General features: G+C 40.2%; 58 protein-coding genes and 3 pseudogenes (2 of these 61 cut by a window edge). 21 read left to right on the plus strand and 40 right to left on the minus strand.

Features of this window, described 5'->3' with window-relative positions:
* Positions 1–297: pseudogene (locus WIW72_RS10535) on the plus strand (ISH3 family transposase); it begins 726 nt to the left of the window's first position.
* Between the two features lie 35 nt (positions 298–332).
* Here the strand turns inward: WIW72_RS10535 and WIW72_RS10540 are convergent.
* From WIW72_RS10540 to WIW72_RS10580, 9 genes and pseudogenes are all read right to left on the minus strand, one after another.
* A pseudogene (locus tag WIW72_RS10540) lies at positions 333–1,070 on the minus strand (RNA-guided endonuclease TnpB family protein); the annotation flags it as partial.
* Between the two features lie 122 nt (positions 1,071–1,192).
* Positions 1,193–1,894, minus strand: coding sequence for a mechanosensitive ion channel family protein (locus WIW72_RS10545; RefSeq protein WP_337702666.1), 702 nt, complete (start codon positions 1,892–1,894; stop codon positions 1,193–1,195).
* Positions 1,895–1,926: 32 nt separating this feature from the next.
* Positions 1,927–4,311, minus strand: a complete 2,385-nt coding sequence (locus WIW72_RS10550) for a plasma-membrane proton-efflux P-type ATPase (protein ID WP_337721442.1) — start codon at positions 4,309–4,311, stop codon at positions 1,927–1,929.
* 114 nt (positions 4,312–4,425) lie between these two features.
* Positions 4,426–6,528 (minus strand): type II secretion system F family protein, encoded by a 2,103-nt coding sequence (locus WIW72_RS10555; protein WP_337702670.1) that lies wholly within the window; start codon positions 6,526–6,528, stop codon positions 4,426–4,428.
* Entirely contained in the window at positions 6,506–8,011 is a 1,506-nt protein-coding gene (locus WIW72_RS10560) for a type II/IV secretion system ATPase subunit (RefSeq protein ID WP_337702671.1), read from the minus strand. Before WIW72_RS10560 ends, WIW72_RS10555 begins: the two co-directional genes overlap by 23 nt.
* Entirely contained in the window at positions 8,004–8,948 is a 945-nt protein-coding gene (locus tag WIW72_RS10565) for a hypothetical protein (RefSeq protein WP_337702673.1), read from the minus strand. The genes WIW72_RS10560 and WIW72_RS10565 overlap by 8 nt, the downstream gene beginning before the upstream one ends.
* Complete coding sequence (locus WIW72_RS10570; RefSeq protein WP_337702675.1) at positions 8,948–9,466, minus strand: hypothetical protein; 519 nt, start codon at positions 9,464–9,466, stop codon at positions 8,948–8,950. The genes WIW72_RS10565 and WIW72_RS10570 overlap by 1 nt, the downstream gene beginning before the upstream one ends.
* Complete coding sequence (locus WIW72_RS10575) at positions 9,466–9,996, minus strand: hypothetical protein (RefSeq protein WP_337702676.1); 531 nt, start codon at positions 9,994–9,996, stop codon at positions 9,466–9,468. Before WIW72_RS10575 ends, WIW72_RS10570 begins: the two co-directional genes overlap by 1 nt.
* Positions 9,997–10,015: 19 nt before the next feature.
* Positions 10,016–10,570 carry an archaellin/type IV pilin N-terminal domain-containing protein gene (locus WIW72_RS10580; RefSeq protein WP_337702678.1) on the minus strand — a complete coding sequence of 185 codons (555 nt, stop codon included), beginning with the start codon at positions 10,568–10,570 and terminating at the stop codon, positions 10,016–10,018.
* Positions 10,571–10,899: 329 nt separating this feature from the next.
* Here WIW72_RS10580 and WIW72_RS10585 point away from each other — a divergent pair, with 329 nt between their 5' ends.
* Both WIW72_RS10585 and WIW72_RS10590 read left to right on the plus strand, forming a co-directional pair.
* The gene (locus WIW72_RS10585) at positions 10,900–11,253 is read left to right on the plus strand and encodes a helix-turn-helix transcriptional regulator (RefSeq protein WP_337702680.1); all 354 of its coding nucleotides are present in this window, start codon (positions 10,900–10,902) and stop codon (positions 11,251–11,253) included.
* Positions 11,254–11,517: 264 nt separating this feature from the next.
* On the plus strand, positions 11,518–12,120 hold the full coding sequence (locus WIW72_RS10590; RefSeq protein ID WP_337702682.1) for a hypothetical protein: 603 nt from the start codon (positions 11,518–11,520) through the stop codon (positions 12,118–12,120).
* 36 nt (positions 12,121–12,156) lie between these two features.
* Here WIW72_RS10590 and WIW72_RS10595 read toward each other — a convergent pair whose 3' ends face one another.
* The 6 genes from WIW72_RS10595 to WIW72_RS10620 all read right to left on the minus strand — a co-directional run bounded on the left by WIW72_RS10595 (position 12,157) and on the right by WIW72_RS10620 (position 18,257).
* Positions 12,157–12,501, minus strand: coding sequence for a hypothetical protein (locus WIW72_RS10595; protein WP_337702684.1), 345 nt, complete (start codon positions 12,499–12,501; stop codon positions 12,157–12,159).
* 179 nt (positions 12,502–12,680) lie between these two features.
* Entirely contained in the window at positions 12,681–14,204 is a 1,524-nt protein-coding gene (locus WIW72_RS10600) for an APC family permease (RefSeq protein WP_337702685.1), read from the minus strand.
* A 271-nt stretch (positions 14,205–14,475) separates the two neighbouring features.
* Positions 14,476–15,609 carry a citrate synthase gene (gene gltA, locus WIW72_RS10605; RefSeq protein WP_337702687.1) on the minus strand — a complete coding sequence of 378 codons (1,134 nt, stop codon included), beginning with the start codon at positions 15,607–15,609 and terminating at the stop codon, positions 14,476–14,478.
* A gap of 2 nt (positions 15,610–15,611) precedes the next feature.
* On the minus strand, positions 15,612–16,040 hold the full coding sequence (locus tag WIW72_RS10610) for a CBS domain-containing protein (protein ID WP_337702689.1): 429 nt from the start codon (positions 16,038–16,040) through the stop codon (positions 15,612–15,614).
* 104 nt (positions 16,041–16,144) lie between these two features.
* A complete protein-coding gene (gene prpB / locus WIW72_RS10615; RefSeq protein ID WP_337702691.1) occupies positions 16,145–16,996 on the minus strand; it encodes a methylisocitrate lyase in 852 nt (283 codons plus the stop codon).
* Entirely contained in the window at positions 16,971–18,257 is a 1,287-nt protein-coding gene (locus WIW72_RS10620) for an MmgE/PrpD family protein (RefSeq protein WP_337702693.1), read from the minus strand. The genes prpB and WIW72_RS10620 overlap by 26 nt, the downstream gene beginning before the upstream one ends.
* An 83-nt stretch (positions 18,258–18,340) precedes the next feature.
* Here WIW72_RS10620 and WIW72_RS10625 point away from each other — a divergent pair, with 83 nt between their 5' ends.
* From WIW72_RS10625 to WIW72_RS10645, 5 genes are all read left to right on the plus strand, one after another.
* Positions 18,341–19,270, plus strand: a complete 930-nt coding sequence (locus WIW72_RS10625; protein WP_337702695.1) for a lactate/malate dehydrogenase family protein — start codon at positions 18,341–18,343, stop codon at positions 19,268–19,270.
* Between the two features lie 138 nt (positions 19,271–19,408).
* Positions 19,409–19,792, plus strand: coding sequence for a PadR family transcriptional regulator (locus tag WIW72_RS10630; RefSeq protein WP_337702697.1), 384 nt, complete (start codon positions 19,409–19,411; stop codon positions 19,790–19,792).
* On the plus strand, positions 19,785–20,702 hold the full coding sequence (locus WIW72_RS10635) for an ABC transporter ATP-binding protein (RefSeq protein ID WP_337702699.1): 918 nt from the start codon (positions 19,785–19,787) through the stop codon (positions 20,700–20,702). The genes WIW72_RS10630 and WIW72_RS10635 overlap by 8 nt, the downstream gene beginning before the upstream one ends.
* Positions 20,693–21,502: an ABC transporter permease gene (locus tag WIW72_RS10640; protein WP_337721443.1), complete on the plus strand. Its 810-nt coding sequence runs from the start codon at positions 20,693–20,695 to the stop codon at positions 21,500–21,502. Before WIW72_RS10635 ends, WIW72_RS10640 begins: the two co-directional genes overlap by 10 nt.
* 41 nt (positions 21,503–21,543) lie before the next feature.
* Entirely contained in the window at positions 21,544–21,861 is a 318-nt protein-coding gene (locus WIW72_RS10645) for a hypothetical protein (RefSeq protein WP_337702703.1), read from the plus strand.
* On the opposite strand, the pseudogene WIW72_RS10650 reads toward WIW72_RS10645, so the two are convergent.
* A pseudogene (locus WIW72_RS10650) lies at positions 21,854–22,098 on the minus strand (hypothetical protein). The gene WIW72_RS10645 and the pseudogene WIW72_RS10650 sit on opposite strands and share 8 nt — an antisense overlap.
* Before the next feature lie 142 nt (positions 22,099–22,240).
* Here WIW72_RS10650 and WIW72_RS10655 point away from each other — a divergent pair.
* From WIW72_RS10655 to WIW72_RS10685, 7 genes are all read left to right on the plus strand, one after another.
* A complete protein-coding gene (locus WIW72_RS10655) occupies positions 22,241–22,384 on the plus strand; it encodes a hypothetical protein (RefSeq protein WP_337702705.1) in 144 nt (47 codons plus the stop codon).
* Between the two features lie 150 nt (positions 22,385–22,534).
* Positions 22,535–23,218, plus strand: a complete 684-nt coding sequence (locus WIW72_RS10660) for an ABC transporter ATP-binding protein (protein ID WP_337702707.1) — start codon at positions 22,535–22,537, stop codon at positions 23,216–23,218.
* 9 nt (positions 23,219–23,227) lie between these two features.
* Positions 23,228–25,714, plus strand: a complete 2,487-nt coding sequence (locus tag WIW72_RS10665; RefSeq protein WP_337702709.1) for a hypothetical protein — start codon at positions 23,228–23,230, stop codon at positions 25,712–25,714.
* Positions 25,701–26,906, plus strand: a complete 1,206-nt coding sequence (locus WIW72_RS10670; RefSeq protein ID WP_337702711.1) for an ABC transporter permease — start codon at positions 25,701–25,703, stop codon at positions 26,904–26,906. The genes WIW72_RS10665 and WIW72_RS10670 overlap by 14 nt, the downstream gene beginning before the upstream one ends.
* A gap of 9 nt (positions 26,907–26,915) precedes the next feature.
* On the plus strand, positions 26,916–28,115 hold the full coding sequence (locus tag WIW72_RS10675; RefSeq protein ID WP_337702713.1) for an ABC transporter permease: 1,200 nt from the start codon (positions 26,916–26,918) through the stop codon (positions 28,113–28,115).
* A 148-nt stretch (positions 28,116–28,263) separates the two neighbouring features.
* On the plus strand, positions 28,264–28,989 hold the full coding sequence (locus WIW72_RS10680) for a creatininase family protein (RefSeq protein ID WP_337702715.1): 726 nt from the start codon (positions 28,264–28,266) through the stop codon (positions 28,987–28,989).
* Positions 28,990–29,028: 39 nt separating this feature from the next.
* On the plus strand, positions 29,029–30,174 hold the full coding sequence (locus tag WIW72_RS10685) for an MFS transporter (RefSeq protein WP_337702718.1): 1,146 nt from the start codon (positions 29,029–29,031) through the stop codon (positions 30,172–30,174).
* Here WIW72_RS10685 and WIW72_RS10690 read toward each other — a convergent pair.
* From WIW72_RS10690 to WIW72_RS10720, 7 genes are all read right to left on the minus strand, one after another.
* Entirely contained in the window at positions 30,142–30,552 is a 411-nt protein-coding gene (locus tag WIW72_RS10690; RefSeq protein ID WP_337702721.1) for a DUF2299 domain-containing protein, read from the minus strand. The two genes, WIW72_RS10685 and WIW72_RS10690, sit on opposite strands and share 33 nt — an antisense overlap.
* Entirely contained in the window at positions 30,552–31,169 is a 618-nt protein-coding gene (locus WIW72_RS10695; protein WP_337702723.1) for an HAD family hydrolase, read from the minus strand. Before WIW72_RS10695 ends, WIW72_RS10690 begins: the two co-directional genes overlap by 1 nt.
* Complete coding sequence (locus WIW72_RS10700) at positions 31,170–32,648, minus strand: 4Fe-4S binding protein (protein WP_337702725.1); 1,479 nt, start codon at positions 32,646–32,648, stop codon at positions 31,170–31,172.
* The gene (locus tag WIW72_RS10705) at positions 32,645–33,298 is read right to left on the minus strand and encodes a TorD/DmsD family molecular chaperone (RefSeq protein WP_337702726.1); all 654 of its coding nucleotides are present in this window, start codon (positions 33,296–33,298) and stop codon (positions 32,645–32,647) included. Before WIW72_RS10705 ends, WIW72_RS10700 begins: the two co-directional genes overlap by 4 nt.
* An 11-nt stretch (positions 33,299–33,309) precedes the next feature.
* A complete protein-coding gene (locus WIW72_RS10710; protein WP_443295019.1) occupies positions 33,310–34,155 on the minus strand; it encodes a 4Fe-4S dicluster domain-containing protein in 846 nt (281 codons plus the stop codon).
* 59 nt (positions 34,156–34,214) lie between these two features.
* The gene (locus WIW72_RS10715; RefSeq protein WP_337702730.1) at positions 34,215–38,513 is read right to left on the minus strand and encodes an oxidoreductase; all 4,299 of its coding nucleotides are present in this window, start codon (positions 38,511–38,513) and stop codon (positions 34,215–34,217) included.
* A gap of 78 nt (positions 38,514–38,591) precedes the next feature.
* Positions 38,592–39,491, minus strand: coding sequence for a tetratricopeptide repeat protein (locus tag WIW72_RS10720; RefSeq protein ID WP_337702732.1), 900 nt, complete (start codon positions 39,489–39,491; stop codon positions 38,592–38,594).
* A gap of 136 nt (positions 39,492–39,627) precedes the next feature.
* On the opposite strand from WIW72_RS10720, the gene nrfD reads away from it, so the two are divergent.
* From nrfD to WIW72_RS10740, 4 genes are all read left to right on the plus strand, one after another.
* Positions 39,628–40,695, plus strand: coding sequence for an NrfD/PsrC family molybdoenzyme membrane anchor subunit (gene nrfD / locus WIW72_RS10725; protein ID WP_337721444.1), 1,068 nt, complete (start codon positions 39,628–39,630; stop codon positions 40,693–40,695).
* Positions 40,696–40,807: 112 nt separating this feature from the next.
* Entirely contained in the window at positions 40,808–41,524 is a 717-nt protein-coding gene (locus tag WIW72_RS10730; protein ID WP_337721445.1) for a hypothetical protein, read from the plus strand.
* A 221-nt stretch (positions 41,525–41,745) separates the two neighbouring features.
* Positions 41,746–42,051, plus strand: a complete 306-nt coding sequence (locus WIW72_RS10735; RefSeq protein WP_337721446.1) for a hypothetical protein — start codon at positions 41,746–41,748, stop codon at positions 42,049–42,051.
* Positions 42,032–42,853, plus strand: coding sequence for an SMP-30/gluconolactonase/LRE family protein (locus WIW72_RS10740; RefSeq protein ID WP_337721447.1), 822 nt, complete (start codon positions 42,032–42,034; stop codon positions 42,851–42,853). Before WIW72_RS10735 ends, WIW72_RS10740 begins: the two co-directional genes overlap by 20 nt.
* A 1-nt stretch (position 42,854) precedes the next feature.
* Here the strand turns inward: WIW72_RS10740 and WIW72_RS10745 are convergent, their stop codons facing one another.
* The 6 genes from WIW72_RS10745 to WIW72_RS10770 all read right to left on the minus strand — a co-directional run bounded on the left by WIW72_RS10745 (position 42,855) and on the right by WIW72_RS10770 (position 47,899).
* Positions 42,855–44,108, minus strand: coding sequence for an MFS transporter (locus tag WIW72_RS10745; protein ID WP_337721448.1), 1,254 nt, complete (start codon positions 44,106–44,108; stop codon positions 42,855–42,857).
* Positions 44,109–44,214: 106 nt separating this feature from the next.
* Entirely contained in the window at positions 44,215–45,666 is a 1,452-nt protein-coding gene (locus tag WIW72_RS10750; protein WP_337721449.1) for a DUF973 family protein, read from the minus strand.
* Between the two features lie 48 nt (positions 45,667–45,714).
* Entirely contained in the window at positions 45,715–46,320 is a 606-nt protein-coding gene (locus WIW72_RS10755) for a hypothetical protein (RefSeq protein WP_337702746.1), read from the minus strand.
* Between the two features lie 114 nt (positions 46,321–46,434).
* The gene (gene tsaA, locus WIW72_RS10760; protein ID WP_337721450.1) at positions 46,435–46,845 is read right to left on the minus strand and encodes a tRNA (N6-threonylcarbamoyladenosine(37)-N6)-methyltransferase TrmO; all 411 of its coding nucleotides are present in this window, start codon (positions 46,843–46,845) and stop codon (positions 46,435–46,437) included.
* Positions 46,846–46,878: 33 nt separating this feature from the next.
* A complete protein-coding gene (locus WIW72_RS10765; RefSeq protein ID WP_337721451.1) occupies positions 46,879–47,628 on the minus strand; it encodes an SDR family oxidoreductase in 750 nt (249 codons plus the stop codon).
* Between the two features lie 76 nt (positions 47,629–47,704).
* Positions 47,705–47,899 carry a DUF1059 domain-containing protein gene (locus WIW72_RS10770; protein WP_337721452.1) on the minus strand — a complete coding sequence of 65 codons (195 nt, stop codon included), beginning with the start codon at positions 47,897–47,899 and terminating at the stop codon, positions 47,705–47,707.
* A gap of 116 nt (positions 47,900–48,015) precedes the next feature.
* On the opposite strand from WIW72_RS10770, the gene WIW72_RS10775 reads away from it, so the two are divergent.
* Positions 48,016–48,375, plus strand: a complete 360-nt coding sequence (locus tag WIW72_RS10775) for a DUF1059 domain-containing protein (RefSeq protein ID WP_337721474.1) — start codon at positions 48,016–48,018, stop codon at positions 48,373–48,375.
* Between the two features lie 437 nt (positions 48,376–48,812).
* Here the strand turns inward: WIW72_RS10775 and WIW72_RS10780 are convergent, their stop codons facing one another.
* The 10 genes from WIW72_RS10780 to cbiG are packed head-to-tail and all read right to left on the minus strand — an operon-like array spanning position 48,813 to position 56,087.
* Complete coding sequence (locus tag WIW72_RS10780; RefSeq protein WP_337721453.1) at positions 48,813–49,289, minus strand: hypothetical protein; 477 nt, start codon at positions 49,287–49,289, stop codon at positions 48,813–48,815.
* A 41-nt stretch (positions 49,290–49,330) separates the two neighbouring features.
* A complete protein-coding gene (locus WIW72_RS10785; RefSeq protein WP_337721454.1) occupies positions 49,331–49,543 on the minus strand; it encodes a hypothetical protein in 213 nt (70 codons plus the stop codon).
* A 38-nt stretch (positions 49,544–49,581) separates the two neighbouring features.
* Complete coding sequence (gene cobM / locus WIW72_RS10790; RefSeq protein WP_337721475.1) at positions 49,582–50,364, minus strand: precorrin-4 C(11)-methyltransferase; 783 nt, start codon at positions 50,362–50,364, stop codon at positions 49,582–49,584.
* Positions 50,357–51,037, minus strand: a complete 681-nt coding sequence (locus WIW72_RS10795) for a cobalt-factor II C(20)-methyltransferase (protein WP_337721455.1) — start codon at positions 51,035–51,037, stop codon at positions 50,357–50,359. Before WIW72_RS10795 ends, cobM begins: the two co-directional genes overlap by 8 nt.
* Complete coding sequence (cbiT, locus tag WIW72_RS10800; RefSeq protein ID WP_337702757.1) at positions 51,034–51,615, minus strand: precorrin-6Y C5,15-methyltransferase (decarboxylating) subunit CbiT; 582 nt, start codon at positions 51,613–51,615, stop codon at positions 51,034–51,036. Before cbiT ends, WIW72_RS10795 begins: the two co-directional genes overlap by 4 nt.
* Positions 51,612–52,661: a cobalt-precorrin-5B (C(1))-methyltransferase CbiD gene (cbiD, locus tag WIW72_RS10805; RefSeq protein ID WP_337721456.1), complete on the minus strand. Its 1,050-nt coding sequence runs from the start codon at positions 52,659–52,661 to the stop codon at positions 51,612–51,614. Before cbiD ends, cbiT begins: the two co-directional genes overlap by 4 nt.
* Positions 52,639–53,400 carry a precorrin-3B C(17)-methyltransferase gene (locus tag WIW72_RS10810; RefSeq protein WP_337719878.1) on the minus strand — a complete coding sequence of 254 codons (762 nt, stop codon included), beginning with the start codon at positions 53,398–53,400 and terminating at the stop codon, positions 52,639–52,641. Before WIW72_RS10810 ends, cbiD begins: the two co-directional genes overlap by 23 nt.
* Complete coding sequence (locus WIW72_RS10815; protein ID WP_337721457.1) at positions 53,397–54,392, minus strand: precorrin-8X methylmutase; 996 nt, start codon at positions 54,390–54,392, stop codon at positions 53,397–53,399. Before WIW72_RS10815 ends, WIW72_RS10810 begins: the two co-directional genes overlap by 4 nt.
* 47 nt (positions 54,393–54,439) lie before the next feature.
* Positions 54,440–55,120, minus strand: coding sequence for a cobalt-precorrin-7 (C(5))-methyltransferase (locus WIW72_RS10820; protein ID WP_337721458.1), 681 nt, complete (start codon positions 55,118–55,120; stop codon positions 54,440–54,442).
* Positions 55,113–56,087, minus strand: a complete 975-nt coding sequence (gene cbiG / locus WIW72_RS10825; RefSeq protein ID WP_337721459.1) for a cobalt-precorrin 5A hydrolase — start codon at positions 56,085–56,087, stop codon at positions 55,113–55,115. Before cbiG ends, WIW72_RS10820 begins: the two co-directional genes overlap by 8 nt.
* Before the next feature lie 145 nt (positions 56,088–56,232).
* Here cbiG and WIW72_RS10830 point away from each other — a divergent pair, with 145 nt between their 5' ends.
* Positions 56,233–56,412 carry a hypothetical protein gene (locus tag WIW72_RS10830; RefSeq protein WP_443295021.1) on the plus strand — a complete coding sequence of 60 codons (180 nt, stop codon included), beginning with the start codon at positions 56,233–56,235 and terminating at the stop codon, positions 56,410–56,412.
* A 55-nt stretch (positions 56,413–56,467) separates the two neighbouring features.
* Here WIW72_RS10830 and WIW72_RS10835 read toward each other — a convergent pair whose 3' ends face one another.
* Positions 56,468–57,671: the 3' portion of an APC family permease gene (locus tag WIW72_RS10835; RefSeq protein ID WP_337721461.1), read on the minus strand. 143 nt of this gene lie beyond the right edge of the window; the window shows 1,204 of its 1,347 coding nt (coding positions 144–1,347); its start codon lies beyond the right edge, outside the window; its stop codon occupies positions 56,468–56,470.

Here is a 57,671-nt window from a genome sequence, read left to right on the forward strand (position 1 = left end):
TCGATCTGCCCAAGAGGGAAGTGTTAGATTTGTACAATAAGGTGAGAGGTCCTATAGAGACTTCTTATAGGAACATTAAGGCTTTTCTCCCATTTACTATCTACTAAGTTTGTTTTCCGCATATTGATCTTTGTGCTGGCAATCATACTCTACTCCTTATTCAAGGGGGAGGTGGGGAGAGAGGAGTTTAGATTATTATTAATTCTTTTATTTCCAGATTTATTCAATCCGGAGAATTTTACAATTAATCTAGTGGAAACACTTATTTACACTATAGATTTATTTTTAAGGAGGTGATTTTGGGTCTACCGTGTAAGGGGCGAGAGTTCCCCTCATCGATTCGCTCTTACATCCCTCATTTGAGGGGCAGTCGAGAGGGTCAGAGACCCCCTCCGGTTTAAATTAACTATTGCAATAACATCACGATCATTCTCATAACCACAAGAACACTTAAACCAACGACGAGAAACCTCAACCATCCTTTTACCGCATTTCGGACATGAGACTGAAGAATAACTAGGATTAACAAACTCAACAGTCATTCCGTGTCTCCTAGCCTGCCAAGAAATCCAATACTGCAAACGACGATACTGCATAAGATACAACTTATCGTGAAACTCCTTAGGCAATTTATCAGCATTCTTAATAAGGTTCCTTAGGTTCTCCAACTTGATAACGTTAACACCTAAATCTTCAGCGATTTCAACAACCCACTTCCCAACCTTCCTAGCAAAATCCTCCATAATCCTCCTAGCCTTTTGGTGGAAAGAGTCAATCCTGTGAAGGATCCTCTTATTCCCCCTCCACCTCCTTGGATACTTCTTCTGCAGCCTCTCAGCTAAAGACTTCCAGTGGTGAACCTCATGCAAACGAGTTGGGATCCTAACATAATGAGTATCGTCCTTCCCTACAACTACCTCAGCCATGTTAATATCTACGGCAATACTTTCCTTTGGTTTAACCTTCTCTTTCTTCTTCTCAAAAACCACTTTTAGGAAAGCCTTATCATTCCTGATCACTAATCTAGCCTCCCTCATCCTCCAACCCATGTACTCCCTGATGTTTCTAGGGGACTCTTCGTATGTGCCTTTACAAAAAGTGTCAATTGCAATTATATACGTATTGAGAGTAGTGTCCAACACTTTCATTTCGGGTTCCTTAATTACGAAATCTAATTCTTTAATCCTCTTCTTTAGTTCTGGTACAACTCATCTGGGTCTATGTCTTTTGTAATCTCATATTTAGTCCGCACTAGCCTATACTCCTCTTTATGAACAAATATGGCAGCTTGGATCATTACGTTGTTAGGTATCTTCATAATGACATTCTCGTCCGTAACTATGGTAGTATACATCAGACTGATGTCAGTTACTATACCAGTATAACCCGGGATCAAGAAATCGTTGCTCCAGAACTTCGGAGGATAAGTAGGTGCTAAAAGTCCATATTGCCATGTAGTTATCGTTACTCTGTCTCCTATCTCAAAGGGTCTGCTGAATATTAAGAATAGTCCCGAGAACACGTTAGCCAACGAAGTCTGTAAAGCAAGACCTGCAACCAGACCGAATACAGTACCTCCAAACAATGCACTAGTGATACCCACATGCAATGCTGTTAACGCAATAACCCCGACTACTGAATACCCTAGTATTTCAACGAGAAGACTAAGACTCTCGCCGGTCGTCTTTCCAATAACATTACCGACGTTTTGCTTAAGAATCCTAGCTATAACTGTGATCATCGATATCCCAGCTATAGCAATTATTAAAGCAGTTACTACGTCTTGAACTTCCAAGGGAACATGAAGCACGTTTGCTACCACATACGACGCTGTAACCCCTAAGGCAATTACTATTATCGTAAAAATAATTATATTGACTAACTTGGTATTCATAACACGCTTTAAGACTCATGATTAAAAAATCTTTACCACTTCACTTTCAGCATTTTCTCAGCCCCTAACTTTACAAAGTTATTTAAGATTAAGTTGAACAGTGCGGCAAAACCCAATATTTCACCAGCTACAAGAGGAGTGATCGGAACTAACCCTGGAATTCCTAAGGAGGCAATTATAAAGGCTATTATCACGTCAGCAATTATCGCTAATCCCATAACCTTGCTTGGAAAGCTGTTCCAGAAATTCCTTTTCTCTCTTATGTTTAATAAGTTGAAGATGTTAGAATAAAGAAGATATAAGAAAACCGAGGTCTGCAGTTCTTTCAGGGGCATTTGACCCAAAAAGTATAGCACAAGAAAACTCTCAGCTACCATGACGACTCCAAGGATGATTGATACCTTGACTAAGCTAAGAATCTCCCACGATGCAGGTTTCCTACTCCACGGTACGTTATCGGTAGACATAGTTAAAGTAACGAAATCAAACATGAACAGTAACAATACCATTCCGAAGGTGGAAATCGCGAACTTATTCAAAATAAGTAAAGCCAAGGCTATGAAAACGACGTTCTGGAAAGTCCTTGTTATTCTACTGAGTATCCAGATATTTATCCTCTCGTAAATCCTCCTACCGATTTTTATCATATCAACTATGTTCCTCAAACCTGGTGAGGTTAGAACTACAGAGGCAGCCGCCTTAGCCACGTCGGTAGCATTACTCACTGCTATCCCAACATCTGCTTGCCTTAAGGCTGGAGCATCATTTACACCATCTCCAGTCATTCCAACCACCTTACCCTCTTGTTGCAAAAGTTTTACTACAGTGTATTTGTCCTCAGGATAAACCTCGGCAAGTCCGTCTATCTGGTCTATCATCTTAGGGTTCTCCTTAAATTCGCTGACCTTAACTACGTTAGAACCAATCCCAACTTCTTTAGCTATCTCCTGCGCGATAGGTTGAGCGTCACCGGTTAGCATTATCACCTTTATTCCCAAGTCTTTCAATTCTTTTACTAATTCAGCCGAATCCTCCCTAGGTGGGTCCCTGAGAGAGACGAGACCTACTAACTTCCATTTCTCTCCATCATTTTTGGCTACAGCTAGAACCCTGCATCCTATCTTAGCTTCACTATGAACTTTCTCATATATTTCCTCAATGTTTTTTAACCCACATAATTTACTCAAGGTATCTATTGCCCCCTTACTCACTCTAATGGTAGACCCTCCTTTCTCTACTGTACTTTCGGTTCTCCTACTTGAAGGGTCGAAAGGTTTGAAGTCGATAACTTTCCACTCCTTGAGATCAATGTTCATCTCCTTTGCCTTGCTAATGAAAGCTAGGTCTATCGGGTCTTGGTTTTCTTCCCTTGATGCTAAAGCGCCGTAAGTGATAACTTTTTTTTCGTCCCCTTCTAAGGGAATTATTTTATGAACCGAGAGCTTGTTGATAGTCAAAGTCCCAGTCTTATCTGAAGCCAAAGTATTCATAGTAGACGCTCCTTCAATAGCATCTAGTCTAGTGACTAATACACCGGACTTAGAAAGTTCCTCGCTGCCCAAAGCTAGACTTATTGTAAACATGGCTGGCAATGCTATAGGAATAGCCCCGATTATTAGCACAAGTGCTAAAGGTAAGAAAGTGAGAAAGTTCTCGTGCCTCAGAAAGATCACTATTACGGAAATAGCAAGAATAATGAGAACTACAACCATCATCCAGAATACTACCTTAGATATCACTTGTTGAACTCTCAGTCTTGGCTTTGCGATACTTACTAACTCCGCCGTCTTACCGAAATATGTGTTCTTACCAGTAAGGATCACCACTCCAGTTGCTTCGCCTTTTTTAACAATACTTCCAGAGTATACTATATCTTCCTTATTTTTCGTAACGGTTAAACTCTCTCCGGTTAGAGCAGACTGATCTACTTCAAGCTGTCCTTCTACTATCTTAATGTCAGCCGGCACAAAATCTCCTAGTCTTATTCTCACTACATCACCAGGGACAAGATAACGAGAAGGAATGTTCCTCCAATTCCCGTCCCTCAAAACTCTTGCAGTAACTTGTAACCTGCTTTTTAACATCTCAAGGGCTTTATTAGCCCTCTGCTCCTCAGAAAAGCTGAGGATTGCGTTAAATAAAATTAACGCTATGATTATATAAAAGTCAAGGTATTTTCCCAATACATAGGAAAGTATAGCTGCTGCCTCTAGTACCCAGGCACTTGGATTCCAAAACTTTTTTGCCAAGTTGATTAAGGGGTTCTCCTTCTTTTCTTCTATCACGTTTTCGCCGTATTTTCTCAGCCGGTTCTGTGCCTCTACCTCAGCCAATCCCTTGTTGAGGTCTGTAGAGAGTAATTTTACAACTTCTTTCACAGGCTGTTTGATAATATTTTCCTTATTTATTTCCTCCATTACAAAGTTGATAATAGAATTCACTAGGTATAAATCTTTCTGAAGGGGAAAGATAAAGAGGAAAAGGGGACGTAATTGATCGAAAAATTTTTAATAACATTCACGTTCCTTGGGTCATATGTTAGGAGTTTGGGTAACGTAAGTTAGTGCAATCTGCATTACTATTATACTAATTACGGCAACAATTGACACTTGAAATACCCTGAAAGTATTCTTAACTGTACCGTCAGCAGCCTTAGCATATAACAGTCCGAATATTACACCAGTTTCTGCGATCATTAGCTCAAATGTAGGTAACATCTCATTTACCTCATTACCTATGTTAATAAATGCTGTTAAGAAGTTAAGTAACCCCGTTATATCGGACGGATAAGCAATACCATTAACACTCTGCAAGTTCAGGTTGGGTATTTGGACTAATCCCGATATGTTGTGTAAGACGTAGACCGTCATAACAATAACTCCAGCCATAATTGCAGGTGCAATTGCCGCGGCCCCTACGAACATGTATAAGCTCCTCTTCTTAGCCATTATGGCGTCATAGTAAGCGTCTGTAATTTCCGCAAGCCTAGTAAAAATGTTATACCTTAGTACACCTTGCCTGTCCATCTCCATTAAGTTCCTGAAGACCGTATTAAGGACCCACGAGTCAGTTCTTGGATTGAAGTTCCCCGTAGTTATCATAGATGATAGATAACGAGAGATCGTGTCATCTATTACCTTGCCGAAAGTGGTAGCCTTTACCAAGGTCGAGGATAATAAATCACCCTCTTGTAACTTTCTCAGGGCGTTAAAGAAATTATCACCTGTACTTCTTATGAGCTCCGCAATAGATCTAACAAAGATCGGTAACTTTTCCTCAGCCTCGTTCTTAGCCTTTATTCTCTGATATGCTGAGTAACCATAGAAGAATGAGAATACCATCACCGGAATCTCGAAGTAAATCCATAGTAACTGCCCTCTAGGAGAGAGTATCTTGAATATTGTCAGCACCGCTAGGAGTATCATAGATATGGCTAAAGCTATCCCTCCCTTCTTTATATTACCGTTTATCTTAACATCCTCAGGCGGGGCACTAAATGCCAAGTACATATACAAAGCAAAGCCTATTAAAGGTACCATAAAGAAGGCAACGCTGTCTGTACCATATACCGGATTGTTAGAGGACACGGCAAACCATATGGAGAACAACGGAACAATCAACAGAAACAACAGAGCAAGTTCACCGAGATTTGAGGCTGCCTTACCGAAGTTCTCCCACTTTCTCTTCAGTTCCTCCATTACCTCCACTGAGATTCTGTTCATGAACTCCATCAGACTTCCTCCACTCTTAGATATCGACACTGCTCCAAGCAAAAGTCTTTCGAAGACCTTAGAGGGATGATCTTTTGCTTCTCTAACAATAGCCTCTTCGGGAGGCATATTGAATAGAACGAAGTCTCTGTGGATCTTGAGGAACTCTCTGGGGACTGCCTTGAGATATTCCACCTCAACTTTTTCCTCTTCGTTTACCTGCTTAGAACTCTTTTTGTTGAAAATTGATAAAGATCCTCTAGTTTTTCCTCTAGTCTTCTTATCTCTATTTTTTACCTTCATATCCGCATAAGTATCGCTGGACTTAAGCTCTTCAACCATCTTCATTATTCCATAACCTAACTGAGCCATGCTCCACATCGTTATTGAGACTATAGGCATCTCCTTTTCTACTTGGGTAGCTAAGGAATTCCTAGCATCCCACATTTTCACCCACGGGTAAAAGTAAGTGATAATGACTACTGCTCCACCGGCTAACGAATAGAAAACATCCCCACTACCTATATAAATCGTCATTCCGACTACCGCTGATAGTGGATAACCGTACCATGAGTACTGAATCATCTCCTTAAGCCATATATTGGGGTCTTCGATTAGCTTAGACTTCTCTACTAACGGTATTATTACGTTAGTCAAGTAATCGTCATACTTGTGGATATAGTTAAAAACAGTTATCACTACCGAGTAAGGAAGGAGACCTAACAGTAAACTCTCTAGGTAAGGTAGTCCGGAAAACCTAAGGAATTTAAACGATAGCAGAGTCAACGTTAAGACTACTATAGTGACTATCAGTGTAAACAAGAAGTTTATAGGTGAAGCTTCGAACCTCAGCTGTTTCTTCTCCTTCCTTGGCTTTTCCTTCATAGTGGTCTTCTTTTTTTTAGATAATTCCCCTAGCCTCATAGAACCTCATCAACTCCTCCTTATATTGATTAATGGAGAGGTTCCTTTCATATACACTCTCCAAAAACTCTACCCTTGACTTTAATTCCTCCTCAAGTTCCTTCTGGGTTAACCCGTTCCTCTGGGCAATTTGTAAGAGCCTTTCACTGGCAGGTATTAAGGAATCGTCCCAGTCGTCCTTTAATGGGTTATAATAGGCCAACTGTCTGTAGACCGCTTGCCCAGACTTCAACAACACCTCACCTGCTTCTTGCACTCTTCTCCTTAAACCGCCCTTTCTTTCGGGATTGGGGTACGTGTTGATAAAGACTACCATAGTGACCAGTGCGAAGAACGAGTCGTCTACACCGGAATAATTAAACCTGGCTTTAAGGGAATCGAAATCCTCCGCGTGCAGTGAAGTAACTCCTCCGTGACCGCTAGCTACGGAATGAATGAACTCTCTGATCTCCTCTTTATTTCTTACCTCACCTACTGACACGAAGTCTGGTCTAATTCTCAGAGTATGGGCGATCAACTTATCCATTGGTATCTCTATAGCTTCACTGTACTCCATAAAAGTAGTAGACTTCCTAGCCACTAGCCTTGTCCAATTAGGGAAAATAACCTTAAGTTCAGGCACTTCCTCTACCGTAACTATCTTCCAAGATGGAGGAAGGACTGTCATTAATGCATTTATGAAAGTAGTCTTACCGGTTCCCGTTCTACCCACAACTAGAATAACTCCTCTGTTTTCCAGAGTGTACCAGATTGCTGCAGCGGTCAGAGGTGAAAGGGTCTTACGCTTATAAACTAGATCAGCAAGAGTCCATACCTCCTCTAAAGGTTTTCTTATCGTTATCGTTGAGCCGGGTAAAGAGACTTCACTACCGAAGGTTACTGCAAATCTATAGCCTTCAGGGGTTATGCCATCCACTATAGGCCTTGCGAGAGTTACGGACTTTCCAGACTTAAGTACGATTCTCTGAATGAGATAATCAGCCTCAGCCTTAGTTAAGTGTATGTTTGTCGGCAACCATGTTCCAAACTCTCTATGGAATACCCACACTGCATCTCCATATAGACCTGTTCTAGAGCCGGAATACGATATATCCTCTAAGTTCTCGTCATCGAATAGTGGAGACATCGGGCCATAGCGTAACACGTCACGATATATGAAGTAACCTATGTTGGGATCACCTTTAACGTCAGGGTGCATTAATATCTGTTGGATCATCTCGTCCTCGTTCGCCGAGGGTTTTATAACATAATATAATGTCTTCTTTAACTTGTCCACAACTTTTATCTGCTTTTCGTCTAGATCCGGCTCATCGACTTGGTAATAGATGTCCCCTTGCTCATCCCTCACTACGTAAGCCCTAGGATAAGATACTCCTTTCTCATCGTACTTCCACTTAAGTTCCTTTTCTATAAGGACTGTGCCCTTAACCTCGGGTTTTAAAATTTTAACAACAGATTGTTCCGACATGAGGATTTCATCCACCACCAGGGTATTGTAGAGGTATATAACATGAGTATACGTCCCCCCAGTTGTTGAACATTATGGCGTAGACGTTTCCGTAAGGATATACTGGATTATTAGGTAGTTGGTTGTAGTCAGTGGGAACGTATTGAGTACCATGTAGATAGGGTGGAGCACCGTAATAAGGATAATATAGAATATTGCCATCGTACTGGTAATATGCGTAATAATAATAGTGTGGTCGACCTATTGGTAGAGGAGGAACTGGTGGTTGAGGAGGACCAGGTGGATTAGGACCATGTGGAGGTTGTATCTCCGCCTGACAAATTATTTGCACTTCGTAGTATTTGTATGGTATATATAGGTCAATAGGAGCCGAATAAGCCGAATATGGGTTATTTTGCTTATAATATGGTGAAAATAGGTCCTGAGTACTGATTGTAAGTCCTAATGAACCGAGGGGAGCAATTGTTTCGCCAATGTAAGTTTGTACTAGTTGAGCTAGGTTTGGATATGCAAATGACTGATAATCAGGAGAATACTGGTTCGTTCCGATCAAATTTGTATTTTGTGCGTTAGGTGAACCCGCAGAGATGATTATATATTCTATTGTTTGAGTAATTTGAGAGGGATTGTAAACATTAATCGTTATTGTGGGATCGGAATAACACGTTATAGTTACTGTAAATTGATAAATTATTCCGTTAGCGATATAGGTACATGAGTGTTGTGACGATTGAATAGAGTTATATTGTATAGACGGGTTAATCTGCAATTTCGCATTATTATGGTTATAAATGCTAATCTGTGCCTGAGACAACTGGGCTCCTACGGCCTGAAAGTCCCCTAAATACGATAGTATTAGGGCTAGGGCTATTAACAATATCATGATAAAAATGACTATCCCAATAACAGTTCCCAACCCCTTTTTCCTTTTAATATACACGTGGCTTTTCATCACTGTATCACCCCAGGTGACATGACGAACTCTTCAGAGTAACCGTTAGTAAAAACGAGGGTTATGTAGTAGGTATTGAGGTTTGTCGGTACATTGCCTATTAGTATTGCGTACTCCTTACCGGGTTGTATTTCACCGCTGGGACAAGGTATGAACTGAGGCTGACCTCCCGTAGTTCCACTAGGTTGTACTACCATGTACACATACGTGATATTGGGTTGTAATGCGTCGTTTACCATTACATACGCCAACTGTACCGGTGAGGAACCGTAATTAACCAAGAAAAGTAACATACTGGAAGTTTTACAAGGCGGGTAGTTTTGCAACTTGGGGTACGGGTTCTCTATTAGGTATAAGGGCTGTAAAAGAGGTAAAGTCGAGGGGGTAGGCGGTCTCTGAATTGCAGTAACAAAGTAACCTCCGTTAAAGGCAAAGAAAGCCCCTATTAACACTAAAGTTATAACTAAAGAAAGTAGTGCTGCTACAACTTCCGATAAACCTCTTTTTTGGACTTTCATCAGGCACTCACCACTTGTGCAGACGTCTGTATTTGGATGACCGAGGAACCTAATTGACCGGTCAATGTAACTATCGTGTAGTTTCCTTGGTTAACCCAGTCGGAGTACTGGTTTACTTGGTAGTTACTAACAAAAGTGTAAAGTAACTGAGTGTAAGCCTGCCTTACGCTTACGGGCAGATGCACACTATAACTGTTGAGCTGAGAATAAGGCACAATGGCCGTGTAAAATGTGTTCCCGCTTAAGTCTTTTGTAATACCGTTACTAGTAATCGACACGTGTTGCACGATAAAATCTGTGTAAGCATCATCCGATATATATAGTTGAATCATGACTGTACCGGGGTTTTGAACGTTTTGGTAGTTCATAAGGATCACTACAGCCCTGACTTGGATGTCAGGGGAGGAGGAAAGGATGTGAATATAATTTAAACCGTAATGATAGAGGAAAGCCCAAGCTAAAAAAACAATTAAGATCAAGAGGAGGGAGCCTACAATATTGCTTAGCCCCCTCCTCCCTCTAGACACCATTTACTTCTTCACCCTAATTTCAGTCTTGTATCACTACGCTTACTTGTTGAGTGACAGACTGTGCCGTTACGTTGTCAACTCCAGAAGCTAATATAACCACTGTCTGACCGGTCTGTAACTGTAAACCCGTAAAACCTTGTGTGCTGGTGGTTATAGTTCCTGATAATGTCACTGACTGACCCGGTTCTATCAATAGACCTTTGCCTTGCACAGTTTGGTAATTACCGCTTATCGGAGATATCGCATTAGTACTACTACTACCGCTATATAGATTATATGCCTTACCGTTTGCAATTAGATTCACTGTAGTTAATACAACAGGGTCGTTACCACTGTCAGTAATAGTAACAGATATAGAAGCACCTTGAGTCTTGTATTCTCCAGCGGGTATAATAATTGATGCATCACTTATTGATATACCTGCATTATGGCTATTCGACGAGAATAGACCGAATACGAAGTGTCCTATTAATAGAGCTGCAACTATTGTTATTACTATGAGTAGTAGTGATCCAACTATATTTGATAGACCTTTCACCATTTTTTTATTAACTCTTTTTGTTGTATTAGCCATTTTTTCTCAAAGATTGACTTTGTTTTTGGTCTTTATAAATTTTTCTCAAAGATTGACTTTGTTTTTGGTCTTCATTTAAAAGCAAAGCAGATAGAACGAAGTTAGGAATAAAATCTGAAACAGCGTTTTACAGTTTTCATCCATTTTCCCTAGAAAAGTTAAGTTTTCCGCTATAGTTTTTACTAGAATTTTCTATTGGAATTTTTATCTTTTAGTATAGTTTTTATTTATATAATAAGTTAAATTATTTCAGATTTTCTAAGTAACTAATTATCATATATGTTCTTGAAGGGAGAAAGGCTTATATAGTAAAACAGAAAGTAGATCGTATGTTAACAACTGACACTTCTATTTTATTGACGCAATTTAATTATGTCAACGCCTTTAATATGGGAGACAGTTTACCGAAAATAATACTTTATTTAGTTTTGCCTAGTTATCAGGGAGACATCTTACTATCACTAGCTATAATCTTCTTTGCCACCCTATTAGTTATCAGAAGGGTAAAGGCAAAAAGTGCAGTTCAGATAGTTAGTGAGAAATTGGATGATAGAGATCTTCTTGTTCTGGAGGCGATAAAGAGAGGATATAAAACTTTGACCAAGATCTCGAATTTTACCGGCATTCCAAAGACGACTACATATAGGAGACTCAAAAAGCTCACTTCCTTAGGCTACTTATAAGAAACCAGGGAGTACGGTAGAGTATACTATGATCTCAATTTAAGGACAAGAGGTACAAGAACTAAGACTAACAAAGGCATAGTCGAAAAGATGAGGGATAACGGAAAGGGAAAAAAGAACTGTAGTTTCTTACACTATACCTGTTCAATGAGGGAAAAACTTTTACTTTTCTACTATGTTTCACAGATATAGTTCTAGTGGAAATCTCGGGAATACAATTGTTTCAAGAAATCCTTATATAGTCGACACATTCCTATTCTTAATGTGAAAGCTCTAGGAACTGTAGTAGGGATTATAATATTCCTTCTAATAGTTTTAGCGTCTATAGCCGTAATTCTAGCGTACTATGGTGCATTCGAGGGGATGGGTGCACAACTTTCCCAAGCTCAAATAAACATCTATAACCATCAGAACGAGAACTTGGAAGTAACTGCTACAGCGTACTATAAATTTGTCTCTCATAGTGATTGTGGAGTAGGCAGAGGCGCATATCACGGTCAGGCACTCGGTATTTATAAATATGATTTACTCTACATTACGGTTACAATAACAAACGTAGGTAAAGTGCCTAGCACGATTACTTACATCGTAATATCAAATCCGTCCGGAGTTCAATTATTCATAATGTATGTGGGACAAACTCTTGCTCCATCGCAAAGTATAGACATTACGATATATCCTCAGCAATTATACTATCCTTACTGGCCTAATTGGGAGTCAGCACCTATAGCCCAGTACATTCCTTATCAGATAACAATAGACCAGTGCCATAACCAGCAGACTCAGTATTATCAAGTTCCAGTAATCGTAGAGACTCAATACGGAAACATGTTCTATAATAATCTCAACTACGAGCTACAGCAATAGCTGTGTTAGCAATAATAATATACGTTATCATAGCGTTTATCCTAGGACTGTTTGGTATAGCAGTTGTTCACTTATTCTAATTAAAAAACTCTTCTTTTTTAGACTAGCTCCTAGCCATCCAGTCTCAAATACAGCCTTAAATACAGCTAATGTACCTATGATTCCCACTACTACACCTACAAATGGAAAGCCTATGAACGCGAAAATAAATGTTATTACAGTATAGACTATGAAGGCAAAAAGAGTAGCAATTAACGCATCTCCGAAAGAGTTTTCCTTAGATACTGCCTTAGATGCTAGCCATACTGGGATGGACGTTACGATCCATGATATTATAAACACTATTACAGCTCCTATTATACCGTGCAAATCTATATCCATACATTATAGTCAAACTCCACATTTATAAAATTACTCTAACATCAAATAAAATTTGTAAATTAACCCTATTTGTAACAAAACATTCAATTTTAAATGACATCAAAACAATACATTTCTAACTTAGTCTAAATTGAACTAGTAGAGGAAAAAATCAGCTAATGGAAATCTGAGAATATAGATCATTCCGGTGGTATCTCCTTATAGACTAGGTCAATATCTATTCCTTCCTTACTCCTCACCTTTTTAGCGGTGATATAAGTTATCAGTCCTAGACCTACTAAGGAAGCGATGTAAGCTGTAGCTATCCAGTTAACTCCGCTAGTTCCCACTACACTGAAGGCGTAGTTGTTATATGGGTCTAAGATCTCACCTTCCATTAAGGACATTATCGCCGTAGATAAAGCGGAACCAATTATTAATGGCTTATTTCTCTCCTCAATCCCCACTTTAACACCGGTAAGTGAGACCAAAATAAGGTATGCTAAAGCCAAAGGAGTATAAGAATATAGGGCACTCGCACCGCTTACAGAGATTATTGGAAGAGCTAGGAAGACTAACGTGGTAGCTAAGTCGAGGAGATGAGCGTAAACCGGAGATGCGAACTTGTTGAGCTTTGCGAATATAGCTGGGAATAGTCTATCAAATGCAAATGCGAACACATATCTTGCAAATACTACTACCCCGAAAGCCATGACAAAGAAGTTCCAAGCTATCAGACCAAGACCCAGAATCCACTCGAGTATCTCGTTGTGTGAGAGGAAGATTGCTAAACTCCAGAAATTATAGGTAAATGTAGGATAGTAAGCGGTGTTCGTGGGGCAACCGATTTCGGTATACATCTCGAAGAAAGGTATTGTGATCATGAGGAACGTCATTATACTACCTAGATATAGATTCCATTTTAACGAGCCTTCTTTAGCCTCAGCAGCTACTGCTGGCCCCGCATAAAGCCAGATATATGCAAATGACAAGAAAAATGGGATCATGTAGAAAGTTGAAGCCCAGCTGTAAGACCAAGGAGAAGTGTTCTGGGAGGACAGTTGGAACTCACTAATGAAATTAGGGATCTGAGACCTCACTGAACCGACGTTTGAGGCGAAAACTATCATTGCAAGGATTAGAGTAATGGTGGAGAAGATACCGAGAGCGGTAGTTAGGGTGAAGCCCCATTTAGGTCTTATTATATTTAAGAGAATGATTATTACAAACGCTATAGCACCGAGAGCGTAAATTAGGAGGTCTTGAGTCAGCGTAAGAGTTCCGTAAGGATTGACAAATACCGTATTTGAGAGGTTAATCAGTTCCCCTTGATGATTCAGTACACCGATCTCGTACAGAACTAGATTTATCGCTGAGACAGAAAAGAAAGCCGATAACGCGAAATAAGGTGGCATATTGAATGCAAATGCTACTCCCATTATAGCCCCTACCTTACTGTTTAATTTCCTTGAGATCCATATGTAATCTCCCCCAGTTCTTGGCATCCTCATTAGGAGGCTCGTATATGTGTAGACCAGCGGTAATGTGAGGATAAAGGTAAGCAAAGAGGTTAGCCATAGTATTGAGCCCGGTTGAATATAGGGAGAGATTCCTTCGAAAACTGCTAGACCAGCTCCCATATTTGCAACGTTCAACATAACTAAGTCTTTTAGTGTGGCGTTCTTCACCAACCCAGATGACTCTCTCAAAAATGGTTTTGACATAAATCTAGTTAGGTTAGTGAAATTAAAAAGCGAACTCAAGTTCGACTTAGATTGTCTAGTATCTATTCGTTTATTCTCATAGATAATAATTGTTTTTAATCTAAATCAAAAATGTGAATTGAGATTAGTAGAGAAGAGAAACAATAATTTATGTACTACTTAGAATTATCTTTAGGATAAAAGATTTAGCTCAATTAAAAAAAAAGCTAGACAACAGATATAAAAGTCACTAATCGGGAGGAGTTTTAACTTTACCCTCTGGAAATAAGTTTCACCTTTTATCTATAGGGACGTAATGTTTATACTCTGGACCCACATATAACGCTCTGGGTCTAATGAGTCTATGTTGTTCTTCTACATACTCTATAAAGTGGGCTAACCAACCTAAGGTCCTCGAGAGAGCGAATAACGCCGTATACATATAAATCGGGAAACCCAATCCATAGAAAACTATCCCAGAATAGAAGTCCGTGTTCGGGTAGATACCCTTTGAGCCGAAAGTTTCAATTCCTAGTTTTTCCAGCCTTTCCGCAATTTCTAAGTACTTCTTTATCTCCGGGTTTTCTTGACTCAGCTGCTGTGCTAATTTCTTAAAGATCTTAGCCCTAGGGTCATACGTCTTATATACTCTGTGCCCGAAACCCATTAATCTCTTCCTTCCCTCGACGATGTTTATCTTAAACCACTCGTCTACTTTATCGGGTGAGCCTATCTCGACGAATTGTTTAAACGCTTCTTCGGCAGCCCCTCCGTGCAAAGGCCCTTTAAGTGCGGCTAACGCAGCGACTATGCAAGAGTACATGTCCGAAAACGTAGAAGAAGCTACTAAACCGGCTGTAGTTGATGCAGGAACTTCATGGTCGGTATAGAGTATTAACGCTGCGTCCATAGCTTTGATTTCTTTTTCGCCTACTTTTCTGTCAAAGGAAGCTTCGAGAAAACTCTTGGCATAACTTTGGGAAGGTGATGGTATCTTAGGCTTCAGTCCTTCTTTAGCCCTAAAGATGTTTGCTACTACTGTGGCTGTTTTAGCCATTATTTGGATAGCACTATCTCTATCTTTCTCCTTATCCCACTTAGGGTTATAGACTGACGCCATTATGCCAAAGGCGCTCTCCATAATCCCTATTGCGTCGCAATTTCTCGGTAGAGAGTAAATTGCGTTAATAACCTGCTCCGGTACTTCATAATTCTCATTGAGTTTAGCCTTCACTTCGTTTAGTTGCTTCCTATTGGGGAGCTCTCCATATAGCATTAGATAAATTAACTCCTCGTAGGAAGAATGTTCAACTAAATCGTTTATATCATATCCCCTATAACGCAATACCCCGTGATGACCGTCAATGAAGGTAAGTGAAGTAGTCTTTATGAGTACGTCCTCAAGACCCCTACTTATCTCAACCAACCTCAGTCACCCCCTACCCATTCCTCATCCGGTTTAGTGGAAATTGCTGAAAGCAGGTGCTTTTCACTTATGATATCACGGATGGAGATTATACCCACTACCTTATCCTTACCATCTACGACTACAAGGTGCCTTATGTTATATTGATGCATCAGTCTCGCCGCGTTAGAAAGAGGTTCGTCTTCCCTGATCGTAATTAGCTTACCGTAAGTGCCTAATTTCTCCACAGGTTTATTTAAGTCCTCTCCTTTAGCTACTGCTTTCAGGAGGTCTCTTTCGGTAAATATTCCTACGGGTTTGTCACCATCCACAATGAGAACTGAGCCTACGTTATTCTGAGCCATGAGCTTTACAGCATCTAGGGTCTTAGTCCCTACGGGAACTTTAAGAGGGGATTTATTGATTAAAACCTTTACTTTAACTTGGCTCATAAATACTTATATTGAATTTGTAAACTATAAATCTTTCCCAAATTAATAATGAAAGAAAAATATTAAAATTTTAACTAAAAAAGCAACGTTAACTCAGAAGGCGTTTAAGACTTTACTCCTCCTTTAGCCAGTTCCTTATCTAAGTTCTCGTAAAAGTAGTAGTTTATAATCTCGTATTGCTCTTTTCTGGTCATCATTTTGTCCATTAAGTTCTTTTGCGTCCCTTCCTTGAGCAAAACTTCTAATGCGTCTTTCATAGCCTTAGCTGCTACCCGGAATATTGTAACGGGAAAAATAACGTACTTATAACCCATAGCCTTGAATTCCTCAGCACTTATTAGGGGGGTCTTACCGAATTCAGTCATGTTAGCTAAGAGGGGAGCCCTCACTTCCCTTGCAAACCTCTCGAACTCATCCTTGCTCTCTAGTGCTTCGGGAAAAATTACGTCAGCCCCAGCCTCCAAGTAAATTTGAGCTCTGGTAATAGCATCGTCTAAACCATAAATAGCCCTAGAGTCAGTCCTGGCTATAATCAGCATATCCTTCCTAGCTTTCAGTGCAGCTTTTATCTTAAGCACCATGTCCCTAGGTCTCACTACCTCCTTACCTTCTAAATGACCGCACTTCTTAGGTAAGACCTGATCCTCGATCTGAATAGCGTTAGCCCCGGCACTCTCCAGCACTTTAACAGTCCTATATACATTCACAACTTCTCCGAAGCCTGTGTCTGCATCGACAATTATAGGAATATCTGTAACTTCCCTAATCCTTCTCACCATCCACGCCAACTCGTCTAACGTGATTATGCCTAGGTCTGGCATACCGAGGGAAGAGGTTAAAGCTCCTCCTGACAGATAGACCGCCTTAAACCCAACCTTTTGAGCTAAGAGGGCAGTAAAAGGGTTAAAGACCCCGGGTATAACTAAGAAGTCAGACTTCCTTAAGACCTCTGACAAACTCTCTCACCTTTATAGTATCAAAATTTTTAATAAGCTCAATTTGTTTCTTACTTAGACCCAGCCTACTCGCCTTTTTCTCTAACTCTTCATCACTCATCGGGTTACCGTAATGCCCTCTAGGTATTTTGACCTCCTTGCTGAACTCTCCCTTATCCGTGATCACTGTTATCTTAGTAGGGAGCTCTTTAGGATAAACTGAAGTGTAATCGTCTCTCTCAACTACCTCTATTAAGTCCATAAGCTTTTCCAATGCGGGCTCTCCTATTAAAGAGTAAGAATCAAGCCAAAAGTCCTTCCTGATTAGGCTTACCGCGACTATGAAGGGTAGACTGTGATCAGCTGTTTCCTTGTTTTGAGGTCTCCACTTTTCACGGCTGTCAGCAAGAATCGTTTTCCCAGCTTCATAAGTCTCTACTAACACTTTCTTTATCTCACCGTGGTATTCCAGTCCAGCTGCAGCCTCTACTGCGGCTTGCGCATGGTATTCTACAGGGTACTTCTTGATCATGGTCCTCAGGATCCCCCTTCCGTCTGGTCTAAACTTACTCAAGTCCATATCCCTAGCCACTATGGAAGAGAAACCGAAGACCCCGGAAAACGGTAACTCGGGTGCTGTAAAACCGGATTTAGCTAAGAGAGTTACGAATACAGCGTTCCTGACAGCCTCAGCAGCTGCTCCAGCCTTCCACATGGAGAGCTTACCGCTTCTCGTCTCCCTCAAAGCCACGTGTGGGATTATCGAAAGGGATATGGCGTTCTTTACCTTATTCCGGTCTAACCTGAGGAGGTTTGAGAGTGCTGAAGCCGTTGCTATCTCGAGGAAATTTACGTGATCATAACCCTTCTTTCTTAGGGAAGTAGTGTCACATAAGTTAACACCCACATCGTAGCCCACGGCTATTGCCCTGATTATGTCCTCACCCTTTACTTCAGGAGATACCGCTAACAATCCCCCTATCATGTCGCTCGGATGTAGGGGCTCTAAGCCTAGATAAGTGTCGTTGAAGTCTAAGTATCTTATTAATAAAGTGTTGTAAAAGGAGGCAAAGTCAGGAGTGGTGGAAAAGTTACCCAAGGTAGGAGTGTTCCCGGGATAAAGGTCACTCATACTCTCGATTATTTTTGCTGGAGGGGAATCTCTAGAGGCTAGTGCAATAGCCACCGAATCCAACACTCTCCTTTTAGCCTCTGCATAAACTTTATCATCGACTTCCTGAACCGAGACTACGTATTCAGCTATTATATCCGAGAGATCCATAACTAATTAGTTTAATTAATGATAATATATTTAATGAGGTAAATTTAAATAAGATTGATGAGAAGTTTCTCATGTGATAAATCATGACAAAAGTAGCCTTTATTGGATCTGGTAAAATAGGACAAACAATCGCATTTAACACCATAATGGGGGGTTACATTGACGAAGCAGTAATTTACGATATAATCCCAGAGCTACCTGAAAAGTTTGAGCACGAACTCAGGCACGCATTAGCTTCGAGAAAACTCAAGGTAGAAGTGCTGGGGACAAACAACATAGAGGACGTAAACGGAGCAGACATAGTAGTGATCACTGCAGGAAAGCCGAGGAAGCCTGGAATGAGCAGAAGGGACTTATTTGTTGACAACGCGAAGATAATGATAGATCTGGCTGACAAATTAGTTAAGAGAAATAGGGGAGCACTTTACATAATGGTGGCAAACCCAGTAGATATGATGGCTTCAGTTTTCATGAAATATTCTGGTGAATATACGATTAGTACCGGTGATCAAGTAGAGACGATGAGGATGAGGTCTTACACAGCTAAGAAGTTAAAGATTCATGTGACCGACGTAAATGGGTATGTGGGTGGGGAACACGGAGAAGACGCTGTAGTACTGTGGAGCACGGTAACTGTGAAAGGGAAGCCGTTTGATGAGAGTATGGGAGTGAGTAAGGACGAAGTGGAGGAATATGTAAAGAAAATACCAGGGGAGATAATAAGGGTAATGGGAGGTACTACTTGGGGGCCGGGTACGATCATTGAGGAAATTATAAGGGCTGTGGCTTTAAACGAGAACAAGGTAATGAGTATAGCGTTCCCGCACAAATACGAAGACGAGATCATTCACGTAAGCGAGCCCGCTGTTGTAGGGAGGACTATAGGACCTTCATTGGAGCCTTTATTAGACGAAAAAGACAGGTGGCACTTAATGGCTTCTATTAAGGACTTCTACAGCGTATATAAGGAGAACTTGAAACAGCTCGAGCAGAGCTTGACCGCAAAACAGTAAAAGATCTTTAACGTAAACTTTCTTTTTTCTCCTCTGAACTAGTTCTAATTTAACACGTTGTTGTAAGTGATTACATTCTGTTTCTGTTTCCTTTTCTTTGGTTTATACTTATATATTTCGATATCATAAGTGATATCTATGAAAAGGAGGAGAAGGCTACGACACATTATTCTATCTATCCTCAGCAATAAAGGAGCTATGACTGGCGCTCAGATAATGAGGGAGATAGAGAAGATGACTCAAGGTTTTTGGAAGCCTTCTCCGGGTGCTATATATCCCACTCTAGACAAGCTCCTTGAGGAAGGTTACGTCTCTATAGCGAAAGTAGAGGGTAGTCAAAAGTTTTACCAGATCACTGAGGCAGGGAAAGAGTTGTTAAGTCCCAGGCATCAGTTAGAGACAGTGATAGAGGAAGTCCTTTCAGACCTAAGGTTTATCCTTGAAAATAAGGGTGAACTTGACGTAGAGCTAAAAGAGAAGTTGAAAAAAGGACTTAAAGAGGCGATAAGTAATCTTGATTGAAATAGAACACATATCAAAAACTTTCACAGTCAAATCGAAAGAGATACGAGCTTTAGACGATGTGAGCTTTACAGTCCCTAAGTCTAGCATAGGGGCGTTAGTCGGTCATAACGGTGCAGGAAAAACCACACTAATAAAGATCTTATCAACCCTGATTATCCCTGATCAGGGAGACGCGAGGATAAACGGGATCAGTATCAGAGAGGAAAAGAAAGTAAGAAAAGAAATAGGTGTAATGATGGTAAGTGAGAGATCTTTCTACTTCAGGCTTTCGGGCTTTGATAATCTAGTCTTCTTCGGTATCGTCCAAGGCTTATCGATTTCTGAAGCGAAAAAGAGGGCAAAGGAACTCCTCAATTTGGTTGGTTTATCTCAATTTTCCGACATTCAATACATGAAATATAGCACCGGAATGCAAAGGAAACTGGATTTAGCGAGAGCACTCTTATTAGACCCACCGGTAATTCTGTTGGACGAACCTACATTAGGTATGGATCCAGTTAGTTCAAGGGATTTTAGGAGTCTGGTTAAGGAGCTCTCTAAGGAGGGTAAAACGATACTAATGACTTCACATAACATGAAAGAGGTCGAAGACCTAGCCGATAAAATAGTCTTATTAAAGAGAGGTAGAATAGTCTCTCAAGGCACTAGGGAAGAGATCATGTCAAGCATAGGGAAGATCAAGGTAGTTATAACCGACAATATACCAAGAGGTTACGAGAAATACGTAAGCGGTTTCATTCAAGGAAAAGTTATACTGAGAATCCCAGAAAAGGGAATAGAGGTAAAAGGTGAAGTAATAGGCGAAGAGGAGCCTACACTTGAGGATGTGTTTGTCTACTTTACAGATGAGGAGATTGACAGCCCTAAAAATAGGAGGAGAGGAGGTGGGTTCAGGAGATGGGAGTAATAGATAATCTTTACGCTTACATATACTTACGGGGCTTTAAGATATGGATTAGCTACAGAACACAGTTAGTGCTGAACGTATTATCCTGGGTCTTACCAGTTTTTACTTATTACTTTATAGGAACTTCTTTAGGAGATAAGATAGTTAGTTCTATGCATTTTAAAGATGAATCATATATTTCGTTCGTAGTAGTCGGACTGGCATTCCAAGGTTATATTTCGTCAGTAATAACGACCTTAAGTAGTAGGTTACGCAACGAGCAACTTTACGGTACGATAGAGTATTACGTATTGTCTTCTGGAGGAGTACTGTCTTTTCTAATTTATTCATCATTATGGGGATTTACAATAAATACTGTAAACGCAGTCATGATCTTACTCATAGGATACATTTTAGGTGTCAGGTATAACGTAAACCTCATTTCAGCTATAATCATTATTTTTCTACTACTTAGTTCTTCATTAGGTCTCGGAATGATTTCAGCTGGATTTACGATGATTGTGAAACAAGGGAACCCGATATCTTTCTTCTTTGCCACGTTTACCACACTGACGACCGGTGTAGTTTTTCCCGTGTCAGTCTTACCAGATTTTGTTAAGTTCATCAGCTACGCAATACCCCTCACATGGGCTCTTGAAGGTCTCAGGTATGCCCTGCTCGAGGGTTATTCGTTATCACAAGTCAGCGAATACGAAATAGCTTTGTCATTATTTACCTTCGTTCTGATCCCGTTAGGTATCGCGTTTTACTCTTATGCCTTTAAGAGGGCTAGGTATAGAGGGACGTTGAGTGAGTACTGAGACCACTAATTTTTAATAATAAGGGAGGAGATTTTATCTCGATGCAGAAAGTATTCGAAAACAATAATATAAATATTCAGATGTTTGCCCAGGGTATTGAAAACTCATTAAAGGATGAAGGATGGCAAACTACCTTAACGCAAAACGGTCCTAACGATTACATCATAAGGGGGGCAAAAAAGGCTGGCCACATACACCACAAAGTAGAGGAGATAATAGTGAGAATCAGGGGAGACCCTAACAATGTTATCGTAGTGGTTGAAGAAGAAAACATAGGGGCTTTCGGTAGGATGTGGATAAACGCTAAACTACTGGGAGAAATGGAAAGAAAAGTAAAAGATGGTTTCTACTCTATCTGACTTCCTTCCCGCCCTGGAAGGGTCGAGGGTTCCCTCCCAGAGGGCTCATCGTTTCCACCATTGATTCGGGATTACATCTGGTGGGCAGTCGAGTGGCTCAGAGAACCACTCCCATGTGAAGATGGGACTTTCATTGCCAAGCTCTAGTCCCTTGAAGGAAAAGGAAGATGATGGTTGCTCCTCCCACAGTACCATTAAGCCCTCAATCGAGCTGGGGAAGAGCGTCATTAGCATCACTAAGAGAAATTTTGACAAAGAAATACTTAAACACGGGGCTATCCATCCCCTTGGCGAGGCCCCCCCAACCCCTTTCTTTGAAAATAGTACGAGAAAAAATAAGGATAAAACCTTATTATCTAAAAGAGTGGACTTTGATATTATGAGCTCAGAAGGAGAAAAGGCCTTTAAATCAGATGAGAAGGTCGATAAGTGGAGTGTAGTGGTATTTCTCGTAGAGGTATTACTACTTATAGGGATTGTAGGATCGCTAATTGGGATCTTGCCGGTACTCGCTCACACGTAGGAGACCGTCTGAAAGCCCTTAATGTTAAAAATGAGATATTCTAGAGCCAAACCGTGATTATAAACAATTAATTTCGTACATTTAAAAATTCTTAGTTGGAATTTTTGAACTTCCAATTATCTATTTAAGGTCAGGGTTTAAATATCAGATATGCCATTATCTCCAGTCGTTGAATTACACAACGTCAAGAAAGTCTATTACGGAAAAGTGCCGGTCGTTGCATTAAAAGGCGTAACTTTGACCGTATACGAAAGGGAAATAGTTTCCATTCAAGGGCCCTCTGGTTCAGGTAAAACAACACTCCTCACAATTATCGGTACTTTGAGTAAACCAACTGAAGGGGAGGTCCTAATTTACGGTAAGGACGTGACTAAACTTCCCGATAAGAAAATAGCTAAGGTGAGGAACAAATACATAGGCTTTGTCTTTCAAAACTACAACCTGATAGACAGACTTTCTGCGTTAGAGAACATAGAACTGCCTCTTATCGCAAGAGGAGTGCCAAGCTCTGAAAGGAGAAAGATCGCGCTAGATATCCTTGATAGGCTGGGTCTGAAAGACCTTGCTAAGAAAAAGCCTAGCGAAATGTCTAGTGGACAACAACAGAGAATCGCAATAGTCAGAGCATTAGCTCAAAATCCCAAAATACTTCTTGCCGACGAACCTACCGCAAATCTAGATACGGCCTCTAGCAAGGTTGTCATGGACACGTTCTTAAGGGCGAATAAAGAGTTCGGTACTACGGTTATTATCGTCACTCACGAACCTGACATAGCGGCTTACGGGCAGAGGAAAATTCACATGAGAGACGGTCAAATAGAGAAAATAGACTAGGTGAGATCAGTGTATAGAAAAGCAATAATGTTAATCCTCTTAACTCTAATACTTTTCTCTACTTCATTTGATACCGTTTACCACGGAACAATATATTCTGCCCCTTACGGTAATTTTCCGCCTATTGTTGCTATAGAATGGGGCTCTTTAGTACAGCCTCAGAACGTAACTCCGGGGGACTTTAACGTGCCGTTATATGTCGTGATAAAGGCCGATGTTATAGGAGCGTCTTTATTGTCAACTACATATCAACCTTTTGGTCAGACCTTAACTCCTATAAACGGTTATATACTTTCAGCTAATAAGACGCAGTCAACAATCGTGTTCTTCGTAAACGTACCTCTCAACGTTTCCTCAGGCTTATACAAAGTGTTCTTATCCATAAACTACACATATGACAGCGGTATATTCGAAGCCACAACTCAAATACCTATTTACATATCCTCAGTAATTTATCCTAAGGTTATATTTCAATGGGGTAACGTTGAATTTACATCACCCGGACAAGGAATATCGCCCCTTACAGTGACGGTAGAAAACCCTAGCAATAAAGTGGTAAGTAACGTTATCATCTCGGCAGAATTACCTAACGGAATTTACAGCCTGACTGGATCGAGAATTGTAAACTTTACAGTCCCAGCGGTTCAACCGTATTCGGCTGTAAGTGTAACACAATATGTAAACGTGACCTCCGAAATATCTCCGGGTTCATACTATGTCAATTACACACTAACTTTTACCGATGATTTAGGAGGAGTCCACACGGCAACATATAATAACGGAACCCTAGTCCTATTCCCCAAGGAGCCACTCATTGTCAAAAGCGATCCTATCTCCTTACAAGCTGGACAAATATCTACCTTCATTATATACCTTAACTCTACCGGTGCACTACTTACGTCTTTTAGTGTAAATTCCCAAAGTGTAATAACTGTGAGGTATAACGTAACGACTCCTATAACTTTTTCGGGGGTTTTACCCATTTCTATAAGCGTTTACGTGCCTTACGGCACCACCCCAGGGATCTACCAGTTCACTATAACTGGGACTTATATTTACGGGGGAACACAGTATTCCTTCACCATACCTGACTACGTGGAGGTGGGAATCAATAGGACTGGGCCCGAAGTAGTAAACTTAGAGTGGGTCTCATACCCATATCCAGGGAGCAGTTCACAAGCGGAGTTAACGGTGTTTAACCCCTTACCTTACCCAGTCTACTCCGTGAATATCTCAACCCATTCTGTTGAGACCGGACAGCCCTATTATGTGATCCAAGAGATCCCTCCCTATGGAAGTGTCCAAATCCCCATTTCTTTACTTGTACCGGACAACGCGTCTTCATTAGTATGCCTTTATTTTAATATCAATTACTACTCCGAGTACGGTGGATTCGCCTCTTCCAGCAAAATAATAATCCCGGTTTACTCTAAGCCTCTAATTAGCTTGTCATTAGTCCCATCTACAGTAGTTCAGGGTCAGCAGTCAGAAGTATTACTCGAAATAAGAAACTTAGTTAACCAGAGCCTATTTGACCTCCACGTAAACGTAGTATTCAGCGATATCCAAGTGGTAGGAGCTACGAATACTACGATATACCAACTTAATCCTTCTTACACCGGGTCAATACCTTACAGCATTTACGTCCCCCCTTACCTCTCTCCAGGTGTTTACCCTGTGCAGGTTACAATATCTTACTACTACTCGGGAATACAGAACACGCAAGTGTTCACACTACCCTTAGTAGTTACTAGTGCACAGAACGGAATTAACGTCTATATCTCTCCTTCTACCTTATATTACCAAGTTAGCCAGAATCTGACTATAACGCTGTTTAACAGTGATAACTACACTCTCACCAATATCTTTTTAAAGATATTTACTAACTCCCAACTACTATCGCTTTCCCAGACCCAGTTCGAGATCAACGCTATACCTCCCCACTACAATTACACGATCACCGTCCACACGTTCTCACCAATATCGGCTACAGAAACTTTACCGCTTTCACTAAGCTTACAATACCAGACACCCGATGGTTTCGTGAGTTATAACGAAAACTTGTCATTATTGATTACTGGACTCATCTCGATCCAAATAATCCAACCGTCAGTTACTGAGGTAAACGGTTCTTACATCTTCCAAGCCACTCTGCTAAACGATGGAAACACGCAAGCTAACAACGTTATCATATACTACCCCGGAGGAAGCACTTATATCGGTCAATTACCGACAGCATCACCTCTTCCTATATCGGTGACCTTACCCTCCAACTCTTCGCGTATCGTCATTTCCTACCAGACACCTACTTACCAGACCGTTAACATGACGTACACTTACAACGGTCCCATCACAGTGTTACAAACAACATCTACTACTACATCACCTCACAACTTGTTTGGTAGAGCATTGTTGTTCGGGATTTCAGTAATAGTAGTGGTGGTCATAATTTACTTATTACTAAAGAGGAGGAAGAAGGCTAATGAAGACATTTGACGTTATAAAGTTCTCATTTAACGCGCTGTTAGAGAGGAAAACTAGGGCAATTTTAGTAATTCTGGGCATAATGGTAGGCCCGTTAATAGTTGTTTCACTCGTGGCTACGATTCAAGGGTTCGACATAGGTCTGAACCAACAGTTAACTAACTTCTTCTCGCCCTTAAACATATACTTAGCACCGAAGAGCCAAGGAACCTTAAACCAATATGTCATTGATGGGGTCTCCCACTTACCGGGAGTAAAAGCAGTTGTACCGTACTATCTCATACCGGCATACATAGATACTCCTAAGGGACTAGAGGCTACAGTAGTTTTCTCAATGGATGTCTCCGATATTAATTTAGTAATGCCCGGTCTAAAGCTTCAAAGCGGTTCATTACCCTCGCCTAACTCTTTTGACGAATTAGACGTGGGCTATTATATCGCAAACCCCCAATATTCTGGTCAGCCTACTTATCACACTGGACAGATTATGGTGGTTTACCTGATTAACCCTGAAGGAGAGAGGATAAGTAAGACATTTGTAGTCATAGGCCAGTTGGCACAAATAGCTTCTTTCGGAGGGGCTAACTTTAACCAAGCATTATATGCCCCTTTCTCTCTCGGACAGTCTATTTGTGGGACAAATTACGCGGGGGCTATAGTAGTAGCATCATCTCCGAGTGAAGTTGAAGGGTTGGCAAATGTCATTAAAGAAAAGTACGGTAATTACGTTCAGGTCACTTCGAGTCAGCAAATACTTAACCTAGTTAATGAAGAAATCTCTTCCTTTGAGGCTCTACTAGTAGTTGCAGGTGTAGCGTCGTTTGTAGTAGCGTTTTTCACAGTCTTAGCTACTATGATTACTTCTGTTGTGGAGAGGACTAGGGAAATAGGACTTTTAATGTCTTTGGGATTTGAAAGGAGACAAGTAATGCTAATGTTCCTATCAGAGGCAACAATAATGGGAATAATAGGAGGAGGAATAGGAACCATAGGAGGATACTTCAGTTCCTTCCTATTGGCGTCAATTGCGTCGAACTCGTTTGAAGGAAGAGGTGGAGCCTTTAACGTTGTTCCCTCGATCTCAGTAGAACAGTTAGTATTTATTTTCTTGACTATTATTGCGATTACCACTGTTGCTGGGTTGATTCCTGCATATAGAGCGTCAAAAATAGAACCAGCAAAAGCATTAAGATATGAGGTATAGGGTGGGGTCATGAAAAGCATAGATATAGTCAAGTTAGCTTATAGAGCTCTTTTCGAGAGAAAAACTAGAGCTATCCTGACTATTTTGGGAATAGTAGTTGGACCTCTCATCATTACTACTATAACAGCGTCTGTTCAAGGGTTGAGCCAGTCCGCAATAAACCTTATTCTAAGAGATGTCTCTCCTGAGGCGATATTCGTTACCCCCCTCAACGGTTACTTATCATCTTATACGATCACACAACTCTCCCACTTAGATGGGGTAGTTTACGTAGTCCCGTTTTACACGATACCCGTAACGATCTATACTTCCAAAGGAGAGATTAGTACTACAATTTTGTCGGTTAACATCTATGACTTGCAAAAAGTCTTACCGGGGATTAGCATTTCAAGCGGGACAGCTCCTTCAGCTCAAAGTTATAATCAAGTCGCTATAGGTTACGATCTTCAGAATCCTCCTTCTCCTAACCAACCATCTCTACATGTAGGTCAGGAGATATCTGTGAGCGTAGTATTACCTAACGGTGGCCAAAAAACGGAGACTTTACTGGTGACGGGAGGGCTGAGCGATTTTGACATTAATCTAGGGACTATTATTATTAACAAAGCACTGATTATGTCTTATTCAATAGGCGAAGAGATATATGGGACAAAATATTCAGGAGCTATAGTTTTAGCTTCCTCACTACAAGATGTAAGTAAAGTGGTATCAGAGATCCATCAGTATTTGGGCTCTTATGTAAGTGTGAACTCAGCGCAAGACATAGTATCCTTTATAAACCAACAAGTAGTGTCCTTTAACCTACTACTACTTATAGTCAGCTCTGCGTCTTTTATAGTAGCTTTCATAAGTGTACTAACTACTATGATTACTTCTGTTGTGGAGAGGACTAGGGAAATAGGACTTTTAATGTCTTTGGGATTTGAAAGGAGACAAGTAATGCTAATGTTCCTATCAGAGGCAACAATAATGGGAATAATAGGAGGTGGAATAGGAACCATAGGAGGATACCTCAGCTCTTATGGCTTTCTCGACTTCCTTCTCAGTTCACCCCTCTTCAAGAATTTGCATGCCGAGCCAATATTTACCATTACCCAAGCTATAACCCTTTTCTTATTTATAGTTCTCATTTCCACTTTTGCCGGGCTGATTCCTGCGTATAGAGCGTCAAAAATAGAACCAGCAAAAGCACTAAGATATGAGGTTTAGACTTTTTAATAGCAAATTACGTGCGAACTCCCCTAGCTTGTTGTTTACCTAGTATTTTGATCTTCAAGGAAAAATTTACTGTTCAGTAAATAGTATCGTCACATAAACAAATTATATTATAACACACAGAGTTTTATCAGGTGATCAAATGAAATTAATTGAAATCACTAAAGATGAAATTAAGGGTAAGATTGGCCTAATGCCTTTAGGAAGCATAGAACAACACGGGCCCCATTTACCAATGGGAACAGATGGAATTGTAGTTGAATGGATAGCTCAAAAAGTTGAAGAGAGATTTAGAGATGAAGTACTTCTCTATCCTACCTTATATTACGGTTGTTCTAAAGAACATTACGGGTTCCCCTTCCTCTCAGTGGGTTATTTGAACATGATAAACTTCTTACTAGATATTGTTAATAGCTCAAAAAACGCGGGAATTTCCTCTCTTATAATCGTTAATGGTCACGGAGGAAATGAGTCCGTATTAGACATAATCAGAAGAGAAGTTAATATGAGTAATGATAACTGTTTTAAACTCCACATATTCTCTATAGCGGGGAGATATAGAGACCTCTTTCCAAACATTATAGACATGCACGCTGGCTCAGTAGAGACTTCCAGAATATATGCAATTAATAGGCGACTGGTAAGAGAGGACAAGCTAAAAGAGGTAGACGACTTCACTATAAAAGATGGAGTATTTAAGATGATACCCACCAGCGAGGCAAACAAATACGGGATTATTAACGTTGGTGGCAGGGTGGAGATTGATGAAGAAAAGGGGAGAATGTCGCTAGAGAGTTCTGTTAAAGATCTCTCAGACTTAGTACGAAAAGTCCTTGAGCAAATAAAGAACTGTGGTAACAATGCTTAAATTCAAAAGGAGAGAAAGTCAATCTTAAAATGACAGAGTTTGAACGATATTAATAAGATATCGCTTATAGGAGCATTTAGAGCCTTAGGCGGTTCGTTAGTCTGGCCTTTTATAGGGTATGCACTCTACTCAGTTTACAAATTACCGCTCACATTTGTATCGATTTTCTATCTCTTACAAGGTATCTTAGGTTTAATAGCGTACTATATTGGTGGGATCCTTACAGACAGTTTGGGAAGAAGGAAGAGTATGACCATAGCGATAGTACTCTCCTCAATTTCGCTTCTTCTGGCCTCTCAAATATCTCTCCCAGTTTTAGTCTCATCTCTTATTCTAGTACAAACTTTTTTCAACGATATATACTTCGTCTCTTCTACATCGATCGTCGGCGATATGTTTGAAGATAAACTCGACAGTTTGATCAGAGCGTTCAGCAGACAGAGGGTTGGGATCAACGCCGGTTGGGCTGTTGGACCCCTCATTGGTGGTTATATTTTTCAAGTACTTGGCTTTAATAAACTCCTATTCATTGCATCAATTATAGCCTTAGTACCCTTATATTTCGTGAGGATGCTACCAGACTTTAAAGGAGGTGTTGAAGTGTCATTTAAAGTCTCAAGAACACTATTAACGTTTCTTGTCCCTACTGCACTAATATTCATGCTAATGAGTCAACTGGGCTTTGGTTTAATCACTTATTATACAACAATCCCTCATTTCTCAGTACTTCAAGTGAGTTTGCTCTTCATGGTAAACGGCTTAATGATAGTAGTGCTTCAGGACTATATAGGAAAATTGATAACAGACGTCAAAAAATACTTGCCGTTAGGGTGTCTTATTTACGGGGTTTCATACTTCTCGATAGCTTTTATAACAGACTACGTAGAAGCTGTGGTAGACATAATATTCATAACCTTAGCTGAAATCATAGTCTCCCCTCTAGTCCAAGCTGTAGCAACATCATTAACCGAGAGGAGACAGAGGGGAAAACAAATAGGGGTTTTCGGTATATTTACTTCCTTAGGAAGAGTTCTGGGCTCTTCTCTCACCAGTTACTTAATGACGTTCTTTCTTTACTCTCCCGTCATTTTGTGGGGGTTGATTAGCTCACTAGGATTTATTTCAGCCCTACTCTTCTTCCTCTCATTAAGATCATTCAAACCAGCTCAGAGTCAAATACGCTGAATTTTTTACCAACTCAACTACATTTAACATTTCGTTCTTAGTTAGCCCCTCCATGAATACTATTTTGGCTATTTGAACCGACTTCGGTGTTTCGGCATCAGGTGGGATGAGGAAAAACTCTACGTTCATCCTCATTAAGTCTTTTTTAATGTTCTTGAGGAGTGACTGATCCTTCTTAAGTTTTGCAGAATCGAAGTCAACAACAGTAGTTACTATATAATACGTAGAGTTAGGATTAGTTCTAATGACTGAAACCTTTACTCCTTCACCTACTGGGGGAGAAATGACGATGTGAAAGTAAAAATTACCGCTGGTTACCTTCTCAACTTTCATTCCTAGTTCCACGAACCAATCAAAAATTTGAGAATCGGATACCATCACGTACACCTCAACGCTGAATCTCCCATTGAAGAATCGACTTTATGTTGTGCCGTACTCTCTGCTATACTCTTAACTGTCTTAATTACACTGTCGGGCTGAAGGTTTGAGGGGAACATGAAAGCCTCTCCTTTCCTATTTAACCAGTGGGCTTTCATATTTAAAGACTTGGCAACCAATATGTCGTATGGGTTCGAGGATACTAACATTATTGAAGGTAGGGGCGAATTAACCCTCTTGCCTACGTATTCGAAGAACTCCTTTGAAGGCTTGTACCTCTTTACGTCATCAGCTGATATTACGTCTTGGATAAAAACGTCCAAATTATTCCTCACAAGTATTTGCTTCACTAACATTTTGTCTAAGTTTGTGACCACGTAGAGCCTCGCCCTATAACTCAACTCCTCAAGAAATAAAGCGTCCTCATACATAGGCGATCTAAGTATCTTCTCCCTCCATTCTTTATGAAGTGAATCTAATATGGCGGAATAACTCACGTATACTCTAGCTAGAGAGTACGCATTCAACACGTGTTGGGTTTCCTTTAAAACCGAGTAAAGTTTTTCATCGCTTACCTTGATCAAGTTTTCGGTTACATTGAACAAGATTACGTACATTTACAACACCTTCTTTTTACCAGTGGCATTTAGATAACTCTCTAACCACATCTTAGTTAACTCCTTCTGTTTACATTCATTACATACATCCGTATATTGAGCTGTGCCAGGGTAACCGTATTGAATTAATAGGCTATCTACCTTCCCCTTTATCTTTACAGTACCTATAGGCTTCCCGCAGTACCTGCACTTGGTCACCTTAGCCTGGTTTACTCTAACTTTTTGTAATTCCCTGAACTTAGCCAGTCTCTCTACTTTTATGGCGTTCTCAGGACAGTTCTTAACACACCTCTGAGAACCTATACAATACGGTATGTTGTAGTCTAGTGTCGTGAGGTCGTTCACTGTTTTCATATCTGGGACTAGCATCTGGCAAGCCCTAACACATACCCCACAAAGTACACATTTATCAGGATTTACCTCCACGAAATATACACCCGGGACTTCTACCTCAGGGTTAACTTTTACCTTCTTGTCCATTTCCTCCAGAGCCCACAAGTAAAGCGACCGCCTTCTGTAACGGGTTAATGCGACACCCTCAGGGATTTCAGACTTAGGTAGCTTATTTTCCACTAGGGGTATTTTATCACCGTGCTTAACCTTCACAATCTTCAACTCAGTCCCGGGGAAGACGTCCGGTATTTCCTCAACTCTCTTCTTAGCAATGTCGTCTTTAGGATCGTACAAAATGACTGGTATTAGACCTGCTGCAAATGTAGCAAATACAAACGAGTCATGGACTGAAGCCACGTTAGGTACAAGAAGAGGGAAAAGACCTTCCTCCAGACTCACGGTTTTGTCCGAAGTGAAGACTAACCCTAACGATTTTCCCTCGGCATTATAATTACGCACTATTTCGTTCACAAAGGATATAAACTGCTCCGTGGTAAGGGAAGGCATTTCTAAGTAGCCCAAGTACCCTTTCGAAGTACAATAACCACAGCCTGTACAGTCTTGGGGTGAAGTAATTGTCACACCTTCAACAGCTTTCGCGATCAGACCTTTAGGACAAGACTGAATCAAAGTGTTTATCTCCCTTTCAAAGGTTAAAGCGTCGAACAGTACCGGATACACTTTGTATTCGTAAAGCCTAAACTTAATAAGGGAACGCCGTGTTACAGTAGTAGTTTTTACTGGCTGTAATCTGTAAACGAAGTCTTGTTTAGAGAGTTTCCTCACATACGCCTTTAGTAACGCCTTATTGTAAGACGGACTCTTTCCGATAAACCAAGAGAGGGGTAAGACCTCGACAGCTAAGGGACTTATACCCAGTTTTTCGTCAACCGATGAGACAAAGTTCTGTTCGTCCTTTTCAGATACAACAAGAAGTCCTTGAAGCTCGTTGGATTTAACATCCTCTGCCAGATATTCTCCGAACTCTGCAACGTAAGGTATATTTGTCTCTTTGTATATATCAACGAGAAGTTGATCGCCTAATTTCTCCCTGGCTGTCTTAGTAACTATGAGCCCTATCCTCAATTTCCTTCCCCTATGAGATATTCTTTCTCGGCTTCTAACCACTTTCTTAATTCCTCGCAGACTACCTTGTATATATCAGCCCTCTTGTCGTTTATGACGTCATTTATCCAGTCTGGTATCCAGCTGTATATATGAGTAGTAAAGAAGTTCCTTTGATCTGCTTTATTCTTGTAGAGGTCTCCTCCCTTCTGGAGGATCTCTATTTCCTCTTTTATTAGCACACTCATAAACGCGAGGATCGTAACTATGTTATCAGGCTCCGGTTGGAACTCGCCTAACATATAGTTGAGCCTAATATTCCTCGAACGCAAGAACCTCAACATATCACTATATCTAAAAGTAGCTACTTTTTCTCCCATCAAAGAGAAAAATCTCTTACTCTCCACAGGTGTCAAAGGTTTTATTCCCAGACCGGTAAGGAAAAGAGTTGAATATTCGATAAGTAAATCCGACTTATTGGAATTGAATATCTTGTCCTTTATACGTTCAACGTTTACTATGCTCTTATCTATTCCTAAGGAGGAAATTTTCTCAAGTTTTTCCTTCATTTTATTATAATCCTCATCATAAAAATTGTAATAAAAAAGCGTGGAGAAGAGATCATAAATCAAAAATCTTAATGAAGCTTGATCAAGCGTGGAAAGAGACATAAAAAACACCTTTAACTTGAAGAGTTAGACGAGGAGGAAGAAGACTGGTTTTGTTCTGTATAAGTAGAGTTATTACCTTGCGCCCCGAGGATTACGACTCCGTTAGACGTCCAGACATTGTAGTATTCTGACTGGCTTAATAGTTCTACATCGTTGTCTGCTGCATACTCGCTACGCCAAGGTAGATATCCGCTTGCTGGATTAGCACCGGTCTCTGGACCTAGTACAAATCCTCCTTTATCTATAAACAGAATATTACCGGGGTCTGTAGGATCTAATCTATCCGCCCATATTCTTGCCTGAACCATACATCCGTGAATACATGCTGGAATCCTCTCTTCTGGAGGCAGTGTTGGATCGTAAATTCTGTCAAAACAGTGAGTACACTTCTTTGTTACTCCTTCAATATAGTCAAAGAATCTGTTACCATAAGGACATGCATAAATACAGTACTTAGTTCCAATACATTCTGTGTAGTCTACTAAGACTATACCATCTTCAACTCTCTTGAACGTAGCACCTACTGGACATACTGGTACACAAGGTGCATCCATACAGTGGAAACAGTTGATTGGAATGTTGTATACTTTCGTTTGCGGGTAATTACCTACTTCTACATACATTACTCTAAGCCAGAACATTACGTCAAGATCTCCATAAGGATTAAGGTCAGGAAGGGGTCCAAACATTCCCGAAGTATTCCACTCTTTACAAGACATTTGGCAACCGGCACAACCGAAGCACTTATTTAGATCTGTTATTATTGCATAGTTTTTCTTATTACTATATGGTATTCTGTGTTCTACTCCACCTTGTCTTATATCTAGAGTGATTTGTGGGGTTTGGTTTGACGACATTTGATTAGAGGACATGACCTTTACACCTCACACGGGAATTGAGAAAGAAAAAAGGGAGATCAACTTAGCGGTTCACCCGCAAAACCATATCTTATCTTATAATTACCTAACTGGTAGTTGTTCTGAGCTAATGAATAAGGTGCTACGAAGCTCCATATGGAAGTGTTCTGCATATTATTAGCGTCAAATCTTAAGTGTGGGACATCTACGGGCTGGGCGAAAGGTGCTCCGTTGCTGGCACCGGATATACTTATTTGTCCACCCATCTGGTTTATTATCACTGTAAGTATGTCTTGATTGGAAAAGTCTTGACCCATGTATATGAACTTGTTCGCGGTAACCTGAACCCTATTAGCCCCGCTAGCAACTCCAACTATCTTGATCCTGCTGTCGTGCCATGAAGTCTGTCCTGTTATCGGGTCTAAGTACATTATTGGGTAGGCGTTATCCGTCTGAGGAGATAGCTTTCCTCCTCTTGAAGCGGGCATGTAAAGTATGTTTGCCCAGTTGTTTAACACACTGTATTTAACTTGTGGAGAGTCGGGTGTCATTCCTCTGAAACCTGGTAGGGCTTGTGCCGACACTATTACCCACGCTGCTCCGGGTCTGGTCGCGTTGTCCAGAAAGGCTATAGCGGTGATTGTAGTCCTTAAACCTCCAGACCAAGGCTCGTTTACAGCCTCAAATTGAACAAAATCTCCGGATTTAATGCCCATGCTCTGGACATAGGGATCTGCTGAGCTCAACATCACCGGTGTATAAGGCACTGTCGCCATAAGCCACGGTACGTTGAAAGACCAAGTATGATATGTCCTATCATGTCTCCTAACGAAGAATGTTAACGGATACTCGCTCAGGTTTATCCCGTCAGGGGTTATTTCGGAGTTCCAAGCTGGTGGTGGGGAATAGCCTCCGAAAGGCTTGTAGTAGTCCAATATGTTCTTAGCTAAAGCTTGCCCGTAAGAGTCGTTGGGCAAGACACTCTTTACTAGGAATTGCTGGTTCCCGGTTAGTTTGTAATAGTAGTAATACGCCGCGTTATATCCAGTCCACTTACCTGCCGCAGCAAGCCTGAACTTCTGTAAGTATTCGAGATATATCTTGTGGATCCACGGTAAGCCTATCCCTCCGTATCCACCAGGCATGTACTTGCCCCAACCGAGGAAGTAGAGCATGTTTACGTTTCTCATATATCTAATTGAAGGCGGTAAGACGTAGACAGCTCCGCCCTTGCCTACCTTGACATAGCCAGGGTTGATCTCGTCTATTGTCATCATGCCCGGAGCGTAAGTGTTTATTATGTCCTCAAGCATCTTCTGAAGACCGGGCTGGAATTGTACTGGAATTCTGAAGTAGTGCTCTATACCTGCAGATCTCTGGCTTGCCGATATCTTGTAAGTAGTAGCTGTGGAGAAAGTCTGTCCTTGAGGTACATTATTTAAAATTTGATTGATTACGTCTTGCTGGTTAGCACCAGCTGGCACAAACGAAGCGTATAACTTCAGCTGCTGCGGGTTAGGGATTGGTTTTCCTTCCTCATTAGCCAATATGTACTGGAAGTTGTTACCGTATCCAGCTATCAAAGTCCCGGTCTCTAATATATACATCCCAGTAGTTATCATACCGGGCTGTCCTTGTTGAAGTATTGTAGTTCCAGTCTCAGGATCGTGTATAGTTACCGGGCTTATCAATGGTAAGCCAGTAACTGGGTCTTGTGTAGTGTAGTGAGGACAATTCGTCGGATCTATAGTATCACCTTGTTTCGGATAAATCCTCAATATCCAAGCTAAAGTCAACATAAAGTCTCCGTTGGACAGTACTGGATACATCGCCGGTAAGACTGGCCAGTTGAGAGAATCTGAAGGTCCTTGAGGTAAACTTGTAGGCCTATCGTGGATGGAGTGGAAACCGTATATTTCTAGGAATGACAAATCAGGTATAATAAGATCTACTACGTTGTTTGTCTCTTGCATAAATAGATCAATACTTATGTTAAACGGAACAATGTAGTTACCGTTCTGGTCCTTCTCGGTCACTTTTTGTAAAACGTCAGTTAATGCGTAAGCGTTATTCCAATATGGAGTTGTTATGTACCACATTAGAGCTTCTGTTTTATATGGGACTACCATATTGGGGTACTTGTTCATCAAGTAAGCGGTGATAACGACTGCTGAATAAGACCTTTGAGTCGTTAGAGGTAACTCCCAGCTATATGCTCTATCTACTAAGAAGGGTCTTCCGTTCTTATATATAACTAGTTCGTCAGGACCGTCTGGGAAGCCGTAAGGACCGGCTCCAACAATTTTTACGCTCTTAATGTCCACAGTACCATCGTTATATATGTATTCCGTTTTTAGGAAACCTGCTCTCGTCTTGGGGTTGTTTAGGGTCATTCCACTAGTTGCACTTGCAATATCTGGGTCAATTGTAGGTGTGTTTGCCAGAGGATGAGGAGGAACTGCAACTCCGGGGGAGTAGTGGGGAAGGGGATACTTGTAAAGGTCGGCTCCAGGGTTATCCCACGCTCCTACCATTAATACCAGATAATACATCGCTGCAGCGCTCATGAACCCGTTGGCGTGAGCGGAAATACCTCTCATGAAGTATATTGATACCGGCCTACCAACAACGTTGTCATGGAACCTACCTAGATAGTCTATCCATTTCACAGGCTCATAAATTGCCTTCTGGAAGGCGGTCGTTGCTATCTCATTTGCAATTCTCACTACAGTATTATGAGGTATACCAGTAACCTCAGCTACATTTAACACACCGTATTGTGGGGATTGCCCGCTGGGAGTATACGGGTCGTAATTCAATAATTCAGCCCTTAATAACTCGAAAGCTGTAGTTACTGTTAGGTTAATAGTCTCACTTGAGTCCAAAGCCTTCGGAACTGTTACTTGAATAGCCGGGACTTTGACTGTTTGCCCGTTCTTCAATTTATAGGGTACTTGTACGATCTGTGACTGCTTCTGCTGAGGTAACTCGTCTAAAGTTAATATCGGCATAACACCACTCTGCCACGGTGTATCAACGTAAGAGTAAACGTTCCCATCAGAGCCCATTATTGCCTCTAGCCATGGGTGTGAACTCGCGTATTGCTGGTTCTGTACGGGCATTCTTAAGTGTAATCCTACATTATTACCTGCGGTAGGATCAGTTGGGTCTAGACTGTCACCATTCTGCGGGTTAGGATTTACTATCACTAACCACGACAAGTTAGTGTAATATCTCAAGAATTCCTCATCTATGTGAGGGAATACAGCTGTGGAAGGAATGTCTCCTAATTGAGGTAATTGTACAACTTGTCCACTTGGCGTTACAGTCTGCATTATGAGCTGACCGGAAGAGGGATCATAGGCTGGTGATACCGGCTGTAAGGTCTGCGGGTTAAGGACATTTGAACCTTTGCTCGCCTTATATACGTAGTAGTGAAAGTCAACCAAAACTCTTATCCAACCCATAGCTAAGGCTCCGTCTGTTGCAGGGTTTATGAACAAATGCTCATCCGAAACTGAGTAGAAGCCAAATCTTTCAGGGGCAATAGTTACTACCTTTCCGCCGTTCTCCCTGATCCTTGCGATAATCCTCCTCATCCAGTTAGGGAAATGGTCCCCCGCGAGACCAGCTAAGATAAAGTACTGGGCTCTTTCCTCATCAGGACCTGCATATTCCCATACTGGCGCACCCGTAATATATACTCCTGCTGTATACACGTTCATTGAACAGAATCCACCGTGTGCACCTGCATTAGCTGTACCGAAATTACCGGCGAAGAAACCTGCATCGATACCAGGTGTTAATTGGTCTCTTCCTTGGAAATATACTAAAGCATGAGGATTAGTCTCCCTTATAGCTTTAAGCCCGGGGAAGTTGCCTACACCTAGTTGTTGTGGATTCAACCCTATTTTGCTCCAACTCTGTGCGTTAGTTCCATTTACTATAATGTCTATTGCAGTATCATAATCGATTGCCATCCATTTTCCTGATCCTCTATCGCCAGCTCTTATTAGTGGGAACCTCAACCTAGCGGGAGCGAAATAGTAGTAGACGTCTGAAGCCCCCCTCGGACAAACTCCTCCATCATTTATGTGCCAACCGATAGTCCCAGTAACGAATCTCGGGAAGCCCATAGGAGTCCTGACTATCTCTATCGAGCACCTTCCTAAGCACTGGAAACAGTTCCCGTATACGACCTCGTCAGAGGGATAGTTAAGGGTGTAATGATAGCCTTCTTCTTGAGAGTTGAATAATTTACTGGCTATCGACCCTGAGTTGAGAATTATCGCAGTTGTAGCTGCAGTTATACCGCTTATTTTGAGAAAGTCCCTCCTCGTTAGCTTTAAATTGCTCATTTCTCTCAAAACCTAGTTAATTTACCTCATTATATATAGTTTCACTTCACTTTATTAATATAACTGGTCAGAAATATTTTACGACAAAAGATCCTCTAATTGACCCCTAACACTCGAGTCTAGAGATACAGCTTTTTCAGCTATTGCTTTCGCACCTGATAGGTCTCCTAACGCTTTAAGAATTCTGGCTTTTAGGGCTAAATATTGTGGGCTGTTCTGAGATAACCCCAAGGCTTTGTCGATAAACATTAACGCGTCCTGATTTAGTGATAATACGTGATAACATAAAGCTACATGATAAGCATAATCCGGGTTATTAGGGTCGAGTCTCAAGGCTGTCTTATACTCAGAAAGAGCCAATTTATGAAATCGTGTCTCGTAATATATTCTACCTTTCAGGGCGTGTAGTGCTGGGTCGTCCTTCTTAAGGTCAATAGCTTTATTCACTTCCGAAAGTGCATCCATCTTTAAACCTACATTATAATAACACAGAGCCTTCATTAGTCTGGCCTCTACATTTTTCGGATTTAATGCTAACACGTCATTTATATATATAGTAGCGTCTTCGTATTCGCCAAGAGCGAAGAGGATTTTTGCCTTTAGGTACTTATAATCGTAGCTTAGAGGCATGATTTCCAGAGCTTTATTAATGTTTTCTAAAGCATCCTTCAATTTGCCTAGGCTGTATTGATACTCGGCTAAAGTGTAGTACAACACGTGGTTATATGGGGACTTTGATATTCCGGCTTTAAGCTCATCCTCAGCCTCTTTTTCTCTTCCTAGGCTTCTGTAAGCCTCGAATCTCAAGTAATCGGCTTCACTTCGGGTAATCCCTTTTAATTCGTCGAGAGCTTCTTCATATTTCTTAGCCTTTATAAGAATGAAAGCTCTTGAAAGTCTGGACTCTTCGTCCTGACCTTGAATTAACTTAAGTGCCTCGTCATATTTTCCTTGGGACAGTAACTCCTCTATTTCCACATTGCAATATTCATCAAAAATAGGTATATAATAACTTTATGAGTCTTTAGTACTTGAAAATATGTATATTCATTCATATTAATTTTCCGGAGTGAAGGTTTATTTAAAAAATTAGTTAATTATCACACGATTAGAAATGGGACTATTTACGGCCCCTACACCACAGCCGTACGGAGTGCAAGCTCCGATAATACAGATAAATCAATTCCCGCTCTGGGGCGAAGAAGTAGCTCTTGCGTTATACTTTACTGAAGTTGCCGGAATGCTAATGGCAATCTTAGGAATCATGGAATATACTGGAAAGTATCCATCAATGGCTAAGAAAGGAGGACCTGTTGTATTTGTATCAACGATCTTGGCATTTGCATTCTTCGCATATGATTTAGGTAGACCTCTTGCGGCTACCGCAGCACCATTAGAAGCATTAGTGTACTTCACGAACTCATGGATGGCTAGAGGTATTGTATTCGTAAGCGGACTGTTGTTATTCTCACTATTATATACAATATCGGTGTTATTCTCTTCTAAGCCATGGCTCAGAGTTACATTCGCAACTTTAGGAATGCTTTTCGGTCTATTCTCAACTGTGTACAGCGGTTTTGAATTAGCAGCTACAACTGGTGTACCCTTCTGGAATAACGCAGGATTACCAGTGCTATTCCTAGCAGGTGGAATATTTGTAGGTGCTGGTATAGGTTACATTCTAGCCTTCGTTACCAAAGGTGACGAGGGTATAATGGCTAGAAGGCTAATGGCAAAACTATTGGCATTTTCGGGTATCGCCGAGCTGGTATCTTGGTTCATGTTCTTAGCCACAGTAAACTACATTAACGTGTTTGACGAGGTCGCTTATGATTACTTGTTGTCTCAAGTAACATTCTATCTTGACTTAATACTTTCGGGCTTAGCAGTACTTATATCTGGAGTAGGTTATCTGTTCTCTGGTCCCTATATTGCGGTGCTATTTAACCCCTCGTTAAAACAGCAGAAGGCAATCGGCGGAGAAGCTAGACCTTCTGATCTTCCTACAGGATTAAAATATGCTCTCCTAGTAGCTGCAATCTTCGCGATAGTTGCTGCCTTTCTAACAAGAGCTGACATACTTTTCGCAGGGCAATACGCGTATCAAACTGCTCCTCAAACTCCGTTCCAGATAGTGAGTACTCAACCGATTCCTATAGGTAGCTTTGGTTGGAGAGGGTAACTAAGGTAAGTTTTTTATATATTTTCTTGTAAAAATAGTTTTAATTAAATTAATATATCCATAATCTTTTTAAATCTAGACTAATATTATTAAAATTAAGAGGCAGTAATTTATGCCTGGCGAGCTGTCAATAGTGCTTTTTTTAGTTGAACACGTTAGGTTCTTAGTTGATCATTTTAAAGTGCACTTTTTCGTAGTACTATCCGCTAAGTTATCCACAAAAGAAGTAAAAGTGCTTTATAAAATGGTTATTTTAGGCCCTATTTCTTCCTACCGCCTTTCACAAGAGTGCGACCTACCTTCAGCTACAGCTTGGAGGATACTGAAGAGACTTGCAAAGGAAGGATATGTAAGAATGGGATATAGAAGCTTTTACATAACTCCTAAAGGACTTATAGCTGTCTTCAGATCTGGAGAAGATGAAAGGATCAGAAGACTAGTAGCTGTAAAGCTAAAAGAAGAGTGGAAATACGAAGGGTCTGAGGAGGAGATGTACACTTTTCTTAATGAACTAGTAAAGCTGTCTGATAAAGGATTGTTCAATGTGGACAACTTGTGTTTTAATCATCCGACATCTTTAGCAGCTTTCCTTTATCCGTTTGCCGAGCAGTTCTCTGAAACGTCAAAGAAAATAATAGCTTATTATATGTTGAAAATCTTCCCACCAGTCTCAATAACGTCTACATGCAAAGGTGTAATAGGACTTAAGGAAAACGGAGAACCTTATGCAATAGCAATGAACTGTGTAAAGGAGGGAATAAGGCTTAACTTCTCTTGTGAATGTATAAGGAGGATGATTTGTAGCAATAGTGTTGCTATAAGAACATAATATCAAAATAATTTTAGAAGAAAATAAGATAAGTGTTTTAAATTTTATTCCTGAAATCTGATAGGGACAAGTCTAATTTAGATATTTTATTAATTTAATATTGGATAAAAAAGAAAAATTATAAAAGAATCAAAGAATATATAAAGATTATTATTTTATTTTTGATAAATTAAAGTAAAAAGAGATGATAAATAATAGGCAGAGTTTGTTAAATATCCCACATGAGAGTAGAAGACTTAGAAAGAATGAGAGAACTTGCCTTGGAATACGATAAACTACTGAACGAGGTGCTAAACGAGGTACAGCCACTGGTGAGAGAATGCTTGGCACTTGAGTTAGATGATACATTATCACCAGTCTACGCTATAGAGAACGTTAAGACACAGAATGCTATTTTAGCTTTACCGTACAAGTGCGGGGAAAAGATAGGTTATTTAGTCATAACAAAGGAGGGGAAAGTCTATTTTGAAGATTTTCAAGGTAATGTAGAGGAAAGAGGTGAATTATTTGTTAAAGAAAATAGTTAACAAAAAAGGGATACTATACGAGGGACCAGTATGGTTCAAAGACACTCTGTATTTCGTAGACATACTCAAAGGGGAAGTCCATACATTAAGGGGAGATAAGCACACGTGGATTAAAGTCGGAACTTACGTCAGCTCTCTTCAGCCTTACAAGAGAGGAGGGCTGGTAGTCACAGCGGATAAGGGTTTCTACCACGTGAGTGAAGAGGGCGTAAAGACAATTTATGAAGTAAAGGAGTGGGATAACAGAAACAGATTTAACGATGGTAAGTGTGATGCCATGGGAAGATATTGGGTAGGTACTATGAACCTCGAGGAAAAATATCCTACCGGTGCACTGTTCGTGTTGGACAAGGGATTAATACTTAGAAAGGTTCTTGAAGGGATTACTATCTCTAACGGATTAGCGTGGAATTTAGACAACACTAAGATGTATTATATAGACTCACCGACTAAGAAAGTGTTTGAGTTTGCCTTTAACCTTTCTACTGGAGAAATAAGGGATAGAAAGATCCTAGTCGATCTAACGAGGTTTCAAGGAGTCCCAGACGGGATGACGATCGATTCAGAGGGATATCTATGGGTAGCAATATACGGAGGAGGAAAAGTAATTAGAGTAAGTCCTAAAGGCGAGATAGTAGGTGAGATCAAAGTCCCTGCATCTCACACTACCTCTGTTACGTTTGGGGGGAATGATATGAGGACTCTCTTCATAACTACAGCAAATGACGAGGCTGAAGGCGGTTACGTATATGCCGTGGAAACTGATATAAAAGGCGTTGAAAGTTTTGAGTGTGAATTTTGACTTAACCTTCCTCAAGATACCTAAATAGAAAGGAGTTTGAGACTAACAGTACTCCGGCTATAACGAAGTCTATACCGTAGCCTAGATAATGAGTAAAGTATCCTGAGAATATTGAACCGACGAAAAGAGATACCCCTACTATAGTACTATATACTCCCAGTCCACTACCTTGGCTCCTTTCTCCTACGATTTTAAACACGAGAGTGCTGGATGAAGAATAAAATAATGAGTATGCAATCCCAGCGGCTAAAGGATAAAATAACAACCCTGATATGAAAACTGGAAAGCCGAAAAACAGTTCTGTGACTATTCCCATTGATAGGTAAGAGACTCCTCTAAGAAGTAGCGAGAGATGAGCTATTTTCTTCTCTTCAGCTCTTACTAACAATCTTTCTGAAATTTTAAATCCTAAAATCTGGAAGATCATTCCAACTGTGATCACAATTAATACGCTAGATTTATCTAAGCCTTTTACGTAAAGGCCGGCTGGATATACAGTATTAAAAATTCCACTACTAACGTAGAAGATTACAATACCAAGATAAAGGAGTGGGATATAATTTGTAGGTTTAATCCTCAATCTCTTCAAAGAAAACATCTTAAAGGAATGAGGGTTGGGTAAATGAAGGAACATCATAGGCAAATGTCTCATTCTTATCATGAAGGATTCCTTATGATGTAAAATTGCTACCCTCTCAAACGTTATAACTGGCTTTGGAATTAGCTTTAATCCTGCAACAAAGGTGATCAGAGCGATTAACCCTAAAGTTTCCTCTATCTGATAGATCTTGAGAAAAAGTACAAGAACCGTCGAGATTAGCAAGCCTATTAGCATACCTAGAGAGGACAAGAAAGAGAACTTTGAAAACAGTTGACCCCACTGCTTTTTCTCAGCTGATTCCATCACGAGTAAGTTAAAGGGAGTAGTAGAGGCTGTACTCATGAATGTAACTAGAGAGTAATCAGCTGCTAATAGAGGTATTGAATTAACAAGTGGCATAAGAAGTAAAGATACTGAAGTCCCGCCCATGCTTATAAGGATCTGTTTCTTTCTATCCATTCTATCAGCCATAAATCCCCAGAAAAGCGAAGATGGTATTAAAACTGCATTACTCAAGGATATAGCAAAAGATACGTCAAGTGCATTACCACCCAAAGTTAGAATTTGAAGAGTAATGAGTGTGGACAAAGGTCCGGTAGATGCGTTAAACGGCAGCACGAGCCACATCCATCTTGTGTCCTTGTACTTTATCATTCTTGCTTAAATGACCTTACTAATATTTAAAAAATTTGTTGAAATGTTAAATGTAGTTAAACCGTTAATATATTAGAGAATTGAAGGTTAAACCCCAGCCTGAAAATTAAGCAAACTTAGAAAATGTAGAGTAAACTTCATAAGCCTTAGGTCTGGTTTTTGGTTCGCAGGAAAGCATACTGACTACCTCGTGGAAGACCTCTTTTTCGATCAAAGGTATTGAGATAACCCACTTGCACAACGCATCTTTTGCTTCCTTTACTTTTTCCAATGCTTTTCTAATATCGCCCTTAAGGTAATAGTCTACTCCTTCGTTTAGAGATAAAATATCAGGTCTATCATTTCTACCGGTGAGTAAAACATACGAAACTACCCCGAGAGCGAAAATATCCATAGAAGTCTCAGCACCTTTACCGAGGATTGCGTTTTCCAATTGATCTGGCGGAGCGTATTCTGCTGTAAGCTGTTTTATACTACCTCCTGTTCTCGTTGAGCTACCTAAGTCCCCTATCTTAATCATTCCCTTGATCCTAGAGTACACTTCTTCTCCGGTCTTACCTACTGGTTTTGCTAAAAATATGTTCTGAGGTTTGAAATCTAAATGAACATAACCTTGTCTGTGAATATGGTCAAGAGCTAAAGCGCTTTCAGCTATAATCGAATACACGATTTTCCTCCATTTACTTGAGTATCTTACATTAGGATTGTTAAAGAGATCCATTACCGTCCCTCCTTCCATAAACTCCATTATTAGCCTAGGGGGATCCCTGAGGTACAATTCAGTGTTACCCTTCAGAATTTCTTTAATTGAGTTTTGATCTACGTTAATGGCATAGATCTTTACCGTATATTTGCTGTTGGAGAGGGCAATTAAGTTTGAAGCTTCTACTTGTAAATCATAATAATAACCTTTTACTATAGTGGTGCCCCTAGTATTGGAATTCAATTTAAGGACTTTGATAGCGTAAGGAACGTTGTCGTAGATACCTTTTAGTATATAACTAGTTCCACCCTCACCTATTACCGAAAGGACATTATAAACGCCTAACGATTTACCGACCCAAAGTTTTGGATCCCATTTCTCTAAAGGGGGGAGCTTGTTAGATGGTTGTACTATCGGTTGTACTGATCTTTGTGAAGAAGCTGGTAAACTAGTTACAACTACAATATGTAAGTCAGCATACTCCCCAGTGGAAAAGTATAATCTCAAAGGTAAGATGTTCGTTTTAGGTAGTGGGAATCTATAACTAATTGATACTTTATTTATGCCTATGTTAAGCATATTTGGATTAACATCAGTAGTAACGATATTATTAAGAAGGAACTGTACTCCAGTTATTCTTAATGCTCGATTTACATATAACGTGAGGTATATTGTAAATCCCCAAGTATAATCGTCTATTATCCCATCTAACAACTTTATCCTAAGGGGAGTCTTGTAAAGGTTTATAAAGGGGGCTAAGAAGTCCGGTATCGGAACAAGAGGACTATTACAATGGGGACAAGTGTTATAGTTATCCGGAAGGGTTACTCTACACCTTTTGCAATATTTGGCCATGCTTATTGATGTAAATACTCCAAGAGTAAAATAAGTTATCAAAAGAGGCTAGATCAATTTAACATCTCCGTTCTTAACATATATACGTAGATCGTCAGTTTCCTTCTCATTTGCGGAGTTTATAATCGTAGGAATAACGCTATTTAAGGTATCAAACTTATCGACATAGATATATAGTTTTGATGCTGATATCCTATCTAAGAGTTCTTCTATCCTTTCTTTTATTTTGTCTAAATGTTTAATACCGTCGAGAGACAATATAATTATCGTTTTATCTCTGCGACGTATAATTATCTTGCTCTTGGAATAGAAGAACGCAGTATTAGGTATATAATATTCCTTTTTCTTCCTTAACAGCCTACTTAATAAAATTGAGTTATCCTCTTCCACATAAACAGAATTCAGGTCTCCCTTGTATCTAATCATTAATTTTGAACTTCTAACTTTATCTTCGAAGACGAATAACTTATAAAGATCTTTCAGAGTCATAGGGATTCTTAATTCCCCACCTATTACGACCTCTGCAAGAATTCTTTCAAAGTCTGTAAGCTTAATTTTCGGAGCATAAATTATAATATCAACTGGTAAAGAAGCGAACCTATCCTTATATGACGATATATACTCACTACCGTCACCGTTTAAAAATATTATCACAAATAATGCCTCTTTATTATTAATTATTAATCTTTCTCTTTAAAACTTAACGTTTTCCCTAAATCTAATATAAATTAATAATACTTCTTTCAGTCGTGTACAGATAAATAAAATTCATTTTCCTCCGTTATGCCAAGGAGGAACCCTTGGATTTTCTATCCTATCCCAAGTATCATAAGGTTTAATATCTAATACTGGGGTTCCGTCATAAGCGTTTACACCTTTGACCGTTAACACATTCTCTTCCATCCTTATGAGTTCAGCAACTGAGATACCAATAGGGTTTGGCCTAAATTGAGACCTAGTAGCGAAAACTCCTACCTCTCTTGAATCCCTAACTCTTTTTAGTTTGCCGTCGAAAGAGGCTAAGTGTAAGTGGTAAATTAAAATTATATGGGAAAATTCCTCGATACCTTTTAAACCTTCTTGATATTTCTTATCAATAATAACTCTTACTTGAGCGTCACGAGAGGCTGAATTGTCATCCCTTTTTATATACCCTATATAATCAAAACAGCATTTCACATGATAGTTTTTCCGTCTACAGTTTATAAAGTATTAAACTGAATGGGTCAAGTTGTCTATTCTTCCGCCATCAACTACTATCACCTGCCCGGTAATATACCTAGCTTTTTCCGATACTAAAAACGAAACCACATGTGCAACGTCCTCAGGTTTTCCAGTAGTATGTAAAACCGTTTTATTTCTGAAGTATTCCCTTAATTTTTCAACTTCTTCTTCACTTTTTCCTCCTATTGTCATGTCAGTCTCGATCCACCCAGGGGCTACTGCATTAACTCTGATTCCGTATTTGCCTAATTCGAAAGCCAACCTTCTGGTCAGTATGATCACCCCAGCTTTAGTAACTGCATAGAATGTAGTACCTTCTGCTGCAGTCCCTATTCCCGCATTAGATGCGATGTTTACTATAGAGGCATTACTTGCGTTTTTAAGTAAAGGTAGTAACTCGTAAGTCATGTATATTACTCCGTTGAGGTTAACTCTCAACATTTTCTCGTATTTCTCCTCGTCAAACTTTTCAAAGGGCATTAAATACCATAGACCGGCGTTATTCACTAATACATGCAATTTATCTGTTAACTCCTCAACTTGCTGCTTAACTCTTCTTACTTCTTCTCTGTTTCCTACGTCACATTTTAGAGTTACGATCCCTTCTTTTTCTAGTTCCTTAGCTTTCTCCATGGAAGAGTTGTAAAGTATGATAGTCTTATATCCTTCTCTACTTAAAGTTTCTGCTATAGTTCTACCTATACCTCTTGATCCTCCAGTTACAAGTGCATATTTCATATCACAAACAGAATAAAGTAACGAGATAAAAAAGAGTAATCAATTATAATATAAAAAATCAGGAGAATATTTTTCATTATTTCTTCTTTATATTTTTCTTAATCTTTTCAGCTAAGTCTTGATTGATCTGTTTTATGCCGTGAGCTTTTTGGGCGTGTATTTTCAAGATCTCTATAAGCTCCTCCTCACTCGAAGCTCCCCTTATTTCGTATCCACAATTATTTCCTATATCGGCACAGCTAAAGTTGTACTTCTTTTTCCCGAATAGCATAGAAATACGTCAATAAAGAAGTATATCTTAGTTTATTAGAAAATTTTTAACATTTAATCCGTTGTAAAAGTAAAAAATTCTAACATCAGTTTAATACTATTAAGCACGTTCTGACTATTATGAAATACAATTTCAGATGTGAAGACATAGGAATGAATTGTGGGTATGAAATAAGAGGAGCTTCTACAGAGGAAGAGTTATTAGAAGAACTGAAAATCCACGCAAAAATGTCACATAATCTGAACTCTATACCTCTGGACGTATTAGAAAAGATAAAGAGAAATATAAAGAAGAGTGGAAAGTATAGTTTTAGTTGTGTCGATGTAGGAATGAAATGCGGTTTTGAGATAATTAACGCGGATAGCGAAGAAGAACTACTGAACGAACTAGCAATTCACGCCAAACTTAGCCATAACATGTCAACTATTCCGCAAGATACTCTAAATGCGATAAAGTCCAAAATAAAAGTCATGTAAAGTTTTTTACCTCCTTCACTAATTTTAATTTTGTCTTTTTATCACAGAAACTATAAAAAGTTTGATTATTGTTTAGAATTCAACCAGTCGTAAATGATACGAAATACCTTGCTACAATTACGACGGGTTCGCCTCTACATTAAACACAGCCTATTTCCCGATTAACGTTGGTTAAAAGTTATCCTTTCTATAAGGTATATCTTTAAGAATTGCATTATTATGGTCAGAAGATATTTCTCCGAAAGCCCACGGTTATTAACACACTGTAGAGTTGAGGAAGACGAAGAAATTCGACTATAGAAAAAGAGTAAGAGAACAAAAATGATAATGACGGGTTAAGCACTCCTATGTGAAGTAGCTAAGAAGATAATGTAGAATTAGAATAATCAGTTTAGAATACGAAAAGAAATTATGAGACTCCTTTTCTAACTTCTTTTTTACCTTACTTCTGGAGGAAAGAACAATTTAGCTCTGTTCAGGAGAACAGTTTTTAGATTAGCTAAGAGCGTTCTTATTTGGGATATTTGGTCTGGAAAATTTGATAGGGTTAAAATCTGATCGGCTATACTTACCATTTGCAGATCGTTTTTATATATCTCATCTAATTGCTCAGTATGGATTTTATATCTAGCGTAGATATCAGCTCCTCCTCCTTGAGTTGAGTTTAATATTCCTATTAAAGTCCTGATCTCGGATATTGTGTCCTCAATATTTCTGAGTAAAGGTGAAAAAGGTTGGCTTCTTACTATTTGAGACTCACTATTCGCCAGATTATTTATCGCAGTTTCCAACTTCATTATCGTAGCTTGTCTAACCAAGAAATCGTCTTGTCTTATTAGATCCTTAGCTTTGTAACCCCTATACCCCGGTACGAGTAACTGTAATTTCTCGAGCGGAGTCAACTCCTTAGGCATAGACTATTTATAGATTTTCAAGAAATAAATTTTACGTTTTATTAATTTGGGTTGTGCTGTTGTGGATTGGAAGTTTGATTGACTGTTTGCTTACACCTCGTAAAATAACCTGCTGAAACGACTACGACCAATAACCCAATTATACCAAGGACTACAGACTCAACTCCAGTGGTCTTAAAGCCTAGATAAACTAATATAAAGCCTATACCTTCAATAGCGGGAAAAAGTACCTTGTTCCTTAACTCGTTAATCATAAGTTATTTTGACTTAATCATTCTATATAAAATTCTTCCTAATGTTCCTTTCTCTTAGGTCTGAAAGAGTGAGCGTGAGAAGGGTCATACACACTCGACCTGATTTGATCTTTATAACGAGAGGGGTCTGCTATCTTTCCTACTAATATCATACTATCTTTTGTTATCTTCTCGGCCTTAACTTTCTGAGCTATGTCCCCTACAGTTCCGCGTATAATTTTCTGATCTGGCCATGTAGCCTTATAAACTACAACAACGGGCATATCGTCTGGTACTCCTCCCTCTTTCAGTTCTCTGACAACCTTGTCTATGAGTTGGACTCCAGTATATATAGCCATAGAAGCCCCTTTCATCAAGTGAGGGGCGTAGTCCTTTATAGAACCTTCCATGGGGACTGCTCCAGAAGCCCTAGTTATAATAAGGGTCTGAGATATTTTTGGTAAGGTCAGTTCAATTCCCAAAACGCTTGCTGCCCCAATTGCTGCAGTTATCCCAGGTACTAGTTCATAAGGGACTCCAGCATTTTCTAACGCCCATACCTCTTCGATCAAAGCCCCGTATATGGAGAAGTCACCTGACTTCAGCCTTGCTACGAGCTTACCTTCCTTAGCCCTCTTTATCATTATATCAGTTATTTCCTCTAATGTTAGTGAAGCCGTGTCGACTATTTCCGCATCTTTCCTTGCCCACTTTAACACTTCTGGATTGACTAGGGAACCGGCGTATAAAACTACGTCTGCTTCTTCCAACCGGTTCTTAGCTTTTACAGTTAGTAACTCCGGGTCTCCCGGTCCCGCTCCTATAAACACTACCTTACCCATTTTCACGTTTTTTCACCCCTATAATCATAGAAAAATAATCCTTGTCCGAAATCGAGGTATCCCAAGTAATTATTTTCTCTCCTTCTAAATAACACCTACGAGCATAAATAAGCTTATATTGGGACTCAAGTAATGTCTTTATGTCCCGAAGATTAACGTTAGCCTTTAACACTATTATGGTATCGAACTTACCGTTAGCTTCTGATATCAGATCTAGCCTATCCGCTGGAATAATTGCAATACCTTCATTCCCTAATGCTAGAGGTAACTTACCCTTATTTGCACAAGCTGTAATCGATGAGACCCCGGGGATTAGGTCGATTTTATCTATACAGTTAATAAACTTGGAAACTCTGTAGTAAGTACTGTAGAGAGATGGGTCACCTAAAGTTACAAATGAGTTAACCCCGTCCTCAACGTTATTACAGATATCATCCCCTATCTTTCTCAGAGAGTCCTCATCTACTTCTTTACCCATAGGGAAACCAAGAGGGACTACTTTCGCCATTTGGGAGATATAAGGAGAGATAACGCTCAATGCAAGACTTCTGTTAGTGGTAGTGGAGTAAGGGACAAAAACTACTTTAGACAATGAGAGAATCTTGCTTGCCTTTATCGTTACTAGCTCGGGGTCTCCTGGACCCAGACCTATAACAAACAACTCTTTCGTCAAGTCTTCTCACCGTAAATAATGAAAACGGGGTTCCTAGATATCATCGCATACCCTTTACTTGTCTTCATACCTTTCGCCACAATGACCTCTATAAGCTCGGTTTTGTACCCGAGCTCTACTAATGCATTCGTCGCACTGACGGCGGTCTCTAATAGTATAGCATCGGCAACTACTCTACCTCCTTTCTTCAGTTTTGGGTCTATAGCGGTTATTATTTCCCTTATCCTCTCCGATCCTCCACCGATAAACACGGAGTCCAATTGCTCGTTAATTTCACTTATAGCGTCCGGAGCTTCTCCTTTTATAACTACCACGTTCCTTACGTTAAACTTTTGGAGGTTTTTCAGAGTGAGGCTATAAGCTAAATCGTCCTTTTCTATGGCGTAAACTTTACCTTCATCTCCTACTATCAACCCAGCCTCAACTGTCACACTACCAGTACCACTTCCTATGTCTAAGAACCTAGCTCCGGTAAAGAGCCTCGCTTTTGATAGTGCTAAAACTCTGATCTCTTCTTTTGTCATGGGTATCTTCTCTTCCCTTATGAACTCCTCATCCGGAATACCGGGTACTCTCACGGCTGATCCGCCCTAGCGAGAACTTCTCCTTCCTCTGATAAGGCTATAACTTCAACACTCATATTAGTAATGGACTTAAGCCTCTTTAACGCCCTTTCTGCAACTACTTTCATAACTTTCACCCTCTCTTCCTTGTCGAGATAAGTAAGGGCCTCGGACACTGTCAACGAGTTCGCTATTTTACGTATTTTCTCCACTTCAATATCCGCGAGGACTGAAGCATAAGTTATGGTTTCAACCCTTGCATCACCGTACTTATTATGGGTGTTCATAATTCCAGCGGCAACCTTCACCAGCTTTCCGGGTAGGCTGATCAACGTGACCTTCTCGAATCCCATTTCCTCGGCGAGCTTAATAGTATCGCCCACCCTATCACCTATTTTTACTGCTATATCTCCGAACATCCTTTTAGCTACTTCAAAGCTGACGTTTCCCGGGGCAATAACGAGACCTTTACTCCCTGAATGTTTTATCACGCAAATTTCCGTCCTAAGGTGATCCATATAGTCCTCGTCACTTACCGGGTATTCTATACCGGTAGTCCCAAGTATCGATATACCATCTACTATACCGATTGACGGATTCATTGTATTTCTTGCAATCGTTCTTCCATTGGGAACCGATATCTCCACTTCAACGTTTTCATCCGTTACCTCTTTGACTGCAGCCTTGATCATCTCCATCGCAGTGGGACTTATAGACTTACTCCCTATCTCACCCCTTAAGCCCGGTCTTGTTATTACACCTATCCCTTCTCCTCCTTTGATCGTAAATGATAAACTCCTTTTAGAACAAGACAGAATCTCCAACCCGTCTAAAGCATCAGGGTTATCTCCAGCAAACTTCCTAACTGTTGCACAGTACTTGTCGTCTCTCCTTTCATATTTATCAACGGGCACCTCTATTCTAAGTCCAATAGGAGTGGGGATTGTTACACTCTTAGGGTTCTCCCCCCTAACCAGATAGATAACAGAAGCTTTAGAGGCCGCTGCAGCCGCCCCTCCGGTCGTTATTCCGAACCTTTTAAGAGTCGTTATTAAGCTCAAAGCTATACCTCCTATCGTACCCTCTGGGAGTAATCATTTTACCGTTACAAGTATAAGTCCTTGAATTCCCAATTATCATCGTAGTTATCATGTTTATTACTCCCTCATGCTTCTTCCAATCGGAAAGGTTTGTAATTATCACCTGCTCGTCTTCTCTATAAGCACTCTTAACAATTCCTACCGGTGTGTCGGGCTTTCTGTATTCAGATATGATAGCCATAGCCCTCTCCAGTAAGGGCTTGTTTATGGGGTTATAAAGAACTATAACGAAATCCCCCTCGGCCGCTTTCTTTATTCTGTGAAGTATCTCTTCCGCTGGTACGAGTAAATCGCTCAAGCTTATGGAAGCAAAGTCCATGGCTAAGGGTGAACCCAACCTGGCTGCTGCAGCTAGAGCCGCGGTAACGCCTGGTACTATTTCGAAGTCCAACTCTAAATTGTTCTTACACATCATTTCCAATGCTGGGCTCGCCATACCGTATACTTGGGGGTCTCCGCTGGAGATCAGTGAAACAACCTTACCTTCTTGCACCTTCTGAATCGCGACCCTAGCTCTGTACAATTCCTCTTTCATTCTTGCCGTTATTACTTCTTTTCCGTCTACGAGGTCTCCTATTAATTTAGCATAAGTGGTATAGGCTACTATCACGTCACTTTGCTTAATGGCTTCTACCATCCTGAACGTCCTTATAGGGGGTGCGCCGGGACCCGTGCCTATTATGAACAGTTTCCCTTTCATCTCATAGCCACCCTTATTAACTCGTTTATTATTGCCACGGCTATACTACTACCACCGTAAGTACCTTTAATGACTATGGCTGGTATACCGCTTTTTATCAGCTCCTCCTTAGATTCAACTGCGTTAGTGAAACCAGGAGGAGAGGCTACTACTAGCGGTATTTCTAACAGCTTCTCCTTCTGTACTCTAAGTGTCTCCACCAATGCAGTAGGCGCGTTCCCTATAACTACTATTTTTGGTGAAGTCAATCCAATCCTAATACTCGCAGCTGTCCTAGTTATACCTAATTTCTTTGCTAGCTCACCGGAAGAATCTAAGTAGTTCTCAACCTTTTTCCATCTTACCCCAGCCATTACCATTTTAACATCTGTTAGTATGGGAAGTTGAGCCTTCAAAGCTTCTATACCGCTGTTTATAGCGTCAGGAGATATGTATACTTGTTTTGATATCTCAAAGTTTCCACTAGCATATACAGCCCTACTTATAATTTCCAGCTCTTCTCCGTCTACCCCGAGATCCTCCTTAACCTTTTCCCTAATTATACTCATAGTCCTCTCCTCTATTTCCTCCGAATCCTCAATGTACTCTTGCCTTTCATCAGTATCAAACGCGTTCTTAACCCGATAAAATAGGGCGAGCTTTACAAGTTCGGAATCAGCTAGAGGGCGTGTAAAATATACGTTTATCTCTTTGTCCTTATATTTGGCCTTTGTCCACTGATAAAACTCAGAAGCCCCTACCTCTCCCATTATGTCTTTTGCTACGTGGTTACCCCTTCCTAAAAAGGCTAAAGCGAATACAAAGTGGTCGTATCCCTTCTCAGTAAGGTCTAGTAGAAGGTTTCTCCAATTGGGCTCCGTATATTCATTATGTGATAGAAAAACTGGGACTTCAAGTTTCTCTTCAAGGTATGTAGCTAGTTTCTGCATATCTTCTACGAAGGCATGCCTCCTTGAACCGTGAGTTATCATAATGATTGCAGATTTTTTCACAACATATGGATAGTCTATCCATATATTTAACCTTTGTTAACAGTTTTTCATGAGTTTCTTAAACAGTTGGGTACGTGTACTATTATTAGGTCACTAAACTTTAAATCGCCCTTAACTACGTCCTCGGCTGTAATTTTGTATACTTTTTCGTCCGGAAAACTCAACCTCTCCATCACGGTAAGAACTGGGTTACAGCCTATCTGTAATAGCTTTTCTGACACTTTCCTCACTCCGTCAGGATAGGGTTCTGGGACAATCAGCAAATCACGTCCGATCTCTAACGCTTTCTTTATTTCATCGTAGTTTAATTCACCTCTAACGTGAAAAGTGATAAATACAATCTGAGACAGATCTTTTCCGACTATAGCGAGAGCCCTTAGTACTGAAGATATACCGGAAATTATAACATATTGTATACCTTGTCTATTACATTCCCTTTTTATCCTATTAAGGAATTGGTAATCTGAGACCATAGGGTCACCGTGGAACAACACTGCTACATCTCGGTCTCTAGCAATGCTAACTATCTCCGGAATCTGTATTTCCTGCTCTTTATAGTTAAGATAAATTAACTGTTTACCATCCATTTTAAGAAGAAAATCAAATCTGTCCACAACATTTCTCCAGCCTGCGATAACGTCCACTCTTTTCAAAACATTAAATGCTTTAATCGTTATCAATTCAGGATCCCCACTACCCACACCCACAACATAAATCAAGTTACTCACCCGCTATAGCTACTGCAACAGTGACTTCCCCTTTGTATGGAATCTTCCTTAAAATCAATTTCGCATCCTTCCCCCCAGCTATGAGGGCAGAAACTTCAGCAACACCTTTCAGCCCCAGCTCAGTGAGTTTCTCTGAGGGAGGCGTTAGACACTCGTCATTAAATGAGTTGATCTCTTCAAGGGTTATCTTCCTGAAAGGGATTCCAAGCTCCTTACTTGCAACTTCAGCAGATTCCCTAATAGACGCTATGAGCTTTACTCTGCTCTTATCAAGTGAAAGGAGATCAAAAACATAAAGTATTGCCTCCTTGACGGTTTTAGGAGAAGTCTCCTTTTTACTCCCTACTCCTATTGCGACCCTCAATGGCTTTAAACACACGACGTTCTCGTCATCACACCTATTGTTGTCTGTAATAATCACTGAGTACTTACAACCATCACCTATGACGTAGTTGCCTTTTACCTGCGGAGGCAGAGATGAAATTCCTTTCACACATACTCTCTCCCCTCTTAACAGAGCTGAAGTAACCTTAACTATCGCATTAACGTTAACGACCTTAGCTATGAGTAAATTTGCAAGCTCTTCTACGCTAGTTACACCCCTCTGTTCGCTTGCTGTAGTGATAACTAAAGTGGAGTTTAGGGCTTCGGAAATCTCCTTTGCAAGATCGTTTGCTCCCCAGTGAGAACCGATAACCGGAATGACAAATTTAAACTCGTCGTCTACAGCAATCACTGCTGGATCCTTGTCCTTTCCTTGAGCAAATTTACAAATACTCCTTACCACTCCTCCCAGAGCCATTACAAAAACTAGTGCGTCATAGCATTTCCATAATTTTTCCACGTTTTCTAAGCTATAACGCAATAGGGAAACGGGATAGCCCTTATTTTTTATTACGTCGGCAACCTTCTTTCCGCTCTGCTCATTAGAAGCGTAAATTACGGCAATACCCCTACGCCACCACATCCACTTAACTCTTGTATTAAGGAATAAATACGTTACTTTTTAAAACCTAATTAACGGGGATATCTCTCTTAAAAAAGGGGAAGGGCTGAATCCTTTTTCACGTTAATAGAAATTTTTTATATCTGTTTATAACGAATTTGCGTTGATAAATGATGAACTCTCACACCGATGTGGGCAAAAGTGTGGGAGTGATTGCAGAGATGGGAGCCCCGTGCCGTTGGGCTCGAAGGAGTCCCATGACCTACCTACCTTAAGTAGGTGGTTGAGGGCTAAGTCCCTACACTCGATCATGAATGAACATAAAATGATTGAAATGAAAGTGTAGGGGCAAACGGTTCAAAGCGTAAGGTAATAGTTAATTAGCCAAGTAGTAATTACTTCTATCTTATCCTTTCGTCCTCTTGTTCTTGTCTTGCCATATCTATTATTTCGGCTACCATAAATCCTGCCAATAACCAAAGCACGAAAGCTCCTAGCGTCACTTCCGTACCGGAGGGAATTGAGGTTATCATAACATACATCGTGAATAACGCAGCTCCTAAAGATAGAGATATCTCTACCTTTCTCTTCCTCAGTCTCTTCAAGGATATCCTAGTTAGAGAAAAATCAGTTGCTAGATGGACGTATAAGTTACCCAGCAAGGATACAAAACTTACAGTTAGAAAAGCATTGTACGCGTTACCACCAAACATGATTAAGGACAGCATGACTATTAACCAATAAGCTCCCACTGTAACCAACACCGCATTGAACGGCTCTCTACCGTTCTTAAGTTCTGCCAGTTTTTCATGAAAGAATCCGTTTACTGCCATAGCATAAATTGTTCTAGATGTAGAAAACATAAAAGTTAATGTAGCAAGTATCCCGTCATTAATTGCAGCTATTGTTGCAAACGCTAGTGTAGCTAAACCGAATCTATCCTGAATTAGCGTAAGTAGGGATATTGAAGAGTTTAATTGTAAGTGGTAATATACTATATGGTCTACAATAGCATAGACATCGAATGATGCGAGTAGACCTCCTAATAATATTACTGTAACTATGGCCCTTGGGACTGTTTTCTTTGGGTCTTTTACCTCACCGGATAAAGGAGTTATTGAACCATATCCGGTTGGAATGCTAGAGCCGAATATAACCGCGGCAGCTAATGCGGAAAGTGGTGGGATTTTAGATACTGGATTGTAAAAGGTAAAGTGAGTAGAATATAGAAACGTTATTGCTAAGAACCCCATCATTATTATTTCTAAGATACTGGCAAACATTGCATATTTAAATGAAGGTTTATTTCCCAATAGGGCAAATGCTGAAGCCAAAACAAGGAATACAAGCGCTATTTGATAAGTGTCGAAAAGTGGTAATATAGTCGAGAGTACGGCAACTGCGCCTAACACATACGCGCTACCGTATAAGGCTGAATACAACAAGTAAGTCCAGCCTGTCTCAAAACCGAGACGTTTAGTTAGGGAGTAATAAGAGTACGTGTAGTAGCCTCCACTCTGCGTAAACTTAGTTGAAAGTTTATATGCTACTAGACCGTTTAGCAGAACTAATAAAGTACCCAAAATAATAGCTACTGGTGCAAAT

Origin of the sequence: Stygiolobus sp. CP859M, from assembly GCF_037389975.1 — an archaeon.
In the GTDB taxonomy this organism is placed as follows: domain Archaea; phylum Thermoproteota; class Thermoprotei_A; order Sulfolobales; family Sulfolobaceae; genus Stygiolobus.

Coding starts and splice junctions, on each gene's coding strand:
- WIW72_RS10545 (WP_337702666.1), bottom strand. CDS start 1,894: ATGAATACCAAGTTAGTCAATATAATTATTTTTACGATAATAGTAATT.
- WIW72_RS10550 (WP_337721442.1), bottom strand. CDS start 4,311: ATGGAGGAAATAAATAAGGAAAATATTATCAAACAGCCTGTGAAAGAA.
- WIW72_RS10555 (WP_337702670.1), bottom strand. CDS start 6,528: ATGAGGCTAGGGGAATTATCTAAAAAAAAGAAGACCACTATGAAGGAA.
- WIW72_RS10565 (WP_337702673.1), bottom strand. CDS start 8,948: ATGAAAAGCCACGTGTATATTAAAAGGAAAAAGGGGTTGGGAACTGTT.
- WIW72_RS10570 (WP_337702675.1), bottom strand. CDS start 9,466: ATGAAAGTCCAAAAAAGAGGTTTATCGGAAGTTGTAGCAGCACTACTT.
- WIW72_RS10575 (WP_337702676.1), bottom strand. CDS start 9,996: ATGGTGTCTAGAGGGAGGAGGGGGCTAAGCAATATTGTAGGCTCCCTC.
- WIW72_RS10580 (WP_337702678.1), bottom strand. CDS start 10,570: ATGGCTAATACAACAAAAAGAGTTAATAAAAAAATGGTGAAAGGTCTA.
- WIW72_RS10585 (WP_337702680.1), top strand. CDS start 10,900: ATGTTAACAACTGACACTTCTATTTTATTGACGCAATTTAATTATGTC.
- WIW72_RS10595 (WP_337702684.1), bottom strand. CDS start 12,501: ATGGATATAGATTTGCACGGTATAATAGGAGCTGTAATAGTGTTTATA.
- WIW72_RS10600 (WP_337702685.1), bottom strand. CDS start 14,204: ATGTCAAAACCATTTTTGAGAGAGTCATCTGGGTTGGTGAAGAACGCC.
- WIW72_RS10610 (WP_337702689.1), bottom strand. CDS start 16,040: ATGAGCCAAGTTAAAGTAAAGGTTTTAATCAATAAATCCCCTCTTAAA.
- WIW72_RS10620 (WP_337702693.1), bottom strand. CDS start 18,257: ATGGATCTCTCGGATATAATAGCTGAATACGTAGTCTCGGTTCAGGAA.
- WIW72_RS10625 (WP_337702695.1), top strand. CDS start 18,341: ATGACAAAAGTAGCCTTTATTGGATCTGGTAAAATAGGACAAACAATC.
- WIW72_RS10630 (WP_337702697.1), top strand. CDS start 19,409: ATGAAAAGGAGGAGAAGGCTACGACACATTATTCTATCTATCCTCAGC.
- WIW72_RS10640 (WP_337721443.1), top strand. CDS start 20,693: ATGGGAGTAATAGATAATCTTTACGCTTACATATACTTACGGGGCTTT.
- WIW72_RS10645 (WP_337702703.1), top strand. CDS start 21,544: ATGCAGAAAGTATTCGAAAACAATAATATAAATATTCAGATGTTTGCC.
- WIW72_RS10655 (WP_337702705.1), top strand. CDS start 22,241: ATGAGCTCAGAAGGAGAAAAGGCCTTTAAATCAGATGAGAAGGTCGAT.
- WIW72_RS10660 (WP_337702707.1), top strand. CDS start 22,535: ATGCCATTATCTCCAGTCGTTGAATTACACAACGTCAAGAAAGTCTAT.
- WIW72_RS10670 (WP_337702711.1), top strand. CDS start 25,701: ATGAAGACATTTGACGTTATAAAGTTCTCATTTAACGCGCTGTTAGAG.
- WIW72_RS10675 (WP_337702713.1), top strand. CDS start 26,916: ATGAAAAGCATAGATATAGTCAAGTTAGCTTATAGAGCTCTTTTCGAG.
- WIW72_RS10680 (WP_337702715.1), top strand. CDS start 28,264: ATGAAATTAATTGAAATCACTAAAGATGAAATTAAGGGTAAGATTGGC.
- WIW72_RS10690 (WP_337702721.1), bottom strand. CDS start 30,552: ATGGTATCCGATTCTCAAATTTTTGATTGGTTCGTGGAACTAGGAATG.
- WIW72_RS10695 (WP_337702723.1), bottom strand. CDS start 31,169: ATGTACGTAATCTTGTTCAATGTAACCGAAAACTTGATCAAGGTAAGC.
- WIW72_RS10705 (WP_337702726.1), bottom strand. CDS start 33,298: ATGTCTCTTTCCACGCTTGATCAAGCTTCATTAAGATTTTTGATTTAT.
- WIW72_RS10710 (WP_443295019.1), bottom strand. CDS start 34,155: ATGTCGTCAAACCAAACCCCACAAATCACTCTAGATATAAGACAAGGT.
- WIW72_RS10715 (WP_337702730.1), bottom strand. CDS start 38,513: ATGAGCAATTTAAAGCTAACGAGGAGGGACTTTCTCAAAATAAGCGGT.
- nrfD (WP_337721444.1), top strand. CDS start 39,628: ATGGGACTATTTACGGCCCCTACACCACAGCCGTACGGAGTGCAAGCT.
- WIW72_RS10730 (WP_337721445.1), top strand. CDS start 40,808: ATGCCTGGCGAGCTGTCAATAGTGCTTTTTTTAGTTGAACACGTTAGG.
- WIW72_RS10735 (WP_337721446.1), top strand. CDS start 41,746: ATGAGAGTAGAAGACTTAGAAAGAATGAGAGAACTTGCCTTGGAATAC.
- WIW72_RS10745 (WP_337721448.1), bottom strand. CDS start 44,108: ATGATAAAGTACAAGGACACAAGATGGATGTGGCTCGTGCTGCCGTTT.
- WIW72_RS10750 (WP_337721449.1), bottom strand. CDS start 45,666: ATGGCCAAATATTGCAAAAGGTGTAGAGTAACCCTTCCGGATAACTAT.
- WIW72_RS10765 (WP_337721451.1), bottom strand. CDS start 47,628: ATGAAATATGCACTTGTAACTGGAGGATCAAGAGGTATAGGTAGAACT.
- WIW72_RS10770 (WP_337721452.1), bottom strand. CDS start 47,899: ATGCTATTCGGGAAAAAGAAGTACAACTTTAGCTGTGCCGATATAGGA.
- WIW72_RS10780 (WP_337721453.1), bottom strand. CDS start 49,289: ATGCCTAAGGAGTTGACTCCGCTCGAGAAATTACAGTTACTCGTACCG.
- WIW72_RS10785 (WP_337721454.1), bottom strand. CDS start 49,543: ATGATTAACGAGTTAAGGAACAAGGTACTTTTTCCCGCTATTGAAGGT.
- cobM (WP_337721475.1), bottom strand. CDS start 50,364: ATGGGTAAGGTAGTGTTTATAGGAGCGGGACCGGGAGACCCGGAGTTA.
- WIW72_RS10810 (WP_337719878.1), bottom strand. CDS start 53,400: ATGAAAGGGAAACTGTTCATAATAGGCACGGGTCCCGGCGCACCCCCT.
- cbiG (WP_337721459.1), bottom strand. CDS start 56,087: ATGTGGTGGCGTAGGGGTATTGCCGTAATTTACGCTTCTAATGAGCAG.